Origin of the sequence: Plantactinospora sp. B5E13 (assembly GCF_039871775.1) — a bacterium.
Taxonomy (GTDB): Bacteria; Actinomycetota; Actinomycetes; order Mycobacteriales; family Micromonosporaceae; genus Plantactinospora.
Genome location: NZ_JBDPLT010000001.1, coordinates 344195 through 400837, shown reverse-complemented (window position 1 = coordinate 400837; position 56643 = coordinate 344195). Strand labels below are relative to the sequence as shown.

The following is a 56643-nucleotide window of genomic DNA, read 5'->3' as shown; positions in this document are numbered from 1 at the left end:
CCATGAGTAACGTACCCAACCCTGCTCATCCACCATGGTGTCGGCACGGGCCCGACTGTGCATCCGGTGGCGATCTTCATGTGTCGACGCTGGTCCGGGTCGCCCCTCGCGGCGACGAGGTGATTCAGGTGGCCGCCGGGTTGTGGCGGATGGACGTCGGGCCTTGTCAGCCCGGCGGGGTGTTGCTGGAGTCTTCCGTTGGTGAGGACGCCGATCGCTGGCCGATCGACTCGGCTCAGGCGCGCGTCCTCGTAGCGGTGCTCGTCGATCTGTTACGGCGGGCCGACGTCGAGTTTCCGCAGGCAGCCTGACCGGTAGCCCGGGGCGGTCGATTCTCGGTTGCCCGCGCCCGGGCCGGCCCGGATCATCTGATCATTCGCCAGTGGTCGGTCGGTGGCAGCCATGGCAGTCGATCCGGCCCGCTGAGGGGGTGGCGCATGAGCAACTCGTACGCCCATCCGATCCTGCGTACGACGGACCTGGAGCGGGCGCACGCACTGGCCCGACGACTGGTGGCGCTGGCCGGCCGGGACTACTTCGTGCCACGGGTACGGATGCATGCGGAAACCCGGACCCATCAACTCGGCCGCTACCTCGCGGCGATCCCGGACGGCCGGTTTGATCTGGCGGTTCCGGGGGAGCTGGCTGACCTTGCCCGCCGGATCCTCGGCCCGTACGTCAAGCCGCAAGATCTTCAAGCGCGGCTTCGTGACGGGACGCTGTGGCTGTACCCGGTGTTCAACGCCGAGTCGGTGGCGGCCCTCGGCCGACTGCCAGAGCTGCCGTGCGAGGTCGAACTCACTCATCAGCCGGTGGGGACGGTCGAGGAGCGTTTCCTTGCCGTGATCGGCCCGGACCCGGCCGAGGTGGTGTGGGAGGACGTCACCTGGCCGCCGGTCGAGGAGCTCGAGTTGTGCACCTGGGAGGTGAAGCACGGCAATATCCAGCTCACCCTCAACGCCGCCGGGGTCTTCCAGGAGAGGCCAGCGGACGACCACACGCTGTACGTGCACGTTCGCTGGGGTGACGAGCGGCGTGCCCAGTGGCTGGCCGAGCAGGTCGGGTTGAAAGTGATTGGACCTCCGGAAACCGGCTTCTAGATCACCCCATCGCCCGATGCCCCGGCTCGCCTTCCGGCTGGAAGCATCCACCCGGTTGCTGCGGCCAGTGGCCGGGGTCTGTCGGGCGCAGGGGATAGGCTTGGTCCGGGTGTGAGGAGGGGACCCTGCCTCCGGCGAGATGCGCTGAGAGGGGACCTTTCCGCACACCTCAGACCCCCCGTCCGGATCGGGCGCGGGGCTCGTTCTGCGTGCCCAGGTGTTGTGGCAAGAGGGTGTGATCATGGCCGTGCTTACCGGGTTGTTGGCTGCCGCGCTCCGGGACCGGGGGTTGGCGAGGGCGCGCGACCTGGCCCGGGCCGGCGGGCCGGACGCGGACGGGGTGGATCTGACCGCGCCGGCGGCGTTGCGGCCGTTTGTCGTCGCCGCCGTCGCCGCGACCGAGGACGCCGAGGACGCCGGGGGCGCGGGGCGGCCGGTCCTGGCGGTCACCGCGACCAGCCGGGAGGCGGACGATCTCGCCGCCGCGCTGCGCAGCCTGCTGCCGCCGGAGCAGGTGGTGGTCTTCCCGGCCTGGGAGACGCTGCCGCACGAGCGGCTCTCGCCCCGCTCCGACACGGTCGGGCGGCGGCTGGCGGTGCTGCGCCGACTGGCGCACCCGGAGTTGGACGAGCACGCCGGGCCGGTACGGGTCGTCGTCGCGCCCGTCCGGTCGGTGCTGCAGCCGCAGCTCAAGGGGCTGGGCGACCTGGAACCGGTCCGGTTGGCGGTCGGCGCCGAGGCGGAGCTGGAGCAGGTCGCCCGCCGGCTGACCGACCTGGCGTACGCCCGGGTCGACCTGGTCACCAAGCGCGGCGAGTACGCCGTCCGGGGCGGCATCCTGGACGTCTTCCCGCCGACCGACGAGCACCCGTCCCGGGTCGAGTTCTGGGGCGACGAGGTGGAGGAGATCCGTACCTTCGCCGTCGCCGACCAGCGGACCATCGAGGCGGTACCCGCGATGTGGGCGCCACCGTGCCGGGAACTGCTGCTCACCGAGGAGGTGCGGCAGCGGGCGTTCGCGCTGTCGGTGGAGCATCCGGAGCTGGCCGAGATCCTGGACAAGCTGGCCGAGGGGATTCCGGTCGAGGGGATGGAGTCGCTCGCCCCGGCGCTGGTCGGCGCCGACTCCCTCGAACTGCTGCCGCACTGCATGCCGGCCGGCACCCACGTCCTGCTCTGTGACCCGGAGCGGATCCGGACCCGGGCACACGACCTGGTCCGTACCTCGGCGGAGTTCCTGGAGGCGAGCTGGGCCGCGGCCGCCGTCGGTGGCCAGGCCCCGGTCGACCTCGGCGCCGCCGCGTTCAAGACCCTGGCCGAGGTACGCGCCACCGTCGCCGCCCTCGGCCAGCCCTGGTGGTCGGTGTCGCCGTTCGGGTTGGCGGAGGCCACCCACGGGCCGGCGGCCACCGTCGCGCCGTGGGAGGTGGAGCCGGAGCCGGAGGTGACGGTAACCCCGGACACCGGGGAGGCGTTCGCGCTCGCCGCCCAGCCGACCCCGCTCTACCACGGCGAGACCGCCCGGGTGGTCGAGGACCTGAAGCGCTGGGCCGGCGACGGCTGGGCGGTGACCCTGGTCTTCGAGGGGCACGGTCCGGCGCAGCGGGCGGTCGAGGTGCTCCGGGACGCCGGCCTCGGCGCCGCCACCGTCGAGGAGATCACCAGCGCCCCGGCTGACGGGGAACTGGTCGTCACCTGCGGCTCGCTCAACCACGGCTTCCTCGACCCGGCGGCCCGGTTTGTCGTACTGACCGGGCACGACATCACCGGCGGGCGGGGCTCGTCGACCCGGGACATGCGCAAGATGCCGAGCCGGCGGCGCAACACCATCGACCCGCTGGAGCTGCGGGCCGGCGACTACGTGGTGCACGAGCAGCACGGCATCGGCCGGTACGTCGAACTGGTGCAACGCGCGGTGAACGGCGCCGAGCGGGAGTACCTGGTCATCGAGTACGCCGCCAGCAAGCGCGGCCAGCCCGGTGACCGGCTCTTCGTCCCCACCGACCAGCTCGACCAGCTCTCCCGGTACGTCGGCGGCGAGACCCCGACGCTGCACAAGATGGGCGGCTCGGACTGGCAGAAGGCCAAGGCCCGGGCCCGTAAGGCGGTCAAGGAGATCGCCGCCCAGCTCGTCCAGCTCTACGCCGCCCGGCGGGCGTCCAAGGGGCACGCGTTCGCCCCGGACACCCCGTGGCAGCGGGAGCTGGAGGACGCCTTCCCGTACACCGAGACACCGGACCAGCTGGCGGCGATCGAGGAGGTCAAGCGGGACATGGAGCAGACGGTCCCGATGGACCGGCTGATCTGCGGCGACGTCGGCTACGGCAAGACCGAGATCGCGGTCCGGGCCGCGTTCAAGGCGGTGCAGGACGGCAAGCAGGTGGCGGTGCTGGTGCCGACCACGCTGCTGGCCCAGCAGCACTACAACACGTTCAGCGAGCGGATGGGACAGTTCCCGGTGGCGATCCGGCAGCTGTCCCGGTTCCAGACGCCGAAGGAGGCCGAGGCGACCCTGGAGGCCGCCGCCGACGGCAGCGCCGACATCGTGATCGGCACCCACCGGCTGCTCCAGGCGGCGACCCGGTTCAAGTCTCTCGGCATGGTGATCGTCGACGAGGAGCAGCGGTTCGGGGTCGAGCACAAGGAGCACCTGAAGTCGCTGCGTACCTCGGTCGACGTACTGACCATGTCGGCGACCCCGATCCCGCGGACCCTGGAGATGGCGATCACCGGCATCCGGGAGATGTCGACGATCGCCACCCCGCCGGAGGAACGGCACCCGGTGTTGACCTTCGTCGGGGCGTACGACGACAAGCAGGTCGCCGCCGCGGTCCACCGTGAGCTGCTCCGCGACGGTCAGGTCTTCTACCTGCACAACCGGGTCGAGTCGATCGACCGGGCGGCGCGACGGATCCGGGAACTGGTGCCGGAGGCCCGGGTCGCGGTCGCGCACGGCCAGATGGGCGAGGACGCCCTGGAGAAGGTGATGGTCGGCTTTTGGGAGAAGGAGTACGACGTCCTGGTCTGCACCACGATCGTGGAGTCCGGCATCGACATCCCGAACGCCAACACGCTGATCGTGGAGCGGGCCGACCTGCTCGGCCTGGCCCAGTTGCACCAGATCCGGGGCCGGGTCGGCCGGGGCCGGGAGCGGGCGTACGCGTACTTCCTCTACCCGGCGGACAAGCCGCTGACCGAGCACGCCCACGAGCGGCTGGCCACCATCGCCCAGCACACCGAGCTCGGCGCCGGCATGTACGTGGCGATGAAGGACCTGGAGATCCGGGGCGCCGGCAACCTGCTCGGCGGTGAGCAGTCCGGGCACATCGAGGGGGTCGGCTTCGACCTCTACGTGCGGATGGTCGGCGAGGCGGTGCAGGCGTTCAAGGGCGAGCGGCCGGAGGAGGAGGTCGACATGAAGGTCGACCTGCCGATCGACGCGCACCTGCCGCACGACTACATCGGGGTGGAGCGGCTGCGCCTGGAGATGTACCGCAAGCTCGCCGAGGCCCGCGACGAGGCGCGGTTGACCGAGGTGGTCGCCGAGATGACCGACCGGTACGGCGAGCCGCCGGAGCAGGTGGTCAACCTGGTCGCGGTGGCCCGGTTCCGGCTGCTCGTCCGGGCGTACGGGCTGACCGACGTGTCGATGCAGGGCAAACACGTACGGTTCTCGCCGCTGCCGCTGCCCGACTCGAAGCAGCTGCGGCTCAAGCGCTACCACCCGGACGCGGTCTACAAGGCGGCGACCGACCAGGTGAGCGTGCCCCGGCCGACGACCCGGCGGATCGGCGGCGAGCCGCTGCGGGACCAGGCACTGCTGGACTGGTGCGCGCAGCTGCTCCGCGACGTGCTCGGCGAGGTGGCAACGGCACCGGCCGGTACGTCGGGCCGCTGACCACGCGGGCCCCGACGCTCATCCGGCGTCGGGGCCCGGTCCCGGGCGGATCGTCAGCCGAGGATGCCGGCCTCGTCGAACTGGAACGCGGCGCGGACCGCCTGCAGGAAGTCCCGGGTGGACATCACCAGGTTGCGGACCGGCAGCCCGCCGACGACCCCGAGGTAGTGGTCGAAGCAGAACCCGTCGTGCCCGGTCGCGGCCGCCCGGAGCACCGCCATCTCGTCGTTGATCCGGTTGGCGAGTTGGAGCCTGGACTCCATGCTGGATGCCTGGTCGACCCGGATCAGGGTCATCAGCTGGATCCGGCGGCCGTCCGAACTGGCCCGCACCCAGCAGCTGATCCCGTCGGTGACCTCCAGGTCGCCGTCCTCGTCGATCGACGTCTCCAGGTACGCCTGGTCGAAGATCTGCCGCAGCCGTTCGGTCGACACGTTCTCCGGCGTGAGGATCTCGTCCGCCATCTGTTCTCCCGCTCTGTTCGAGTCCCGTTTTCCGCCCTGGCCCGACGCGTCACCCCGTACCGTCCGGGCACGGGGGAGGCGGGCCACCCACACTGGGTGCCGCACGATTGATCATCGTAGGGTCGGGCTCCGACAGGCCGGGCACGGAAGCGGGGTGGCCCGGCTGCGGCGGCTCGGCGACGCGTGAGAGAGTGTCGGGCATGCAGCGTGCCCGTCGTCTGGCTTCGATCGCGGTCATCGCCGTGCTCGGCACCACCGCCCTCTCCGCCTGCCGCTCCGACTCCAGCGTTGCCGCGTACGTCGGTGATCGGAAGATCACCGAGAACGAGGTGACCTCGGTGCTCGACGACGCGAAGAGCAAGGTGCCGCCGGACGCCACCGTGACGCCACCGGATCGGCCGACGGTGCCGGGCCAGGCCCGGGTGCCCAGCCGGCCCGAGGTGGTCGGCACCCTCCTGATGGCGGAGGTCTGCCGGCAGCTCGCGGCCGAGAAGGGCTTCCAGCCGGTGCCGCAGTCGTCGATGGACGCCAGCGTCCAGCAGCTCGCCCTCCCGGCGACCGCCCGGTACGTGCAGCTCTACACCGAGGTCAAGGCGTGCGAGGCCGGCATACCGGTACAGCCGGTCACGCCGACCCCGGAGCAGCTCGCCGACCTCGTGGCCCGGGGCCGGGCAGCCGATGTCATCCCGTTGGAGGCGAAGGACGAGGAGGCCGCCCAACAGCTCAACCAGGAGATCGTGCACCGGGCACTCGCCACCCGGGCCGCGCTGGTCGAGGCGCTGGCGGCGCGCGACATCACGGTCAACCCGCGGTACCAGCCGCTGGAGTACAGCGTGCTCCCGTTCGCCAACAACATGCCGGCGGTTGCCATGACGGTCGGTCCGACCGGCCCGGACACCATGGTCGACCCGCGCTGACCGGACCTGTCCGTTCACGGTACGAGTGATGAACGCCCCGCCTGCCCGGATCATCCTGCTGGTCACCTCGCCCCGGCTGCCGGCCGGGCTGCTGACCGCCGCCGCCTGGGACGTCGTACGCGCGCACCCGGTGCTGGCGGCGGCGGAGAGTGAGCTGACCACGGCCGTACGCGCGGCGGGCGCCGAGGTCACCGTCACCGACGATCCACTGTCGGCGCTGCTGGCCAGCGCGACGGCGCACGGTGCGGTGGTCTGGCTGGCCGGACCGGCCGGCGACGAGGACCTGGCCCGGCGCCTGGGGCTGCGGCTGGCCCGCGAGCCGGGCCTGGCCGAGCTGGAACTGATGTACGGCTCCTGGGATCCGCCCGGCGCCCGGCTGCTCGACGCGGTGGCGGTGATGGACCGGCTGCAGTCGCCCGGCGGTGACCCGTGGAAGCGGGCCCAGACGCACAGCTCCCTGGCCCGGTATCTGCTCGAGGAGTGCTACGAGGCGTACGACGCGATCGTCGCCGGTGACCTCGACGCGCTCCGCGACGAACTCGGTGACGTCCTGCTGCAGGTGGTGCTGCACGCCCGGCTCGCCGAGGAACTCCCCGAGGGGAAACGCTGGAACGTCGACGACGTGGCCGGTGGCCTGGTGGCGAAGATGATCCGACGCAACCCGCACGTCTTCGCCGGGGCGTCGGTGGAGACGATCGAGGAGATCACCGAGAACTGGGAGCGGATCAAGCGGACCGAGAAGCCCCGGGGTTCGGTGCTGGACGGCATCGCGCTCTCCCAGCCGGCCCTGGCCCTGGCCGCGAAGGTGCTGCACCGGGTCGACCGGGCAGGGCTGGCGGTGCCGCTGCCGCCGCCGACGGCGGAGTCGGAGCCCGCCGCGCGGCTCGGCGCCGAACTGCTGGCGACGGTGGCCCGCTCCCGGGCCGCCGGGCTCGACGCCGAGGCGGCGCTGCGGCAGGCGACCCTGGACTACGTCGAGACGGTCCGGGCCGCCGAACAGGCGTGAGGACGCGGTTCACCCCTTCGGGCGCAGCGCGTCGACCCGGGCCACCGACTCGTTGATCCGGGCCTCGGTGAGCCGTCCCGACCGGACCAGCTTCAGCACACCGTTGACCGTCTCGGTGACGATGTTCGGGTCGTACACCTGCTGGTTGCCGAAGACGAGCAGGTCGACGCCGGCCTCCAGGGCGAGCGCGACGGCCTCGTCCCGGCCGAACCGGCTGGTGATCGCCACCGCCTGCATGTCGTCGCTGACCACCGGGCCACGGAAACCCATCCGGTTGCGGAGCAGGTCGGTGACGACCGGCCGGGACAGCGAGGCCGGTCGGTTCGGGTCGAGCTGACGGTTGAGGACGTGGCCGACCAGTACGGAGTCGGCGGTACCGGCGCTGATCAACTGCTGGAACGGTTCGAGTTCGACCGGCCGCCACGAGTCGGTGACGTCGGCGACGGCGAAGTCGGTGTTGGCGGTCGCGCTGCCGAGGCCGGGGAAGTGCTTGAGCGAGGTGCGGATTCCGGCGGCCCGGTGCACCTGGATCTCCTCCGTCGCGTTCTTCACCACCACGTCGGGCTTGGCGGAGAAGCTGCGGTCGAGTCGGCCGATCGCCGGATTGTTCGGGTTCACGTTGAGGTCGACCACGGGTGCGTAGTTGAACGTGAACCCGACCGAGGAGAGTTCGTGCACCAGCCCCTGCGCCCAGCTACGGGTCGCCGGGGTGGAGTTCTCCGCGCCGATCTGGGCCTGCGACTTCGTCGCCGGGAAACCGTTGCCGGGATTGAGCCGGGCGACCCGGCCGCCCTCCTGGTCGACCGAGACGATGAGCCGGGGAGCCGCCTGCAGCAGGCTCTTCACCAGTGCGGTGACCTGCTGTCGGGAGCGGATGTTGCGGACGGCGTCCGTACTCAGGTCGCGGTCGAAGAGGATGACTCCGCCGAGTCCGTCGCGGATCGCCGTGCTGACCCAGGGCACCTGGCGCAGCTGTTCGCCACGGAAACCGACCACGAGCAGGCTCGCGATCCGGCGGCGCAACGACGCCTCGTCGGTCCGTCCGGGGGTGGTCCGGTGTGGTGACGGCGAGCGCGGGGTGGCCACCGCCTCCGGCGGCGGCGTCCGGCCGGGGCGTGATCCGCAGCCGGCCGTACCCGTCGCCACCGCGGCCGAGCCGATGGCGCCGAGCAGCAGTCGACGGGTCAGGTGAGGGTTCTTCACCTGACCCACGCTACGACCGCTGATCGGGCGAGACGGGCAGATCGGGACCTTTCGCTGGTCTCCCGCCCGGTCCGGCAGGGTGACGCGGCCGTTCCGCGACCGAATCCGGTACCAGGGGCCGTCTGCTCACCGGCGGCGTCGGAGGCGGAGCGCCGCTCCGGTCGCCGTCGCGGCGAGCAGTAGTACGGCGACGGCGACCACGACCGGTCCCGGGCCGAGACCGTCCAGCCAGCCGGCGACCCTGGACTGGACGGCCGTCGCGGCCTCGACGAGCGGGTCGCCGTCACCGTCGAGGTCACCCCGGAACACCCGGATCTCGTACCAGCCGTACCAGGCGACGTAGCCGCCGGCCAGGACCAGCAGTCCGCCGGCGACCCGTCCGACGACCGGTGCCGCCCGGCGCAGACCACGGACCAGCGAGACCCTGGCCAGGGCCACCGCCAGCGCCGCGAGGCCGACGACCAGGGCCATGCCGGCGGCGTACGCGACGAAGAGCCCGACCCCGGCGGCGAGCGAGCCGGCGCGGAAACCCGCGACCACCACGGCGAGGAACGGGCCGACGGTGCAGCCGAGCGACGCGACCGCGTAGGAGGCGCCGAACAGGGCCATGGAGCCGAACCGGCGGGTCAGTTCCGGGCCGGAGCCGAGTTTCGGGGTGACCGTCGGCAGTTCCCGGCCGGTCAGCAGCCAGACCCCGAGCCCGGCCAGGACCAGGCCGATCACGATGCCCAGCCACGGCAGGTGCCGGGCGAGCGCGTCGGCCACCGGGGCGGCGAGCAGCCCGAAGACGCCGAACACGGCGACGAATCCGACGGTCATCGCCAGGGTGGACCACAGGGCGCGGCCGACCGCCCGAGACCGCCCGGCGTCACCGTCGTCCAACACCAGGAAGGAGAGGTACGCGGGCAGCAACGCGAATCCGCACGGGTTGACCGCGGCCAGCAGCCCGGCGGCGAGCGCCAGCGCGTACGGGGCATCGAACACCGGTCGGCCCCGTCAGCCGGCCAGTGCGGCGACCCGCTCGCGTAACGCCTGCGGTGTCAGCGCCCCCTTGTGGACGACCGTGCCGGCGGCATCCAGCAGCACGTAGTACTCCTGACTGGTGACCCCGAACCGCCGCCACACCTGGCCCTCGTCGTCGGCGAGGTTGACGAAGCCGGTGATGCCCTGGCCGGCGACGAACTTCCGCATCGCGTCGTCGCCGCTGTTGAGCCCGGCGACTCCGATCACCTGCACCCGGTCGGCGAAGTCCCGGTGCAGTCCGGCGACGTCGTCGGCGGCGGCGCGGCATCGGGGGCACCAGGACGCCCAGAACCAGAAGACGACCGGACGGCCACGCAGGGTGGCGGCATCGAACGGCTTCCCGTCCACCGTGGTGGCCGCGAAGCGGAACGCCTCCGGCACCGTTCCGTCGTCCGGTGCCGCCGTACCGGTGGTGGGTGCCGAACCGCCGGCGGAGGCTGTCGGGTCGGCCGCCGGTGAGGCGGTCGCCGGTGGTCGGGTTTCCGAAACGGCCCCGCCGTCGGGTTTCGACGCGCATCCCGTCATCGCGAGCGCGACGGCCGCGACGAGTGCTCCCGCTCGGCCTGCCCGTGTCATCGACCCCTCCCGGATGTTCTGCCGCCAGGTCCGCGTCAATCTATCGGCTACGGCGTCGGGCGGACCCTTACCGGTTCATTACGGCTCGGCCCGGCGGCCCGGTCGGGGTGCGGAAGGGGCCCTTTGGCTACCGAATCCGATAACAAGGGCCCCTTCCTCGCACTCAGGCCGGCGGCGATGCCGAGCGCGACGACGAGGACGCCGACGCCGGCGCCGAGCTGCGGCGGTCGGCCGTCCTGGATGGCGGCGGTGAGCAGGGTGGCGATCGGCATCAGCCCGACCAGCGGGGCGGCCCGCTCGACCCCGATCTGCCGCAACCCGGTGAACCAGGCCAGGAACGCGACCACGGTCATGAACGCGGCCAGGTAGCCGAGGGTGGCCGCCTCGGTCGCGGTGGGCAGACGCAGTCGGTGGTACTCGCCGGCGGGCAGCGCGGCCAGCAGGAGCAGCGGTACGGAGAGCGCGCAGCCGTACGCCGAGACGAGTACCGGCCCGAGCCGGGGCAGGACGACGGCGGCGAGCAGGGTGAACGCGATCTCCCCACCGAACGCGCCGAGGGAGGCGAGCACCCCGATCGTGTCGGTCCGTCCACTGCCCTGGACCAGCGCGGTCCCGGCGACGACAAGCGCGGCGGCGGCCACCAGCCGGGCGGCCGGGCGCTGCCGCCGGGAGAGCGGGCCGAGCAGGGCGAGACCGAGCGGCGCCGCGCCGATGACGGTACCGACCACGGCCGGGTCGGCGTGCGGCAACGCGAGCAGGATGCAGGCGTTGAACCCGGCCATGCCGGTGGCCGCCAGCGCGGTGAGGAGAACCAGCTCCCGTCGGGTGGGCCGGCCTGGCGGGGGACCGCCGCCGGTCAGCAGGGTGGGGAAGCGGCGGGCCAGGGCGAAGAGTACGGCGGCGGCCAGCGCGTACCGGATCGCCTGGCCGGTGAGGTGCGGGTAGTCGAGGATCAGCTGGCTGATCGACACGGAGCTGCCGACGATGGTCATTCCGGTGACGCAGAGCAGGAGGGCGGCCGGGTTCGAGAGGGTCACGAGGGCGAGGCTAGGGTGCGGGTGGTCCAGCCCACAGATCCACTGGTGCGCTGTTTTGGAGGACCAATTGGCGTTGCTGGAGGCGCTGGTCGAGTTCGACCGGACCGGCCCCGGGCTGGCTGACCGGCTCACCGGGGCACTACGGGAGGCGATCGTCGCCGGTCGGCTCGTCCCCGGTGCCCGGCTGCCGTCCAGCCGGGACCTCGCCGCCGACCTGCGGCTCTCCCGGGGTGTGGTGGTGGAGGCGTACGAGCGGCTGGTCGCCGAGGGCCGGCTCGTCTCCCGGCGCGGCTCCGGCACCACCGTGGCACCAGGCGAGCCGGACCGTCGGGACTCCGGACGGGCGGGGCCGGGGCGGCGGGAGTCGGAGCGGGCCGAACCGGGATGGGTGGAGCCGGTGAACCAGGTCCGCCCGTTGCGGCCGGGCGTACCGGACCTGGGGATGTTCCCCCGGACGGCCTGGCGTCGGGCGTACGAGCGGGCGCTGCGCCAGGCCCGGACCGCCGACCTCGACTACGGTGACCCGGCCGGCGCGCCCCGGCTCCGGGCCGAACTCGCCGGTTACCTCGGCCGGGTCCGGGCCGCCCGGGTGCGTCCCGGCGACCTGATCGCCACCACCGGCGCGGGACAGGCGTTCGGGCTGGTCGCCGGGGCTCTGCGGGCCGCCGGTGTCGACGCGGTCGGCATGGAGGACCCGGGCAGCGCGTCGATCCGCGAGCACCTGGTCGCGCACGGGCTGCGGCTGGTCCCGGTACCGGTCGACGCCGGCGGCCTGGACGTGGCCGCGCTGGACCGCTCCGGGGTACGGGCGGTGCTGGTCACCCCGGCACACCAGTTCCCGACCGGGGTGGTGCTGGCGCCCGACCGGCGGACGGCACTGCTCGACTGGGCGCGGCGGGTCGACGGGTTGGTCGTGGAGGACGACTACGACGCCGAGTTCCGGTACGACCGCGACCCGGTCGGCTGCCTGCAGGGGGTCGCTCCGGACCTGGTCGCACACATCGGTTCGGCCAGCAAGGCGCTCGCCCCGGCGCTGCGACTCGGGTGGCTGGTGGTACCCGCCCGGTGGCGGGCGGCGGTGCGGGCCGGGAAACTCGCCGCCGACGTCTGCGGTCCGGTACTGGAACAGCTGGCCTTCGCCGAGCTGCTCAGCACCGGGGGTTACGACCGGCATCTGCGCCGGCTGCGCCGGGTCTACCGGATCCGTCGGGACGCGGTGGTGGCGGCGGTCCGCCGTCATCTGCCGTCCGCCCGGGTCTCCGGCATCGCGGCCGGGATGCACCTGGTGGTGGAGCTGCCGGACGGGACCGACGACGTGGCGCTGGCCCGGGCGGCCGGGCCGGCCGGCCTCGGCGCGTTGCCACTGTCCCGGCTCCGAGTTGACCCGGGCGGCCCGCCCGGACTGGTCCTCGGCTACGCCACGCACCCGCCGGACGTACTGACGCAGGCGGTGGTGACCCTCGCCGCGCTTGTCGCGCCGGCCGCGGGCGGCGGTCAGGAGGCGCTGAGCTGGTCGAGCAGCCCGGTGTAGTGGTGTCGTCGGTCCGGGCGGGCCCGACCGGCCGCGTGTCGGAGGGCGGGCACCGCCGACACCCCGAACAGTCGGAGCCCGTCGGCGGCGGTTCGGCGGACCGTCGGGTCGGAGTGGGTGAGCAGGTCGACGACGGCGGGGATCGCCGGCCGGTACGTCGCGTGGCAGAGCGCCCGAATCGCGGTACGGACGATCTCCGGCTCGCGGTCGCGGAGCAGCACCAGACTGTGTTCGAGGTACGTCGTACGGTCCAGGACCCGCCGGCCGATCCGGTGCGCGTACGCGCGGAGCCGGCGCTCCGGATGATTGAGCAGTTCAGCCAGCAGGTCGGCGGGCTCGGGATCCGGCCCTCGGCCGGGCCGCCGTTCCGTCCGACCGGCCTCCTCCCACGCCTCGGCGAGCCGCCCGAGGGCACGGCGGGCCTGTTCCGGCTGACCGGTCCGGACCAGGCTCACCAACTCCGGCCGGGCGGGGCCGGCCGGGTGTTCCACCGGAGTCCGGTCGGCCGGTCCGGTGCTGGCGGTGTCCGATCCGCCGGCGAGCGGGCCGGGTACCAGGACCAGCCGGTCCGCCGCCTCCGGACCCCGTTCGACCCGCAGCCGCCGACGCAACTCGGTCAGGGCCGGGGTGCGCAGCAGCGGCTGCCCGGCGAGCAGATCGACCAGGCCCCAAGCACCGGCGGCCAGCCGGTCACCGAGATACTCCGCGACCCGGTCGGCGTTCCCGGGACGGCGGTGCAGCGCCTGCGCGACCGACATCCGGAGGGCCGGCCCGCCCTGTTCCCACCAGGTCACCAACAGCGGGAGGAGGCGGTGCAGGTCGGCCGGCGCGAGGTGCGCGGCGACCTGGGCGACCCGCTCCCGGACAGCGTCGGTGGTCGCCGGGTCTGCTGCCGCGTCGTTCCGGTCGCCCGACGGTAGGTCGTTCGGATCCATGGTGGCCAGCGCCTCCGCGAGGTCGGCGACGGTCGGCACCTCGACCCGTCCGGCCAGGAACGCCCGGAGCACGGCCTGTCTGGTCTCCGGCTCGGGCCAGCCGAGCAGTTGGCGCGCCGCGCTGTCGCGCCGGGCGGCGTCGGCGGAGTCGAGCAGCGCGAACAGACGCTCCCGTTGCGCGGTCGAACGCGGCTGGTCGAGGTCGGCGAGCCGCGGGGCGCGGGGCGGTGGGCCGGCGGACCGCCCCGGTTCGCCCCGGTTCCAGGGCGGGGCGTCGATCGGCTGCAGCGCCTCCAGCCAGTCCAGCAGCGCACCACGTACCGCCGGCGGGGCCGAGGAGAAGACCCCGATCAGGCCGGCCAGACGTTCCCGCGACGGGAGAGGGGACGTGTCCCCGGCCCGGAAGGTGGCCAGCGTCCCGGGGTCGCGTACCGCCGCCGTGAGGTCACGGCGCCAGTCGGCGACCCGGCCCGCGGCCGTCGGATCGCCGGACAGGACCGGGGTGGCGTCGTCGACCGGGAACGCGGTACGGAGGATGGCCGGCTCCGCCCGCCACGGGTCGGGGCCGGACCGAGCCGCCCCGAGCGCCCGCTCGACGTCGAGCCGGGTCAGCACCGCGCCACAGCGGCGGAGCAGGACGAGCCACCCGACCCCGTTGGTCGGCGGCGGCAGCGTACGGAGCCGCAGGGCGACACCGAGCGCCTCGGCCGGACGCAGGGTCGGCGCCACCGCGTCGAGTACCGCGAGGATCACGTCCCACTCCGGTACGCCGCCGGCCTCGCCCGGCTCAGCTGCGCCGTTGTCATCCGGACCGGACACGGCCGCCGGGCCCGTCCCGCTCTCGGTGGGCGGCGGGACGGCCTCGGCCAGGGCGGTGAGCAGTACCCCGGTCGCGCCGGCGAAGACCCCGACCTCGTCGGCCGACCACGGCGCGGGGCAGACGGCCAGGGCGAGCCGGACGATCCGCCGCAGCTCGGCCGGCCGCCGTCCGGCCAGCCGTAACCAGTCCGCCAGCATCGGACGCAGCCGGCCGCGGTCCGGGGCGATCAGGCCGCCCGGCCGGTGGCCGTGCCGGGCCACGATCCGTACCGCGGTCGCCGCCCGCCAGCCGTCCCGGGCCAGGGTCTGCACGTCGGGATCGGGCGGGTCGACGGGGGCCGGTGGCGGCTCGGCCGGTACGACGATCCGGTAGGCCGCGAACTGCCCGGCCAGCTCGGCGGGGCTGCCGGCGCCCAGGGCCAGCCGGCCGGTGGCGATCCGGGTGAGCAACTCCGCCGCGACCGGGGAGCGCTGTTCGGCGACCGCCTCGACCGCGCGGACCGACAGCGACCGGTCGAGCCCGTCCAGCAGGAGCGCGCGGGACCGGTCGTCCCGGGCCTGTTCCGCGGCGGCGAGGACGGTGGCCGGGTACGTGTCGCCGAGTACCGCCCGGAGCGCCGCCACCAGGGCCGTACGGAAACCGGGGTTGTCGTGGTGCCCGAGCCAGAACACGAGTTTCGGTACGGCGGCCGGCGTACCGGCGTGGACCAGCACCGCGGCGGCGGTCTTCTTCACGCTCATCGCGGGATGGTCGAGCCCGGCGGCGATCGCCGGTGCGGCCCAGCTGGCCCGGGCCTGGCCGAGTGCGGCCAACGCCTGCCGTACGGTCTCCGGGTCACGGTCCCTGGTCAGCGCGATCAGGGTGGCGGAGAGCGCCTCGGCGTCGGCACCGGACCTGTCGGTGACCAGCAACGGGATCGCGTGTCGGCGTACCTGTCGGTCCGGGTGGCGGAGTAGCCGCAGGATCCCGGCCCGACTGCCGGGGTGGTGGGTGCCGCCCAGCATGGTGAGCAGGATGGCCTGCTCGGCGGCGGTGAGCCCGGGACGGTGGAGCAGGTCCAGCGCGACGGTCGCGACGAGCGCGTGGCCGGCCTGGTCCGAGGTCGCCGCGTCGAGCAGGCAGACCGGTCGGATCCTGCCCCGGTCGTGCAGCCGGCGGCCGAGCGTGTGGATGGCCCTGACCACCTCGTGGGGGATTTCGGGTTCGGCGGGTGACCAGCCGTCGGCCCGTCGTACCGGTGGATCCTCCCCGCAGGTCCGGTGGTCGGGGCCGGGCCGGATCGGGGCGTCCGGTCGGGCCGACGCGGCGAGTTCCCCGACGATCCGCAGCAGAAGCTCGGCGATGGCCGGTACGGCGTCCGCGTCGCCGTTCGCGGCGAGCCGCAGCAGCATCTCGACGGGCCGGGCGGGGTCGGCGTCGGCGGCCAGCAGTGCCAGCTCGCGCCGGTCGGGTCCGCCGAGGTCCCGGACGATCCGTCCGGGTACGTCCCGGGGGTTGAGCCGGGCCAGCAGGGCCGCTCGCTGTCGGGGCTCCGTGACCAGGTGCCACAGGAGTTCGAGGGCCCGGTGTCGGACCGGACGCAGGTACGCCACGACGCTGTCGCCGGTGTCCGGTCGGTCGGCGATTGCGGAGCCGATGGTGTCCGGTCGGTCGGCGACCACCGGGCCGACGGCGGGATCCGATCCGCTGGCTCCGGCGGCGCCGGTGGTGACGGTGCCGGCCAGGCCCAGTTGTTCGGCCAGGCCCAGTTGTTCGGCCAGGGCGGCCACGGTCCGGGGCCCGCCGATGGCGGCGAGGGTCTCCAGCGCGGCCTCGGGCGCGCGGGGCAACGTGCTGATGACCGCTGGCTCGGCGGCGGTGTACCGCAGCGCGCGGATCGCGGCGAGGAAGGGCTCCGGCCGTCGTACGGCGCCCAGGGCGGCGGTGACGGCCTCGCCGATCGGAAGGCTGCCGTCGCCCTGTCCGGCGAGGGCGACCAGCAGGTCCAGTCGGCGTGGCCAGGACGGATCGTCGGGGTTCGCGGCGAGCAGGGCGGCAGCCGCCGCGTGGCGACACGGGAAGACGACGGTGGCGAACCCGGCCGCCGGGACGGTGTGGTCGGCGAGCGCCAACTCCACGATGGACGGAGCGGCGGCGTCGTCGGGAAAGACCCCGCGTCGGTGCATCGCCCGGAGGCAGCGGAACACCGCCTCGCCGAAGAGCAGCGGGTCGGTTCCGGCGGTACCGGTCAGGTCGGGGATCTCCCCGGCGGCGGCGAGGTCGCCGAGCATCGCCAGGGCAGACCGTCGGGACTCCGGCGGCATGACGGGCTCGGTGACCACCTCCCACAGCAGATCACCGTGTCCGTGCCGGGCCGCCGCCAACAGCACCGCGTCGATCAGCGCCGGTTCCGGCGCCGGTGCGCCGGTGTCGACCAGCGCTGCCTCCGGTGCCGCCGGCGCGCCGGCCGGCGCGGGTGGGGCGACGGCGAGGAAACGACGGAACCGTTCCCGGGGGAGCGGACCGGCGGTGGCCCACGGCTCGGCGAGTTCGCGCAGCGTACCGGTGGCGACCGTGACGTCCGGGGTGTCGAGCAGCCCGACGAGGTACTTCCGGGCGCGGGCCGGCGTGAGCAGGGCGTCCCGCAACCCGTCCCGGATCAGTCGTAACGCCGTCGCGTGCAGCACACCGCGACCGCTGTCCACCAGTTCCCGGACCAGATCTCCGGGCCGGTACGCGTCGGCGAGGTCGAGCCGCTCCACCGCCTGGTACAGCAGTTCGCCCGGTGGTTCCCGACGCAGCACCTCGGGATGCTGGAGGATCTCGGCCTGGAGCCAGGCGATCCGTACCGGGACCGGCAGGTTGGCGGTACGCCACGGCGGTCGGCGGTCCCGGGGCAGATGCCGGCCCAGCCGCTGGTACAACCGGGCCAGGACGAGTGCGCTCTCCGGCGGCCCGGCCACCGCCGCCGGCATCAGGGTGGCGAGTCGCGCCAGCTCCGCCCCGTGCCGGCCGGCCCGGCGGGCCCGTCCGTCGAGATGGTCCAGGGCCAGGTGACGCAGACCCGGATCGTCGTGCCGGAGCAGGGCTGTGACCAGGGCGGAGGGCAGTTCCTCCGTCGCGTCGAGCTGGCTGGCCAGCCACCCGAGGTCCGCCTGCCGCACCGCGTCGGATTCCCGTTGCGTCAACCGCGTCGGTCGGGCCGGTCGCGTCACGGCGTCCGATGGTAGTCCGCGCCCCCGCCATCCGCGCCCGCGTTTCCGAGCCGACGTTTTCCGGGGCCACGATTTCCGGGCGGCACACCGGCTGCCCCGCCGGCCCGCCGGCTGCCGGACCCCCGGTCGGTCTTCGCTGCCCGGGCCGCGCTACCCGGGCCGCGCTACCCGGGCCGCGCTACCCGGTCCGCCGGGGAGGTCCGGTCCTTCCCTTTCCGTCCGCCCGATCGGTTAGGTTCTGCGCATGCCACCATTTGTCCCGCTGGTCGAGCGGATCGTCGACGCCCTGCTGGCCAGTGACCCGGCCCTGGCCTCCTCGGTCGGCGAGCACGGCTCCGACGACCGGCTTCCGGACTGGTCCGCCGACGCGGTCACCGGCCGGGTGACGATGCTGCGGGAGGCCGCCCACGCGCTCTCCGAGGTGGAGGCCGAGGAACTGCCGACGCCGGAACGGGTGGACCACGCGGTGCTCTCGGCACTGGTCGACCGGGGGATCTTCGAGTTGACCGAGGTCCGCTCGCACGAGTGGAACCCGCTGGTACACAATCCCGCGCACCTGCTGAACGAGCTGCTGATCCGGCCGTTCGCGCCGGCCGACGTACGGCTGACCAGCCTGGCCGGCCGACTGTCCGCCGTACCGGACGGGCTGGCCACCGCCAGGGCGCTGCTGGGCGACATGCCCCGGATCCACGTCGAGACGGCGGCCGGTCAGTACGACGGCGCGGCGGCGCTGCTGCGCAACCAGCTGCCGACGCTGCTCGACGAGGAGCCGGGGCTGCGCGGCACGGTGGGACCGGTGGCCGAGGTGGCGGTACGCGAACTGACCGGATTCGCCGACTGGCTGCGCACCGGCCTGCGCGACGACGCCGGACCGGGCCGGGACCCGAGGCTGGGCCGGCGGCTGTGGGAGGCGCGGCTCTGGCACACCCTGGACACCGAGCTGTCCGCCCGTGAGGTGCTGGACCGGGCCTGGGCCAACCTGGAGCGGGTGACCGAGGAGATCCGCGCCGCCGCCGTCGAGCTGGTCGGCGGCCCGGCCTCCGACGACGCGGTACGCCAGGCGCTGCGGCTGCTCGCCGACGAGCACCCGGACGAGACCTCGATCGTGTCGTTGGCGAAGGCGACCCTGGGCGAGGCGACGGACTTCGTGGCCGACACCGAGCTCGTCTCCCTTGTGGACGATCCGTGCGTGATCAAGGAGATGCCGGAACACGACCGGGGGGTGGCGGTCGCCTACTGCGACTCGCCCGGCCCGTTGGAGACCGCCGACGTGCCGACGTACTACTGCATCGCGCCGGCCCCGGCGGACTGGCCGGCGGCCCGGATCGAGTCCTTTTACCGCGAGTACAACAACCACATGATCCGGAACCTGACCGTGCACGAGGCGATGCCGGGGCACTTCCTCCAGCTGGCGCACGCCCGGCGTTACCGGGGCAGCAGCCGGGTCCGGGCGCTCGGCCACTCCGGCCCGTTCGTCGAGGGGTGGGCGGTCTACGCCGAGCAGTTGATGGCCGAGCGTGGTTTCGGCGGGCTCGCGGTCCGGTTGCAGCAGCTCAAGATGCAACTCCGGATGACCATCAACGCGATTCTCGACCAACTCACACACTGCGAGGGGATGGCCGAGGCCGACGCGATGGAGCTGATGACGGGCCGGGGCTTCCAGGAGGAGGGCGAGGCGGCCGGGAAGTGGCGGCGGGCGCTGCTCACCTCGACGCAACTGTCGACGTACTTCGTCGGTTACACCCAGGTCGCCGAGGTTGCCGCGAGCCGGCCGTCCGGCGTACCGGTCCGCGAGTGGCACGACGCGATGCTGGCGCACGGCTCTCCGCCGCCGCGGCATCTCCCCGCCCTGCTCGGACTGGACGGCGCCGACCACAACGCCTGGTGACACCCCGGCGGGCACTGACCCCGCGCCGTCCGGGTGACAACGGTCGGCGGCGACCGGTGGGACAGCCGGACCGACCGGGGCCGGAAGGACGGAACCCGACATGCTTCGGCGCTTTTGCCCCCGATCGGGTAAACGCCACGCACCGGGCCAAGCGCCCACCTAGGCTGCGAACAAGAAGGAACCTGGTCGACGTCGGCCCCCGGGTGGTCCCACCGGGGCCGGCACCCGGGTCACTCCGGCTGGGCGGGCCGTCGGTCGACCACCCCGGCGCCGGTCGGCATCTCGAACGCGGCGCTCTCCACCGCCTCCCGGTAGCGACTCATCGTCACCTCCAGGTCGGCGCCGTCGACGGTGCCGGTGAAGCTGCCCAGGGTCCCCTCGCTGGTGATGCAGGCGTGGAACGTGCTGGCCGCCGCGTCGCTGAGCCCCTGCACGCGTACGCAGGTGGCGTGCCGGCCGGCGACCGTGGTGTCGTTCTGTTTGATCACCGCGGCCGGGTCGAGGGCGGCGGCGGTGAGCAGCCCCACCACCACCGGCGGGGTGACCAGGCCGTGCTTGTTCATCTCCGAGTAGACCGTGATCGCCGGCTTGCTGTTGGGCGCCGGTGGCGCGGTCAACGTGCAGGTCGGCTTCTTTCCGCCGGTGTCGCACTCCATCGTCGCGTCGGCGGTGACGGTCAGCTTGCCACCGGGATAGACGTACGCGGCTCGCAGCGGATCCTGGGACTGCGAGATCGACGCGGTTCGGCCACCCGGCAGTTGGTAGTCGGCCGAGTAGGTGAGCTCGGTCGACCGGTCCAGCCGGGCGGCGAGGTCGTTGACCAGGTCGGCCCGGCCGATCACCCGACCCGCGTCGTCCAGGGTCTGACACCCTGAGATGGTCAGTACGGTGATGATGGCCCCCGTGAGTACCCGGAGTGAGGTTGACACAGCCGGCATGGGCAACAGCCTTGTCGATCGGGTCAAGCTCGCGCAAACCGACTCCCACCTGTCGCACAGGACGTGCGGAAATGTCGGTGGTGGGTCAGCGGTGCGGTCGGGTCGGGCCGTCGGGTCACCGGCCAGCGCACGCGGGCGGTACCCGGCCCGATAGGCTTTCCCGACGGGGCCTGCGCCGCACCGTCGCGACGGGGACACCACCACCATCGACAACCGATGGACCGTTATCGACTACTGAGGAGCAGGACAGTGGCCACCATCGAGGTGATTGTCGCCCGGGAGATTCTGGACTCGCGGGGCAACCCGACCGTCGAGGTCGAGGTCGGGCTGGACGACGGCACCGTCGGCCGGGCCGCGGTGCCGTCCGGCGCGTCCACCGGTGCCTTCGAGGCGCTGGAGCTGCGCGACGGCGACAAGGACCGGTACGGCGGCAAGGGCGTGGAGAAGGCGGTCGCCAACATCGAGGACCGCATCGTCGACCAGCTCATCGGGTACGAGGCCAGCGAGCAGCGGCTGATCGACCAGAAGATGCTCGACATCGACGGCACCGACGACAAGTCGGAGCTGGGCGCGAACGCCATCCTCGGCGTCTCGCTGGCGGTGGCGAAGGCGGCGGCGAAGAGCAGCGGGCTGAGCCTCTTCCGCTACCTGGGCGGCCCGCACGCCCACCTGCTGCCGGTGCCGATGATGAACATCCTCAACGGTGGCGCGCACGCCGACTCCAACGTCGACGTGCAGGAGTTCATGATCGCCCCGATCGGTGCCCCGACCTTCCGGGACGCGCTGCGCTCCGGCGCCGAGGTCTACCAGGCGCTCAAGTCCGTGCTGAAGAAGCAGGGCCTGAGCACCGGGCTCGGCGACGAGGGCGGCTTCGCCCCGAACCTGCCGACCAACTCCACCGCGCTCGACCTGATCGGCGAGGCGGTCGAGAAGGCCGGCTACCGGGTCGGCACCGACATCGTCTTCGCGCTCGACGTCGCCGCCACCGAGTTCTTCTCCGACGGCGTCTACACCTTCGAGGGCGGCACCAAGACGGCGGACGAGATGACCGCCTACTACCACAAGCTGCTCGACGACTACCCGATCGTCTCGATCGAGGACCCGCTGGCCGAGGACGACTGGTCCGGCTGGACCGCCATGACCGCCTCGGTCGGCGAGCGGATCCAGATCGTCGGCGACGACCTGTTCGTCACCAACCCGCAGCGGATCGCCCGGGGCATCGCCGAGAAGGCCGCGAACGCCGTACTGGTGAAGGTGAACCAGATCGGGTCGCTGACCGAGACCTTCGAGGCGGTCGACCTGGCGCACCGCGCCGGTTTCACGTGCATGATGAGCCACCGGTCCGGCGAGACCGAGGACACCACGATCGCCGACCTGGCGGTGGCGATGGGCACCGGCCAGATCAAGACCGGCGCCCCGGCCCGCTCCGACCGGGTGGCGAAGTACAACCAGCTGCTCCGGATCGAGGAGGAGTTGGCCGACGCGGCGCGGTACGCGGGCGCGAGCGCCTTCCCGCGTTACCGTTCGGCCTGACGACGTAGGACTCGGGGAGGGGTGCGACGGCGATGACGCAACGCCGTACGCCGAGCGGGCAGGGCCCGGCCCGACGGCCGGGTCGGCCCGGCCGTCCGGTCTCCCGCGAGGCCGGCGGGCGGGCCGAGCCACGATCGGGTGCTACCCGGTCGACCGGCTCGACCCGCTCGTCCACCGGCCGTGCCGCCGGCGCGGCCCGGAGCACGGAGGGCGCCCGGTCCGGCAACCGGCCCGGGGCGGCCCGCCGCACCGGCGTCTCCCGGGTGGTGAAGCGCACCTCCGCCACCCATCCCCGCCGGTACACCGGTCGGGCCGGGGTCCTGATCGGTGTCCTGGTCGCCCTCGCCCTCGCCTACACCTATCCGGTCCGGGTCTATCTCGACCAGCAGTCCGACATTGCCCGGATGGAGGCGGACCTGCGGGCCCAGCGCGAGCTCATCGGTGACCTGGAGGTCGAGGCCGCGCTCTGGGACGACCCCGAGTACGTCAAGATCCAGGCGAGGGAGCGGTTCTACATGGTGCTGCCCGGGGAGACCCCTCTCGTGGTGCTGCGTAACCGTGACGACGCCGCCCGGGAAGCCGCCCGGGTCGACCCGAAGGCGGCTGAACCGACCGCCGCCGAGCCCTGGTACGACACCCTCTGGTCCAGTGTGCGGGCGGCCAACGAAGCGGAGCAGGCCGGACAGTGAGCAGATCGGAGACCCCGGGTTCGCCGGTGGAGCAGCAGGCTGGCGTACCGGTGGAACCCGTGGCGCGGCCGGTGGCGGCCGAGGTGCCGCCACCGGTACGCGAGCCGGCGACCGAGCAGGATCTGGCGGTGGTGGCCGCCCAGCTCGGCCGTACCCCGCGCGGCACCCGGGCGGTGGCGCACCGCTGCCCGTGCGGGCTGCCGGACGTGGTGGAGACGACGCCGAGGCTGGGCGACGGCACCCCGTTCCCGACCCTGTTCTACCTGACCTGCCCCCGGGCCACCGCCGGCTGCAGCCGGCTGGAGTCCGCCGGGGTGATGCGGGAGATGGCCGAACGGCTCGCCGCCGATCCTGAGCTGGCCGACCGCTACCTGGCGGCGCACCGGGACTACCTGGCCCGCCGGGAGGCGATCGGTCAGGTGCCGGAGATCGAGGGGATCTCGGCTGGCGGCATGCCGGGCCGGGTGAAGTGCCTGCACGTGCACCTCGGGCACGCGCTCGCCGCCGGGCCCGGGGTGAACCCGTTCGGTGACGAGGTGTTGGAGCTGCTGGAGCCGTGGTGGCGCGACGGCCCCTGCGTGGAGCCGACGGAATGACCGACGCCGCGGCGGGCCCGACCGGAGCGGCGGGGCCGGGAGCAGCGGGGCCGACCGGGACGGCCCCGGAGAACGGCCGGGCCGGTGCGGCACCGCCGGAACCGGTCGTCCGACGCGCCCGGTCCGGCGACGTACGGCAGATCCGGGACCTGATCGAGACCTACCGGGGCGGTCGGCGGATGCTGAGCAAACCGCTGGTCACCCTCTACGAGGACGTGCAGGAGTTCCGGGTCGCGGTGCATCCGGTCGACGGCACGGTGCTCGGCTGCGGCGCGCTGCACGTGATGTGGGAGGACCTGGCCGAGATCCGTTCCGTCGCGGTACACCCCGACTGGCGCGGCCACCGGATCGGTCACCGTATCGTCGCCGAACTGCTCGACACCGCCCGCGAGATCGGCGTATCCCGGGTCTTCGTCCTCACCTTCGAGACCCGGTTCTTCGGCAATTTCGGCTTCGTCGAGATCGACGGGGCGCCGGTCCCGCACGCCGTGTACGAGCAGTTGCTGCGCTCGTACGACGAGGGTGTCGCCGAGTTCCTCGACCTGGAACGGGTCAAGCCGAACACCCTCGGCAACGTCCGCATGCTGCTCCGCCTGTGACGACGGCCCGCTCAGCAACCTCGGGCCGGGCCGTCACCGCGAGTAAGGGCACGTCGGCCGATCGGTAGGCTGGCGGTCGTGACGACGGAATCCGTGCCCGACCGGGTCGCCGCGATCGACTGCGGTACGAACTCGATCCGGCTGCTGGTGGCCGACCTGCCCGACCCGTCCGCCGGGCCGCAGGCCGAGCTGGTCGACGTGGTCCGCCGGATGGAGATCGTCCGACTGGGCCAGGACATCGACCGGACCGGCCGGCTGGCGCCGGAGGCGATCGAGCGGACCCGGGTCGCGCTCGCCGACTACGCCGGGCAGATCGCCGAGTTGGGCGCCTCCCGGGTACGGATGTGCGCCACCTCCGCCTCCCGGGACGCGTCGAACGCCGACGAGTTCCGGGCGATGGTACTGGCCACCCTCGGTGTCGAGCCGGAGGTGGTGACCGGCGACGAGGAGGCCCGGCTCTCCTTCACCGGGGCGGTACGCGGCCTCGGCGCCGACGTGCCGGCGCCGTACCTGGTGGTGGACATCGGGGGTGGCTCGACCGAGTTTGTTGTCGGCGGCCGCCCGACCGGCGCTGGTCCGGCCTCGGGCAAGGTGTCGGCGGTGGCGGTGGAGTTGCCGCCGGGCGGGGTGTCGGTGGAGGCGGCGCTGTCGGTCGACGTCGGCTGTGTCCGGATGACCGAGCGGCACCTGTCCGCCGATCCGCCGACCGCCGCGCAGGTCGCCGCTGCCGAGGCGGACATCACCGCGATCGTCGACCGGGCGCTCTCGGTGGTGCCGGGGCGGTCGGCGGCCACGCTGATCGGACTGGCCGGTTCGGTCACCACCGTCGCCGGGATCGCGCTCGGCCTGCCGGAGTACCGGTCCGACCGGATCCACCACGCCCGGATCTCGTACGACGAGGTGGCGAAGGTGAGCACCGACCTGCTGGCCCGGTCGACCGCCGAACGGTTGACCATTCCGGTGATGCATCCCGGCCGGGCCGACGTGATCGGGGCGGGCGCCCTGGTGCTGAAGGTGATCATGGAGCGGGCCGGGATGGACTCGGTGATCGCCTCCGAGCACGACATCCTCGACGGGATCGCCTGGTCTCTGCAGGAGCCCGGGCGCCGCGACCTCCACCGCTGATCCCGGCCGGCGCCCGCGATGGCGCCGGCTCGCGATGGCGCCGGCTGACGATGGCGCCGGCCCGCGCCGGCGAGCGGCCGGATGATCAGGGGGTATCTCACCGGTGACGAAGGGTCGATGTGAGGGATTGATAGCCTTCCCGTTGTCGACCGCCAATGATCGTGCAATGGACCGGACCTAGCGTCCGCTGTATCGTCACGCTCTGGGTGAATGCCCCTGATTTGTCGGCCACCATCTGTCCAGAAAGGCCACCCCTCACATGAGCATCTACGACTCCATCGGCGGCGCACCGGCTGTCCAGGCTGCGGTTGACGACTTCTACGTACGGGTGCTCGGCGACCCGCAGTTGGCGCCGTACTTCGTCGGTGTCGACATCCAGAAGTTGAAGGCGCACCAGCGGTCCTTCATCGCGGCCGCGATCGGCGGGTCGGAGATCTACAGTGGCCGGGACATGGCCGCCGCGCACGCCGACCTGAAGATCAAGGACGAGGACTTCGACGCGGTGGTCGGGCACCTGGTCGCCACGCTGTCCGGCCTCGGTGTGCCGGAGGAGACGATCGGTCAGATCGGTGGCGCGCTCGCGCCGCTGCGCGGCGAGGTTGTCACCGCCTGAATCGTTCCGTTGCCACCGGACGGTGTCACATCGCTGTCGCCCCGGGATCGTCCTCCTCGGACACCCAGGTCAGGTGGTGCGGACGCCGTCCGGTGGTGACGTACTCCACGACCGCGGCCCGGGCGGTGGCCGGGCGTACCCGGGCCAGCCGGGCCGGCACGGTGACCAGGCCCGAGTCAGGGGACTCCAGGACGGTAATCGGAGACCCGGGCTCGAGCTCGACGGCGTACGTCCCGTCGACGGTCCAGCGCAGCGCCGCTCGGCCGGCCTCGACATCCACGTCGACCCGCAACTCGGCCGGTCCGCTTGCCGGCCCGAACCAGATCACCTGCCCCGACCCGCCGTGCGGCATGACCATGTCAGCCTGCTCGTCGAACCACTCGCCCGCGTCGGCGGGGCCGGACAGCTCCTCGCGGTGGCCATGGTAGTCCGACATCACGAACGTCACCGTCTGATCCTTTCGCCGGTGCCGAGGTAGGTGGTGCGCCACCACGTCCTGCCGCTGTCCCGGGTCACCCAGACGGTCAGCCGCGAGCCGTGGGGCAGGATTGACGGGAGCACGGCCGCGCAGGACCACTCCTGGTCGTGGTCGCGTTGATTCGTGCCACACACAGTGTTGTCAACGACCAGGTCGGCCTCGGTGACGTTGTCGCGTCGCATGGTTGCCGCCGCCTTCGACTCCACGTGCTGGTAGAAGGTGACCGGCGGCCCGCGCAGAGGCTCGTGGACGAGGTCGGCGGCGATGCTCCGGTCCCGCCCACCCGATTGGAGAGGGCTGCCTCGGAAGACGCCGGCGCTGGGCCGGTTGGTCCCGGCCGGCCGGGAACGGAACCCTCCGCCGATCTTCCGCACCCGGTCGGGCACGACGGTCGCGCGTACCCATCCCGGACCGACCGGTGTGGGGATGTCGGTGGCGTCGGCTGTCGTGGCGGCCGGGGCCGGCGAGTCGGGCGCCGCTACTGCGGTGCCGGCACCGGTGATGGTCGTCAGGTAGCTGTCCAGCCGTCGGCCGGCGGTGCGGAGCCGGTCGACGGCGTCGTCCAGGTGTTTCCGCCCCCGCTCGGCGGCGGCGACCGAGCCGACGACGCCGGCGTGCCGAGAGCCCCTGATGGCGGCCCCGAGTTCCCGACTCAATGCGACAAGCGTGTTCCGGGCGTGCGCGAGATCCGGGATCGGGAGGCGCGTCCGGGCCGAGCGGAGGGAATTGACGATCTCGTCGAGTGCCATCTCAGGCACCGAGTCTCGACAGGTATTCGCGGCAGCCGCCGGCTGCGGCGACGAGTTCGGCATGGGCGTCCCGCAGGACGCGCCGGGCGGCCCGGAGTTCGGTCAGGACGGCGACCGCGTCCGGATCGCGGGTTCCGGCCAGGGTGGTGGCCAGTTCCGCGATGATCTCGGCGAGGGCGGTCTCGGCGGTGACGACCTCGGTGACGGGCAGTTCGTCGCTGAAGCGACGGAGTATGACGGCGATCTCTGCTATCGACACCCACGGTCCTCTCTGCGAGAGGGCAACCGTGGACAGCTAACCATCCGTCACACAGTCAACGGTGGAAAGTCGACGATTTTTGTCCTGATCCGAAATTGTCCTACGTCGATACTTGGATGGATCTCGAATCGAGTGGGCGAGGCGGCGGATCGCCATCGCTGCCAGAGCGGTGGTCAGGTGGGGTAGCGGACGCCGGTGAGCTGCTCGGAGACCTCCCAGAGTCGGGCCGCCCCGGCCGGATCCGGCAGGCTGCCGGGCAGTCTCGCCGGGGTGGGCGGACCGCCGAGTTCGGCGAACCCGGCCGGGCCGTAGTAGCCGCCGCCTTCAGCGTCCGGGCTCGTGGCGGCGTACAGGGCGGGCAGGACTCCGGTCGACACCTGCTGCCAGATCGGTACGGCGTACATCAGTCGGTTGCGCAGCGCGATGAGGCGGACCCGGCGTCCGCCGTGGGTGGCCCCGGTGAGCTGGAGGTTGGTCACCGTCGCGCCCGGATGGGCGGCATAACCGCGTACGCCCCAACCGCCCGCCGTGGCCCGTCGGTCGAACTCCCGGGCGAAGACCAGGAGGGCGAGCTTGGAGAGCCCGTACGCCTGCCACGACCGGTACCGCCGTTCACCCCGCAGGTTGTCGAAGTCGAGCCGGCCGACCCGGCTCATCAGGCTGCTCATCGACACCACCCGGGAGGCGGTCGCCGCACGCAGCAGCGGCAGCAGGTGACCGGTCAGCGCGAAGTGGCCGAGATAGTTGGTGCCGAACTGGAGTTCGCAGCCGTCCTCGGTGAGCTCCCGTCTCGGCGGGGCCAGCACGCCGGCGTTGTTGACCAGGATGTCGACCGGTCGGCCGTCGGCTACCCGTTCGGCGCCGAAGCTGGCGACGCTGGCCAGCGAGGAGAGGTCGAGGTGGCCGACTGTGAGTCGGGCGTCGGGCAGTTCGGCGCGGATCCGCGCGATGGCGGCGGCGCCCTTGTCCGGGTTGCGGACCGCGAGGACCACCTCCGCGCCGGCTCGGGCCAGCCGTTCGGCCAGCCCGAGGCCGAGTCCGCTGTTCGCGCCGGTGACGACCGCGAGTCGGCCGGTCAGGTCCGGTACGTCGATGTCCACCATCCGCCGTGTCATGGGTCACATTCTGCGCCCCGACGGTCTCGTTCGGCCCCTCCCGGAGATCGTGTTGCGCGCACGGGGTCGCCGGGCCGACCCGCGATCGTCCTCCACTGTGGAGGATTAGTGGCGATGACCCCGGGGTAACCTGACCAGGGTGAGCCAGCAGAGTGGTGACGGAGCGAGGTCGGGCGGTGACCTTCCGTGGGCTCGGTGTATCCGTCGGAAGCTTGCCCTGGTCGCTGGCGTTGCCGCGCTCGTCGCCCTGGTCGTCGGGTTGGGGCTCACGGTCTTCGGACGCGACCGGGAGATCCGGATGGAGGTCGTCTCGGACGCGGGAGCGGTTGCCGGCATCAGTTGGCGTGGCCCGGACGACAGCAGTGACTCCGACAGCCGTGCCGACCGGCGGGACGGCGCCGGCCCGGACGGCGGCAGCGGCGCGTCGGGCTCCCTCGGTGACCCGTACGACCAGGGTGGGATCAGGACGCCGTGGAGCGAAACGGTCGAGGTGTCCGCCCCGACCGGCGCGCTGGTGCTGGACGCCCGGGCGCTGCCGGGGCACCCGGTGACCTGCCGCCTGATCGTCGGTGATCAGGTGGTCGACGAGCAGACCGGTACGGTCGGCGTCACCTGCACGGTCACCGTGGAACACGCCTTCCCGGACGCCTGAGCCGAGCGCGTCTTGCCTGCGGTGCGGGCGGGCGGTTGACCGTGGCTCCGCGTCAGCATATGTTGACGCAGGCTCCAGCGTCAGCATATGCTGACGACCATGTCCGCGATGGCTGATCTCGACGACGCCGTACACGGCGGCGATCCCGACGCTGGACTCCGAGCCGTGGCCCGGCTCCGCCGGCTGGTGGAACAACTGGAAGCCGAGCATGTCGCGGCGGCGCGGCGGGCGGGATGGTCGTGGCAGGACATCGCCGCCCGGCTCGGCGTCACCAAACAGACCGTGCACCGCAAGTACCACCGAGGCCGGGAGGAATGATGTTCCGTGGCGACCACCCCGAACTGCGTCGTGTGGTGGCCCGTGCCCTGGCACTGGCCGCAGACGTTGGGCACTCCCGCGCCGGCAGCGAGCACCTGCTGCTCGCCCTCACCACCACCGGCGGCGCGGTCGCGACCGTACTGGCCGAGTACGGCGTGACCACGGCAGCCGTGGACGAGGCGGTTGACCTCGCCGGCCCGGCCGGCGCGGGGGCCGCCGCCGACCGGGACACCCTGGCCCCGCTCGGAATCGACGTCGACCGGCTACTCGCCGTCTCCTCCTGGGCGGCGCTACTGGACCAACCGCCGGTACGTGAACCGGTGCTCCCGTTCGGGGCGGCTGCGGCGAGACGCAGGTGTGCCCGGATGAGCCCGCCCCTCGGACTGGACGCCCAGGCGGCCTACGAGGCGTCGTTGCGACTTGCGCTGGCCCGCCGCGAGCGCGAACACCGGCCCGAACACCTGGCGCTGGGACTCGTCGCGCTCGATCCCGGTGTCGCGTGGGTGCTCAACACCGCAGACGTCGACCCGCAGAGGCTGCTCGGTGCCCTGGCGACGGCGTTCCCGCCGCCGCACCGCAATCCGTTGCTGCGGGTGGAACGGCGGCTCGGCCAGCGACTGCGGCAGCACGACATCGTCCGGCGCTACCAGCACACGACGGGGCGCCTCGCCACCGCGGGCCCCGCCGTCGCCACCCTCATCACCGGCTGAGAGAGTCTGTCCCCCTGCCCCGGGCTCGCCGTCACCGATTCGCCCCTTCTCCGGCCTGGCCGCCGCCGCGCAGCGGACCGACGGCGGCGCGGGCCGAGACGGCGATTGGTGATACCGGGTGCCGACTCCGTATCCGCCAGCGAGCGATGTCGAGATCCTGTGCACCCCGGTCAGCCGCGGAGGCGTTCGAGTCCGTCGAGGAGCAGGTCGAGGGTGAATTCGAACTCGACCTGGCTGTCGCACCAGCCGAGTGCCGGGTTGTCGGCGGTGTGGGCCTCGGTGCTGACCATGGCGGTCAGGTGGGGGAGTGCGTTGGCCATCGCGGCCAGGTCCGCCTCCGCAGTGTCGACCTGCGTGCTCCCGCCGGCCGATGCCGGGCTGAAGATCTCCTGGACGAACCCGAACGGCATGCTGCCGAACGCGTGCAGCGCCCGGTGTGCGAGGTGGTACGAGAACCCGGCGCGGACGAGGGTGCCGACGATCCCGTCGTAGTACGCGTACACGCCGGGCGGGATGGTCGGGCGTGAGCCCAGAAGCCCGGGTGCCCACGGGTGGCGCAGCATGACCTGACGCGCCGCGAGAAACCGTCGCCGCAGCCGGGTACGCCAGTCCTCGTCGTCACCACGGTCGCCGAGGCGGCCGACCGCGACGTCGATTTCCGCGATCACGGTCTCCACGACGCCGTCGAGCAGGGCCTCCTTGCCGGGCAGGTGGTAGTAGAGCGACATGGCCTCGACGCCGAGCTCGGCGGCGAGGCGACGCATCGTCAGCGCCTGGAACCCGTTTACGTCCGCCAGCACGACCGCCGCCGCCAGTACCCGCTCGCGGCTCAACGGCGCCCGATCTGCCCGTGCTGCCACAGTCCCCCCTCACCTCTTGCTGGCACCTTACATCGTATGGTTACCTTACGTCGTAAGGCCGACAGTCAGCTCTCCATCGCCAGGACGGACCGGAACCGGTACCGACCGGCGACGCCCGAAGGAGCCACGATGCACCCGCTGATCCGCACCGCCCGCATGACCGGGCTGCTCTACCTGGGTCTCGCCGTCACCGGCGCACTCGGATTCCTGCTCATCCGGCCGCGACTGTTCGCCGCCGGCGACCCCGGCACGACGCTCGCCAACCTGGTCGAGCACGCATCGCTGGCCCGCGCCGGCGTCGCCTTCGAACTGCTCGTCGTCGTCACCCAGACCCTCACCGCCGCCTGGTTCTACCGGCTGTTCCGCACCGCGGACCCGCTCAACGCCGGCGGCATCGCCACCTTCGGCCTGGTCAACGCGATCGCGATCCTGATCAGCGCGGCGACACTCGCCACGGCGGCCCAACTCGCGCTCGACCCGGTCGGCGACGCGGCAGCCACCGTCCAGCTGCTCTACCTGGTCAGCGGCAACCTGTGGGGCGTGGGGGCGCTGTTCTTCGGTCTGTGGCTCATCCCCATGGGCAGCTGCGTGCTCCGCTCCGGCTGGATGCCCCGCCCACTCGGCTGGATCCTCGTCGCCGGCGGCGTCGGCTACCTGCTCAGCGCGTTCGTCCGATACCTCGCCCCGGACGCACAGGTCGTCGCTGACGCTCTCGTCCTTCCCGCGACCGTCGGCGAGTTCTGGATGATCGGCTACCTGCTGATCCACGGCGTACGTCACCACGCACTGGATCAGGCACCGTCGGACACCCGCCTGCCGGCACCAGCCGCAGCGTGACGACCGCCAGGGTCGGCCGCACCGCGCGGTGGACCGACGTCCGGCCGGTGCCTCGGCTCCGGCCGGACCGGGACCAGCTAGTCGAAGCGGTCGGCCAGCTTCGTCAGCTTGCTGACGTACGCCGGCCAGTCATAGTCGTCAGGGATATTGGTGTTGTCCCGACGCAGCCCCACCGCCATGTCGTGCTGCTCGCGCATGATGTCGGCGTGGCCGGCGTGACGAGCGAGGTCGCAGGTCACGTGGATGATGATCCGCTGCAGCGTCACCGCCTGTCCGCCTGGCCCCCACCACGACACCCGCCCCGGCGCGTCGAGCGGTAGCTGTTCGATCGTCTGGTCCGCGAACACTCCGACCCGGCGGTACAGGTCGATCAGCCCGTCCTTCGTCTCGTCCTCCCGTGCGTACCAGTCCGCCTGCGGGTCCTCGTCGAACGCCTGCTCGGGGACCAGTTCCTCGGGCGTCGGGAAGTCACGCCCGAAGGTGGGCCCGAAGTAGCCAGCTTCGACATTCAGGCAGTGCTTGAGGAGTCCAAGCAGGTTGTTGCCGGTCGCGGTACGGGGCAGCCTGGCGTCGCGTTCGCTCAGCCCGTCGAGCTTCCAGATCAGGTTGTCGCGGGTCGCTCGGAGGTAGTGGTGCAGTGCGGCCTTCGCATCGTCCAGGTCAGTCATGCCCGCCAGTCTTTCCTGTGCACCGGCCGTCGTGCGAGTTGCGTCCACGGGATCGGGGGCGAGGTTCCTCCGGCGGCGTGCCGGTCGACGGCGGTCGGCGGCGCGTCCAGGAACCGGTGGATCGGGGGCCACCGCGTCGGCGACGGGACGGGCTGCCACCGACACGGCGGCCAGCAGCCCACGGAGGACCAGCGGGAGCCCGCTACGCGATGGCCAGGGGCAGCCGGAGCCAGTCCGCCAGCTCCTCGATCTCATGCCGTACCGCCGCGGTCATCGTTCTGGTGAACGGCACGTCCTGGTGGATAGCGTCCACCCGGAACACCCCGGCTGCGCGGTCGGCGGTCGCGTCGAGCTTTCCGACGAGTCGGTCCCCGTACAGGATCGGCATCGCCCAGTAGCCCCAGCGTCGTTTGGCGGCCGGCTTGTACATCTCCAGCTGGTAGTCGTACTCGAACAGCTCGATCAGCCGTTTACGGTCGAAGACCAGCCGGTCCAGTGGGGACAGCAGCGCGGCCCGGCCGGTGAACGGCCGGTCCAGCAGGTCGGGGTCGACCCGCCACTGGCCCGGCACACCCTCGACCACGGCCGGCTCGCCCGTTGTCCGTACGTCGTTCGGCTCGCCCGGGACCTGCTGGGCGCGGGCCCGCGCGATGCCGAGTGCCCGGAGCCGGCGCTGCGCACGGATCCGCAACGCCTCCTCGTACGGTACGACCTCGTCCGGATAGATCCGCTCGGCCAGGTCCCACAGTCGATCGGAGCCGCGCCTGCCGGCGGCCGCGACCTCGCCCCGCTGGACGAGAAAGTCGATCATCTTCGTGACGTTCCGGTTGTTGGTCCAACCGGAGGAGCGCCACGGGACCACGCAGGTGTCCGGCAGCTCCCGGGTGGTCAGCGGTCCGTCGGAGCGGAGCCGGGCCAGGATGTCCCGCCGGCAGCCGTTGTTGGCGTCCATCCAGTCGCGCAGGCCCTCCTGCCAGTCCCGCAACGGCGGACGGCCGGGCCACTCGGCCATCTCTGCCCGGTACAGCGCCAGATCCTCCGGCGGACGGACGAAACCGTGCAGCTCCAGCAGGGTCTGCTCGTCAAGGGCGTCGCGTAGCTGCGTCGGCGAGTACGCGGAGCCGAGGCGGCTCCAGAGCACCAGGTCCGCGCTGCGCGCCACGGCCGCCGTCGGATCGTTCTGCAGCAGGGTCAACCGGCGTACGACGTCGAACATCCCGCTCGGGCGGTCGGCGTCCAGCAGTTGGGCGCGTACGGCGAGTCGACGCGCGTCGGTGCGGGACAGCCTGTGCACGGTCACCGACCGAGACTAGGCGTCAGGTGCGACAACACCAGGCCCGGCTACCAGGTCCGACTGGCGAGTCCCACCGGGTTTCGGTGGGCAGGGCAGGCCTGGAAGGCGCACGATATGACGTACGACCTGGGGAGGGACATGAAGTTCATTACCGCATCCGACCTGCGCGCCAACCTCGCAGAGGTGTTCGACGCGATCCAAAACGACGCCGAACACCTCGTGGTGACTCGTAGCGGACATGAGCCACTGGTCGTCATGCCCAAGAGTGACTACGACGCATGGCTCGAGACAGAACACCTGTCTCGTGGTGCCAACGGCCGTGAACTGCGTCGTCGGATGGCAGAGATGGAAGCGGGCGAACGCATCGAGCACGAGTTGAGCGACGCTGAGGGTGAGAACGCTGCGTGAAGCTCGTGTGGCACCCGAACGCCTGGAACGACTATCTGTCCTGTCGCTACCACTACGGAGACCGGTAAGACAGGGGCGCCAGACTACGTCCGCTGCAATCTCAGCGGGAGCGGGTTGCCCTACGGGCCGGTGCCTTGGCGGCGGTGGTCTTCCGCGCGGGCGCCTTCACCGCCTTCTTGCGGGCAGGTGCCCTGGTCGCGGTGGTCTTCTTGGCGGCGGTCGCCTTCCGGGCCGGCGCCTTCACCGCCTTCTTGCGGGCGGATGCCTGCGCCGTCCTCTTCCGGGCGGGTGCCTTGGCGGCGGCCGTCGTTTTGGCAGTCGTCGCCTTGGCGGTTGTCGTTCTGGCAGTCGTCGTCCTGGTGGCCGGGCTCTGCGCCGCCGCGAGGTTGCGGGCCCGGGTCGGGGCTGCCTTTTTCGCCACCGGGGTCCGTTTCGCCGCAGGCGTCCGCTTCGACGGTGGGGTCCGCTTGGCGGGGGTGCGGGCGGCGGCGGACTTCGCCGCCTTCTTCGGTGCGCCCTTGGCCACGGTCGCGCCGGTGGCCCGTCTGGTCGCGGTGGCGACCTTCTTCGCCCGGGCCGCAGCCTTCGTCGGCGCCTTCTTCGCGCCGGCGACCTTCCGGGCGGCGGCGGGCCTGGTCGCGGTCCGGGTCTGGCCGCCGCGTCCGGTACCACGGCCGGTTTTGTCACTCCGGCCGGAGATGAGTCTGCCCATCGCTGCCCCTCCCGTTCCGTCTGTCGGCGGCTGTCTCCCCCCGACCCGGGCAGCTAAACGGCTTTCCCGCCGGTTCCGCCTGGTACGGATCCGCCGACCGCGTTCAGTCGGTCAGGTGCGGGTTGGCGCGGTGCTGCTCGCGGTGAGCGCCACGGGATGAGTCCTGAACCGCCTCGGCCGGCACCGGCCCCGACGCCTCACCAGCCGTCAGGACCGGGGCCGGCCCGGGTCAGGGTCGCCGGGGGAGGCGGGTGAGGAAGGTAGACCAGGCGGCGGCGCGGAAGGCCAGCGTGCCGCCGACCGGGTCCTTGCTGTCTCGCACCAGCACCCGCCCGGGCAGCCCACCGCCCACCTCGACGCACGCGCCCTGATTACTACTCCGGCTGCTCTTGCGCCAGCGCACCACGGTCGGCTCAGTCATCGACACCCTCCCTGATGATGACGGCGAGCAGGTCCTCGGAGTCCTCCTGGCTCAGCGCCAGGGTGTCGAGGGTCCGCCAGACGTCATCGTAGGCCCCGATCTCGGCCGGCTTGTCCAGATAGAGCGCGCCGGTCAGGTTCTCGCTGTAGACCGTGGTCGGCTCCGGCGGCCGGGTGCCCTGGGCCGGGAACTCGAAGATGTGGAACGAGCTGGCCACGGAGGCTGCGTGCGGACCGGCGGCGAGCGGCAGCACCCGGACGGTCACCGTCGGCAGCCGGTTGGCGTTCGCCAGGTGGGCGAGCTGGGCCAGCCAGGCGTCGCGGTCGAGGATCGGCCGGCGCAGCACCGACTCGTCCACGATGACGTCCAACTCCGGTGCCCTGGGCCGGCGCCGGGTCAGGATCCGCTGCCGCTCCAGCCGTACCGCCACCTTCGCCGCGACCTGCCGCTCGGTGACACCCGGTCGGGTGCGGAAGAGGGCGGTGGCGTACTCCGGGGTCTGCAGCAGCCCCGGGACCAGCGTCGCCTCGAACTGGCGGATCCGGCGGGCGCTCCTCCTCCACTCATCCACCTCGGGAGGTCGCCATGCCACACAACCCCGGACCAGGAAAGCCACCGGCGTCCCGACCCCACGTGCCGCAGCGGCCGATCTGGCTCTGCCGGGTCTGTGCCCGGCCCTGGCCCTGCCCGGTCGCCCGGTCCCTGCTGCCGATCGAGTACACCGCCGACCCGACCGCACTGCACGTCTATCTCGCCACCATGCTCCAGGACGCGATCGACGACCTGGCCCGGCTGAACCCGCATTCTGACCCGGAACTGGCCGCACTCCACCACCGTTTCCTCGGCTGGGCACGCCCACGGCTGCGACCTGTCGGTGCGTACGACCCGGTGTCGCCGGAAGGCACGATCCCGACACGGTACCGATGGCTGCTGCGTCTGTTGTCGGTCGCGCCGAACGATCATCTTCTGGAGATCGGCTGCGGACCGGGTACGGCAATATCGTTGATCTGCCCCCGACTGGTCGGTGGCCGGATCGTCGGGATCGATGAGTTCGCCGAGATGGTCGAGCGGGCGCGACGGCGCAACGCCGAACATGTCGCGTCCGGGCGGGCGGAGATCCGGGCCGGCACCCTCGCTGACCTCGACCGGGCCGGAGTGCTCGCAGACCTCGACCCGGCAGGGGAACGCTTCGACAAGGTCTTCGCGGTCAACCTCGACCTGTTCCACCGTGGTACGCCCGCCCCGGAACTGGCGATCGTCGCCCGCCTGCTCAAGCCGGGCGGCCGGCTGTGCCTCTGCTACGAGCCGCTGACCCCGGAACGAGCCGCCGAACTGGCCGAACGGCTGCCGCCGCTGCTCTCCCGGAGTGGGTTCAGCGCCAGCACCACCACGTCGACCACCACCAGCCGGGGGTCTGCTCGGCGTCATCGCGTACGCCCGCGACGGACGTACCTGACGCGTCCCGGGCGGTCGACGAACTCGTTGGCGAGTGGTCAGCCGGTCAGGTGCAGGTCGGCGCGGTACTGCTCGCGCGGGGGCCGCTCGTCCCGGGACCACCACCAGGCGTAGCCGAGCTGCCCGGGGCGGGGCAGGTCGAGCACTATCCGGGCCACCAGTGGTCCCTCGTACGTGGTGAACCGGCCGGGTTCCTGTTGGGTGAAGCACACCACGCCGGGCAGTTCGAGACTGGCGACGTGCAGTTCCAGTCGGCCGTCCGGGCCGGACAGCAGGATGCTGTGTTCGACGTGCCGGAGCCCGTCCCGGTCGTTGGTCGCCTCGTAGTCCAGAATGACGGCACGCCCGTCCAGCGCGGAGGTCACCACCATCCGGGCCAGGAACGGGCCGCTCTCCGGGCCGTCGCCGCGCCCCCGGTAGACCCCGGTGGTGCGCAGCAGGCGGTGCAGGACGTCGGTTTCGGCGGGCACGGCGACACGGTAACCCCGGTCCGCCACGTAGCTCTGCGTCACAGTAGCGCAGCGTTGACGGTACTCCGCATTGAACAGTAGTATCAACCCATGGACACGACCCAGTTGCTCAAAGGCGTGCTGGATCTCGCGGTCCTGGCCGTACTGAAGGACGAGGACGGCTACGGCTACGACATCATGCGTCGGCTGCGCACCGCCGGGCTCGACGAGATCGGCGACGCCTCCGTCTACGGCACCCTCCGCCGCCTCTTCCAGGCCGGACTGCTCACCACCTACGTCGTGCCCAGCGAGTCGGGACCGCACCGCAAGTACTACTCGCTCAACGCGGCCGGCCGCGACCAGCTCACCCGTTCCGGCAAGACATGGCGGTCATTTGCCGGCACAATGGACCGGCTGCTCGACGACAAGGGGTTGGCGGCGTGACGCATCTGATCGAGCAGGAGATCGCCCGGTACGTCGACCGGGTCCGGTCGGCCCTGTCCGACCTGCCCCCGGCGACCCGCGACGAACTCCTCGAAGACCTGCCCGAGCACCTCGCCGAGGTCGCCGCCGAGGCCGCCACCGCCGGGGAGACCGCCGGCTCGCTGACCGACCGGCTCGGCCCGCCCGAGGCGTACGCGCGGGAACTGCGGGCCGCCGCCGGGGTGGCGCCGCCGACCGCCCCGGCCAACCTCGACCAACGGGTCGGCTCCCTGGTGCGCAAGGGCCGCGACCGGCTGCGTGCGATCGACCGCAGGCTCGGCCCGGTGATCGGGTACGAGCGACTCAGCGACTACCTGCGGCTGCTCCGCCCCGCCTGGTGGGTGCTGCGCGGCTACCTGGCGGCCATGCTGATCGCCTTCTTCGCCTACGGGTCCTCCGGACTGCTGCCCCGGCTCGGCGGCAGCACCCTGGCCGCGCTGCTGCTGCTCGCCGCCACCGTCACCGGCTCGATCTGGCTCGGCCGCCGGACCGCCTCGCTGGGCCGCCGGGGGACGTTGATGATGCGCCTCGGCACGGGGGCACTGGTCCTCTTCGGCCTAGCCGGCTTCATCGGTTGGGGTAGCTACACCAGCCCGGGCATCCAGTACCAGCCGGTCTACAACGACCAGTACTCCGACATCCGGGACGTGTACGTCTACGACAGCGAGGGACGACTGCTGGAGGGCGTGCGGTTGTTCGACCAGAACGGCCGGCCGATCCGGCTCGGCGACCCGTGGTGCGAGTCGGCCCAGGAGCGGCTGCGGACCACCGTTGGCGACCCCTACTACACGGACCCGGCGCAGCAGCCGTACCCGTACTGCCCGGAGGGGGCGCCGTTCCGGCTGCACCCGACCAGCCCGGCACCGCCGGCCGGTCCGGTCGCGAGCCCGCGCGGCAGCGCTGTTCCGAGCCCCGGCGACGGTGCCGACCCGAGCCCGGACGGCGGTGCCGATCCGAGCCCGATCGACAGCCCGGACCCGACCGGGACGCCGGCCGACGACGCCAGCCCGGAGGCCTCCCCGAGCCCGACCAGCTGATCTTCTTCGCCCCTCCACCAGGGCGCGTGACGACGTGGCGTACACCAGGGCAACGGGAGGTGTACGCCACTTCCACATTGCCTTCCGTCTTACCCGTCGGGCGTGGCAGGCTACCCGGACACCCGACACGCGAAGACCACCACCGCCGTCTTCGGTCGGAAAAACTGTGCGACCAGCCAACGATGACTGACCGACAGGAGGGCCACCGATGGGTGAGATGGTGAGTTACCGCAGTAACGGGGGAACCAGCGAGGGTTATCTCGCCCTGCCCGCGGCCGGTACGACCGGCCCGGCGGTCATCGTCATCCAGGAGTGGTGGGGACTGGTACCACACATCACCTCGGTCGCCGACCGGTTCGCCGCGGCCGGTTTCGTGGCCCTCGCCCCCGACCTCTACCACGGCGAGTCCACCACCGAACCGGACCACGCCGGCAAGCTCATCATGGGCCTCGCCATGGACCAGGCCGCCCGGGACATCGCCGGCGCCGCCGACTACCTCGCCGACCGGCCCGAGGTCACCGGCCCGACCGGCGCGGTCGGTTTCTGCGCCGGGGGCAGCCTGGCGCTCTGGTCCGCCACGCTCTCCGAGCGGATCGTCGCCACGGTCGGCTTCTATCCCGTGCTGCCCTGGGAGCGGATGCGTCCGGAGTGGACCAACTACGCCGGCAAGGCGGCGCTGATCCACTGCTCGGAGGAGGACGGCACCTCCGCCGCCGAGGGCGTGCAGACGGCCCGTCGGGCGATCGAGGCGGCCGGCGGCGACTGCGTCCTGCACGACTACCCGGGCACCTCGCACGCGTTTTTCAACGACGACCGCCCCGAGGTCTTCGACCAGCCGGCGGCGGCCAGCTCCTGGGCCCGTACCCTCGACTTCTTCCGGAACCGGCTTGGCTGAGCCGCGTACCCCCGGCGAGGTGGCCGCCCGCGCGCCGCGGGTGGCCGACCTGGCCGGGCTGGACGCGGCGATCGCCGACTGCTTCGCCTGCCCCCGGCTGGTCGCCTGGCGCCAGGAGGTCGCCGAGGTACGCCGGGCCGCCTTCCGCGACCAGGTGTACTGGGGCCGGCCGGTGCCCGGCTTCGGCGTCGCCGACGCCCGGATCGCCATCGTCGGCCTGGCACCGGCCGCGCACGGCGGCAACCGGACCGGACGGATCTTCACCGGGGACCGCTCCGGTGACGTGCTCTTCGCCGCGCTGCACCGGGCCGGGCTGGCCAACCAGCCGACCAGCGTCGCCGTCGACGACGGGCTGGAACTGCGACACACCCGGATCGCCGCCGCGGTCCGCTGTGCGCCCCCGGACAACAAGCCCACCCCCGCCGAGCGGGACACCTGCGCACCCTGGCTGCACCGCGAGATCGAACTGATCAGACCCACCCTGCGCGTCGTGGTGACGCTTGGTGCGTTCGCCTGGGCCGCCTGGTGGCCGACGATGCGCCAGGTGTACGGCGTCCGCCCGCCCACCCCGCGACCCGTCTTCGGCCATGGGGCACACTGGTCGGGCGACGCCGTTCCGCACGTCCTCGGCTGTTACCACGTCAGCCAGCAGAACACCTTTACCGGTCGGCTCACACCGGGAATGCTGGACGAGGTGTTCGCCCGGGCCCGGATCCTGGCCGGGCTGGACGAGCGGGACTGAGGGCAGCGACAGGAGGCACGGGTCGCACGCCGACGACCCGGATCGCACCGACGGCACAGGAGGGCGGGGTTGATGACCGACGGGCACTCCGGTCGTGCCCGCTCCGGCGACCGTCCACCCCGTACCGGTCAGACCGGCGCGCTGCTGCGGGCGCTGTGGCCGCCGGCCGCCGTCGTCGGGCTGCTGGCGCTGGCCGCGTTCGCCGCGGCGCACTCGTCGGTCGGCTTCCAGCGGGTCACACCGCCGGCCGACGTCATGCCGACCCTGCGCCAGCCCGCCGTGCCGACCGAGGTCCCGGGCACCCCGCAGCCGTCCGCCGAACCCGGCGGCGGCTATCTGCCCGCCTGGCTGCAGACCGCCGGCCTGGTGCTCTGCGGCGTCGTGGCGGCGGTGCTGGTCGGCGCCCTGCTCTGGGCGCTCGTCCGGGACCTGCTGCGCCGGCGGATCACCGTCGCCCGGGCCGGGCGGGCCGGGCCCCGGCGTTCCGCCGCGCAGACCGCCGAGGAGGTGGTCGCCGCGCTCGACGCCGGTCTGGTCGACCTCTCCGACACCGACACCGACCCACGCCGGGCGGTGATCGCCTGCTGGGTACGACTCGAACAGGCCGCCGCCGCGGCCGGGGTCGAACGGCGCCCCGGCGACACCCCGACCGACCTGGTGACCCGGCTGCTCCGCGGCGGCCGGCCGGTCAGCGCCGACGTCCTGGGCGCGTTCGCCGAGGTCTACCGGCAGGCCCGGTACGCCACCCACACCGTCGACGAGCGGATGCGCGGCCAGGCCCGGTCCGCCCTGCAACGGCTGCGTACCGAACTCACCGCCCCGCAGGAGGCCCAGACCCCGACGGGTGGTGGGCACGGGTGAGCGGAGCCAGCGCCAGCATCGACGACCTGCTCGGCCACGACGAGGAGCCGGCGGGCACCCGGGAGCGACGGCGGCCGGGCGGGGTCCGGGCCTGGCTGCGCAGCCTGCTCGCCGCCGCCGCGCTCGCCGCCGGTCTGCTCGCCGGGCTGCGGATGGTCGGCGTCGCGCTCTCCCCGGCCGCGGTCTTCGCCGGTTTCCTGGCCCTGCTGCTGCTGCGCCGACTCACCGCCGGACTCGCCCCGGTCCCGGCGCCCCCGGTCCGGGTCAGCCGCGGCGAGGCGGGCGGCGAGGAGGACGGCAGCTACAACTGGTCCGCCCGGGACGTGCTGACCAGCTCGATCAGCCGCTGGGAGAACAAACTCACCTGGTCACAGGGGGAGGCGGACCGGTTCGGCCGTGCCGTACTGCCCCGGCTCGGTGAGCTCACCGACGAACTGCTGCGCCAGCGGCACGGGCTGACCCGGAGCAGCGATCCGCAACGGGCCCGCACCCTGCTCGGCGACAAGCTGTGGAATCTGCTGGAGACGCCGCCCCGGCGCACCCCGTCGCCGCGCGACCTCGCGGCGATCGTCGCCCAATTGGAGAAGTTATGAAGGAAGCCCAGCCGGTCACCATCTCCGACGTCGGGCGGCTGGCCCAGAGCGTGCTGGACCAGGTCGGCACGGTGGTGGTGGGTAAGCGGGATCCGCTCGGGCTGGTGCTGGCCGGCATCCTGGCCGGCGGACACGTGCTGCTGGAGGACCTGCCCGGGCTCGGCAAGACGCTCACCGCCCGCTCCTTCGCGCAGGCGCTCGGTCTCGACTTCCGGCGGCTGCAGTTCACCCCGGACCTGCTGCCCGCCGACGTCACCGGTTCGTTCCTGTACGACCAGCGCACCGCCGACTTCAGCTTCCGGGCCGGACCGGTCTTCACCAACCTGCTGCTCGCCGACGAGATCAACCGTACGCCGCCGAAGACCCAGGCCGCGTTGCTGGAGGCGATGCAGGAGAAACAGGTGTCGGTGGAGGGGGTCACCTACCGGCTCGACCCGCCGTTCCACGTCATCGCCACCGCCAACCCGATCGAGTACGAGGGGACGTACCCGCTGCCGGAGGCCCAGCTCGACCGGTTCCTGCTCCGGGTCTCGTTCGGCTACCCGACGCACGAGGAGGAGTGGGACGTCCTGCGCCGCCGGATGTCCCGCCGCCAGGAGGAGGCGGAACTGAAGGCGGTGGTCGACGCCGACACCCTGCGGGCCATGCAGGCCGCGCTGGAGGACGTGGTGGTCGAGGACTCGATCGGCCGCTACATCGTCGCGCTGACCGCCGCCACCCGGGAACACGCCTCCGTCCTGGTCGGCGCCTCGCCCCGGGGCTCCCTGGCGCTGCTGCTGCTGTCCCGGGCGATCGCCGCCTTCGCCGGCCGCGACTACGTCATCCCGGAGGACGTCAAGGCGGTCGCGGTACCGGTCCTGGCCCACCGGATCACGCTGCGGCCGGAGATGTGGCTGCGCCGGGTCGACCCGGCGTTCGTGGTCAACGAGGTGCTGGAGACCACTCCCGCCCCGGCCAGCGGCGCCCTGCCCAGCTACGCGGCCGGCCCGGCCGGCATGCTGTCCCCGTGACCTCCGTCGAACCGTCCGACCAGGTCGGGGAGCCGATGCTGCGCCCGGCGGTGCCCGGGCAGCGCCGGTCCGCCCCGGTCCGGGTGGAACAGCCGGCCGGCCCGGACTGGACACCGACCCGGGCGCTCGGCCGGGCGGTGCTGCTCACCGGTCTGCTGCTGGTCGCCGGGGCCCTGCTCGGCCGGGTCGACCTGGTCGTCCTGGCCGTGCCGTTCGCGCTCGGCACCGCGTACGCGCTGCGGCGTCGGCCGACCGGGCCGCCGGAGATCACCCTCGACGCCGACGACACGAACCTGGTGGAGGGCGGTGCGCTGGCCGCCGCGATCAGCGTCACCAACCGGGACGAGGTCGGCTACGACCTGGTGATGGCCCGCACCATGGTGTCCCGCTGGCTGCACGTCGAGCGGGTCAGCTTCGGCGTGGACGAGACCCCGGCGGCCAACGGCAGCCCGGACCCGGCCGGTCGTACCGGCCCCGGGGCCGTGGCGGGGGCCGCCGAGCGGGCCGGTGCCGCTGGTCCCGGCCGACGACGGGACGCGACCGACCGCCCGTACGGGTTCACCGTGCCGGCCGGCACCGTCGCCGACCTGGGCCTGACCGGCGAGTCGCTGCGCTGGGGACGGCACCCGCTCGGGCCGGCCGCGGCCCGGGCCGCCGCCTGCGACGGGCTGCTGATCAGCCGGCCCGTGGTCAGCGAACCGCGGACCCTCGCGGTCTATCCGGTCACCGAACCGTTCGACGCCGACGAGGCGATGCCCCGGGCCGCCGGACTGGTCGGCGGTCACCGGTCCCGGCGGCCGGGCGAGGGCGGCGAGCTGGCCGGGGTACGGATCTTCGGCCCGGGTGACCGGCTGCGCCGGATCGACTGGCGGGTCTCGCTGCGGGCCCGGCAACTGCACGTCGCCGCGATGCTGTCGGACCGGGACGCCGAGGTGGTGCTGCTGCTCGACGTGCTGGCCGAGGCGGGACGCTCCGGGGGGATCCGGGGCACCACCTCGGTCCTCGACACCTGCGTCCGGTCCGCCGCCGCGATCGCCGAACACTACCTGCACCGGGGCGACCGGGTCTCCCTGCTGGAGTACGGGCCGAGCGCCCGCCGGCTGCGTCCGGCCACCGGCCGCCGCCAGTACCTGACCGTGCTGGAGTGGCTGCTCGACGTCCAGGTCTCCGACGCGCCGTACGAGCCGTACGAGCAGATGTTCGGCCCGCACCTGCTCTCCTCCAACGCGCTGGTGGTGGTGCTCACCCCGCTGGTCGACCCCCGGTCGGCGGCGATGCTGGCCCGGTTGGCCCGGTCCGGCCGGTTCGTGGTGGCCGTCGACACCCTGCCGGCCTCGGTGACCCCGCCGTCCCGGGGGCAGTGGAGCGAGGTCGCGTACCGGCTGTGGCGGCTGGAGCGGGAGAACACCGTCGGACAGCTCCGCGAGCACGGGGTGCCGGTGGTCACCTGGGCCGGTGCGGGCAGTCTGGACCTGGTGCTGCGGGATGTGGCCCGGCTCGCCTCCGCGCCCCGACCCGCGCTGCGGTGAACCGGCGGTGGATCGGGGCGTGACGGTGGACGGAGGCGTACGGTGCTGAGCCGGATCAGGGCGTTCTACACGGCGGTCGGCCGGGTGACGCTCACCCCGCTGCTGGTCCGGGGTGGTGTGCTGCTCTGCGCGCTGCTGGCGCTGGTGCTGGCGTACCCCGACGAGATGTTCAGCCCTCGGGTGCTCCTGCTGCTGGCGGTGCTGGCGGCGTTCCCGGCGGTCGCGCCGAACCGGGCCTGGCCGACGGTGGTGATCCTGGTGGCGGTGGCCGGCTGGGTCGTCGGCACCGGCTGGTACGACCAGCGGGTCGAGTTGTGGCGGCTGCTCGGGCTGGCCACCTTCCTCTACCTGACCCACAGCCTGGCGGCGCTGGCCGCCCTGCTGTCGTACGACGCGGTGTTGGCCCCGGAGGTGTTGGCCCGGTGGATCTCCCGGGCGCTCGGGGTCGCCCTCGCCTCGGCGGTGCTCGCGGTGCCGCTGCTCACCCTCGACGGGCGGTGGGGCGACCGGAGCCTGGTTGTCGCACTGGTCGGCGGCCTCGCGGTCGCGGTGCTGGCCGCCGGGCTGCTCGGCTGGCTGCTCCGCCGCCGCTGACGCTCCCCGGCAGGTCGCCGGGGTGATTTGATCAAGCTTTTCCGATGGGCGTAATGAGCGTCACCTTGTTGTCCTCAGTCACAAAGGGCCCCATCTGGCGGGCGGGTCCGGGCCGGTGGGGGAAGGATGGGGGGCGTGAATCCGCAGCGGATCCTTGTGGTGGGTGCCGGTCACGTCGGGCTGTACGCGGCCCTGCGCCTGTCGAAGAAGCTCCGGTCGTGGGAGGCCGAGGTCATCCTGGTCGACCCGCAGCCGCACATGACCTACCAGCCGTTCCTGCCCGAGGCGGCGGCCGGCAACATCTCACCCCGGCACTCCGTGGTGCCACTGCGCCGCGAACTGCGCAAGTGCACGGTCGTCGCGGGTACGGTCACCCGGATCGAGCACGCCCGCAGGACCGCCACCGTGCAGCCGATCATCGGCCCGGCCCGGGAGATCCGGTACGACCACGTCATCGTCGCCCCCGGCTCGGTCTCCCGTACCCTGCCGATCCCCGGGCTGCGGGAACACGGCATCGGGTTCAAGACCATCGGCGAGGCCATCTACCTGCGTAACCACGTGCTGGACCGGCTCGACGTGGCGGCCGCCACCACCGACCCGGAGACCCGGCGGCGCGCGCTGACCTTCGTTTTCGTCGGCGGCGGGTACGCCGGCATCGAGGCACTCGCCGAGATGGAGGACATGGCCCGGGACGCGCTGAAGTACTACCCGGAGCTCAAGGCCGACGACATGCGCTGGGTGCTGGTGGAGGCGACCCTGCGGGTGCTGCCCGAGGTGGACCGGGACATGGGCGCGTACACCGTCGCCCAGCTGCTCAAGCGGAAGATGGACATCCGGCTGGACACCCGGCTGGAGTCCTGCGTCGACGGCCTGGTCCGGCTCTCCGACGGCGACAGCTTCCCGGCCGACACCATCGTCTGGACCGCCGGGGTGAAGCCGTCGCCGATGCTCGACCGGACGGACCTGCCGCGCGACGAGCGGGGGCGGGTCACCTGTTCGCCGACCCTGCAGGTGGTCGCGGACGGCAAGGTCGTCGAGGGGGCCTGGAGCGCCGGGGACTGCGCCGCGGTGCCGGACCTGACCAAGGCGCCGGGCAACTACTGCTCGCCGAGTGCCCAGCACGCGGTACGGCAGGCGTCCCGGATGGCCGACAACATCAAGGCCGTGATCCGGGGCCGGAACCCGGTCGACTACAAGCACAAGCACGCGGGCAGCGTGGCGAGTCTCGGCCTGCACAAGGGTGTCGCCCAGGTCTACGGCATCAAGATCAAGGGCTTCCCCGCCTGGGTCATGCACCGGACGTACCACATGAGCCGGATCCCGTCCTTCAACCGCAAGGTACGGGTGGTGGCGGACTGGACCCTCGCCTTCTTCCTCCGTCGCGAGGTGGTCGCGCTCGGTCAGCTGCACGACCCGCGCGAGGAGTTCGTCGAGGCGAGCTCGGCGACGCCGCCGGCTCGGACGACGGCCGCGCGCTGATTCTGTACGGGGTCAGGCTGGGGCCGGGTGTCCCGCCTGGTCGCTGTGTGGGGCTGGGGGCCGGGTGACCCGCTCTGGGCGGTCTGGCTTGAGCCCGTCGCGGGTCACCCGGCCCCCAGCCGATCCGCCGCCAGGTACGTCCCCAGCCGGGCACGTCCGTCCGTCTCCGGTTGCCGGCCGCCTCCAGCGCCAGGCCTGTCGACAGCCGACCGAGTTGCCCGGCCTCCCGGTGGGTCAGCCGACCCGCCAGGTCCAGACGTCGACGGACCGGGTCGCCGGCCCGAGCAGGCCCTCCAGGGTCGTCCGCAGGCTCTCCGCGTGCGGGGCGTCGTCACCGAGCACCACGCAGGAGGCGTTCCAGAACCGGATGTCCTGCTGCGCCTGCTGACGTTCGGCGTCGCCGATCGCCGGCACCGCGCCGGTCTTCACCACCTCGGTCAACAGTTGTGAGGTCGGCTGCTTGTAGGTGCCCATCGAGGCCCGGCCGCCGGCCGCGTACGGCCCGATGAAAAAGCCCTCCGGCAGGGCGAACGAGGCGTCGGCGGCGACCGCCCAGCGCATCGGCCAGGGCTCCTGTGGCGTTGCCAGCGGCACCGGGACGAGCACCCCGCCCGGTTCGACACAGTCCCGCCAGTGCCCGGCGGTGAAGAACTGCGGCACCTCCGGCCGGGATGAGACCGGCAGCGGGGTCGGGAAGATCGGCACCAGGGCGATCATCGCCGACACCGGCAGCAGGATCCGGACCATCCGCTGCTCGGCGGCGAGCGCCCGGTCGACCGCGAGGGCCAGCACCGTGGCGATCAACGGCAGCAGGGCCAGGGCGAACCGCATCGGCAGCGCCCCGTCCACCACCGGTACGCCCAGCAGCAGCGCGTACGGGCCGCTGAGCTCGGTCGCCTCCCGGTTGACCACGATGGTCGGGCCGAGTGACAGGGCCACCATGGCGAGCCCGGTGAGCGCGGCGGCGATGACAACCGGTCGCCGGATCAGCCAGATGCTGGCGCAGACGGCGGCGACCAGGAGCGGCCAGCCGAGGAAGGTGTTGTACTCGGCCGGTCCGGTGGTCAGCCGGGCGGCCTGGTCGGCGCCGGCGAGCGACAGTGGCGAGATCGCCGGCCAACTCGCCAGGTCGGCGGAGAAGTAGTGCGGGCTGAACATCCCGTTGGGGACGCTCTGCGGCCCGGCGAACTGGAACCAGAGCGGGTACGCCAGCAGCGCCCCGGCGACCACGACCGCGAGCAGCATGCCGGCGAGGAAGCCGGGGGCCACCCGGCGGGCCAGTGACGGGTTCGCGGCAGCGTACACCAGGCTGAGGATCACCATCGCGACGGCGGTCAGGAAGAGCACTTCCTCGCCGATGAAGACCTGCACGGCGACGACGACGGCGAGGCCCACCGCGGACGTCACGACGCCCCGCCGGTCGACGCCGGGCCGATCCGGGCGGGCCTGCGGATCGGCTGCCCGGACCAGCCGGACGACCAGCCAGATCAGTACCGGGACCAGCCACTGCGCGGTCATGTGCAGATGGCTGTTGGTCTGGGAGAGCATGCCCGGCCCGAAGCCGCAGAGTCCGCCGGCCAGGGCGGCGGCGAGCCGGCGTACCCGCAGCGTCCGGGTGAAGAGCAGGTACCAGGCGGCGGCGGTGCCGGCCAGGTTGAGGGCGGCCAGTAGCGCGAAGGTGACCGGGGCGCCGAAGGCGAGGGTGACCGGGGAGAAGAGCACGCCGAGCGCGATGACCGTGGTGTTGGCCATCATGTTGACCCCGTCGGGGGCGTTGAGCCGGTCGCTCAGCAGGCTGAAGTCGCCGTGCAGGACGCGGGCGTCGGCGGCCAGGAACCATTCGTAGAGGGCCTGGTCCTCGGGGTTGAGGGCGAGCACCCGGGCGTCCGGGCTCGGCCACATCCCCTGGGTGAGCCAGGCCGCGAGCACCACGAAGAGCAGGAGGATGCCCAGGTCGACGCGGTGGCGGCGGAGCCCGCCGGCCCAGCGTTCCCCGCGGACGCGGGGCTGCCCGGAGTCGGTGTCGGTCGTGGCCGGGCCGGATTCGGCGCCCTGCGCCGCATGGGCTGTGCTGGTCACGACGATGACCCTAGTGCGGATCCGGCAACGGGGCGCGCCCGGTGGGTGTCGATTCGCTACCGTGGCAGGCACCGGGGCGCGACGGCTCCGGTGCACCCTGCCCGGGTGGTGGAACGGCAGACACGGCCGCCTTAAAAGCGGCTGCCGCAAGGCGTGCGGGTTCGAGCCCCGCCCCGGGCACCATCTTCACCCGCCGACCACGGCCGCCCTGTCGAGTACGAAGTGACGTGGATCTCCACAACATTGTCACCGACCATTACCCTGGACAGGGCACGCCTCATCGTGCACCGACCTTCCAGGAGGCTTGACAAAGTGAAGACGTCCAACCCGGTGCTGGCCCGACTCGGTCAGGCGGCCGAGCGGGAGCGGGCCGCCGGGTACGCCCCGGCCGGCGCATACGGGCAGCCGTACCCGACCGCGGCGGGCTATCCGGCCGCGCCGCCCACCGTACAGCCGATGTCCATCGACGACGTTGTCGTCAAGACCGTGACCCTGCTCGGCATCACCGGGCTCTCCGCCGCGGCCGCCTGGGTGCTGGTGCCGGACGCGTTCGTCGGAGCGGCCTGGATCGGTGCCGCGATCGTCGGTCTCGTGCTCGGCCTGGTGATCTCGTTCATGCGGGTGGCGAATCCCGCCCTCGTGATCACCTACGCCGTCATCGAGGGCGTCTTCGTCGGCATGGTCAGCAAGTTCTTCAACGACATCATGGGCTACCAGGGCATCGTCCTGCAGGCCGTGATCGCGACGTTCGGGATCTTCTTCCTGATGGCCGGGCTCTACAAGCTCAAGGTCATCCGGGCGACGCCGAAGTTCGTCCGTGGCCTGATCGCGGCGATGGTCGGGGTCTTCGCGGTCATGCTGATCAACTTTGTGCTCGCGCTGACCACCGACATCGACACCGGGATCCGCAGTGGTGGCCCGGTGGCGATCGGGTTCAGCCTGGTCTGCATCGTGATCGCCTCGCTCAGCTTCGTCCTCAGCTTCCACGAGGTCGAGGAGGGCGTCCGGATGGGTCTGCCGCAGCGCTACTCCTGGACCGCCGCGTTCGGCATCCTGGTCAGCCTGGTCTGGCTCTACATCGAGATCCTGCGGTTGCTCAGCTACTTCCAGGGCGACGACTGACCGCAGCCCCGCGGCCCCGGCCGCCCGAGTACGTCTCGACGCCCGCCCCCGGACCCGGGGGCGGGCGTCGCCCGTTGTGGCGCCAACTGACGGGAGTGGCTATTCCGAAATATCCATTTTGTTAGCCTGGGGCGTGCAGAGTTCGAACCCGGTGCTCACCCGACTGGGCGATCCGGACCGGGTGCGGCGTCGGGCCCTCGACATCGGCGCAGACCGGATCATGACCGTCGACGACGTGGTGATCCGTACCGCCGTACTGCTGGTCCTGACCGGGGCCGTCGGCGCGCTCGCCTGGACCATGGTCCCGGGCAACCGGGCCGGGCTGGCCACCCTCGGTTCGGCCCTCGCCGGCCTGGTACTGGCGCTGGTCATCTCGATCCGGCGGATCACCAACCCGGTCGTGATCATCGGATACGCCGTCCTGCAGGGTGTCCTGCTCGGCGTCGCCAGCCGTGGCTTCGAGGCGGTCTACCCCGGCATCGTGGTGCAGGCCGTGGTCGGCACCTTCGGAGTGTTCCTCGGCATGGCGCTGCTCTACGGCCTGCGGGTGCTCCGGGCCACCCCACGGTTCACCCGGCTGGTGGTGGGCGCGCTTATCGGCGTGGTGGCGTTGAGCCTGGTCAACCTCGTGGTCTACCTGACCGCCGGCCGCCAGGCCCTGGAGGTCTACAGCACCACCAGCATGGTCGGTTGGCTGCCGTACGTCTTCGCGCTGGTCTGCATCACCGTCGGGGCGCTGACCTTCATCCTCGACTTCGCCCTGGTCGAGCGGAGTGTGCGCGCCGGCCTGCCGGCCCGGTACGCCTGGTACTGCGCCTTCGGCCTGCTGGTCGGCCTGATCTTCCTCTACTGGCAGATCCTCCGGCTGCTCGGCTACGTCCGCCGCTGACGGCCGGACGACGCCGGTCCGGCGGCTCGGCCCCCCGCCGGGCACTGAAGACCTGGTCAGGGCCGTAGACTCAGCCGCGATGACCCCCGCCGAACCCGACCGGCCGGCCGACCCGCCGGTCCCGCAGCACACCACCGGACCGGGCCCGGACGCCGACGCGTCGACCGGGCCGGCCGCCGGGCGACCTTCGGCCGTCGAGTCGTTCGGCCGACAGGTGGATCTGCTGGTGAACCAGGTCGGCCACTGGACGGCACCTCGCTGGACGGCACCGGCCGGCTCCGGTGGGGCACGCCGTTCGGATCTGCTGCACCAGCTTGTCCAGCGGCTGGCCGACCTCGCGGCGGACGCGGAGGGGCAGCCACGGCGGGGCGTACCCCGGCTCGACAACGACCTGGCCCTGCCGGACCAGCTCCGGGTGGTGGCGACCGACCTGGCGCTGGCGGCTCCGCCGCCGGCGGTGCTGACCGAGGCCGCCGCCGAGCTGGCGACCACCCGGCAGACTCTCTGACCGTCGCCGCCGGTGGCCCCTGGCCCGGCCACCGGCGGGCAACCGGTCAGCTGAGCCGTTCGAGGACCATCGCCATGCCCTGGCCACCACCGACACACATGGTCTCCAGGCCGACGGTCCGGTCGTGCCAGGCCAACGCGTTCAGCAGCGTCCCGGTGGTCCGCGCCCCGGTCATCCCGAACGGATGACCGACCGCGATCGCGCCGCCCATCACGTTGAGCTTCTCCAGCGGGATGCCCAACTGCTGGTACGACGGGATCACCTGCGCCGCGAACGCCTCGTTGATCTCCACCAGGTCGACGTCGTCGATGGTCATGCCCGCCCGGCGCAGCGCCTGCCGGGAAGCCTCCACCGGACCGAGTCCCATGATCTCCGGCGACAGCCCGGTGACCCCGGTGGAGACGATCCGGGCCAGCGGGGTGATGCCCAGGTCCCGGGCCCGTTCGGCGCTCATCACCACCACCGCGGCGGCACCGTCGTTGAGCGGGCAGCAGTTTCCGGCGGTGATCCGGCCGTCGGGGCGGAACACCGGCTTGAGCCCGGCCACCCCGTCCAGGGTCACCCCGGCGCGGGGGCCGTCGTCGGTGCCGACCACGGTGCCGTCCGGCGTGGTCACCGGGGTGATCTCCCGGGCCCAGAAGCCGTCGGCGATCGCCTTCTCCGCGAGGTTCTGGCTGCGTACGCCGAACTCGTCCATCTCGGCCCGGCTGACGTCGTACACCTGGGCCAGGTTCTCCGCGGTCTGCCCCATCGCGAGGTAGATGTCCGGCAGTTCGCCGTCGAGTCGCGGATCCTGCCAGGTGGCGGCACCGCCCTCGGCCCGGGCGGCGGACCGGGCCCGCGCCGCGTCGAACCGGGGGTTCTGCCAGCCGCCGCCGACCAGCGCCTGCGCCTCCGGGGGCAGGCCGTCGGAGTTGCCGCGGGCGTACCGGGAGACGCATTCCACGCCGGCAGAGACGAAGACGTCGCCCTCGCCGGCCCGGATCGCGTGCAACGCCATCCGGGTGGTCTGCAGCGAGGAGGCGCAGTAGCGGGTGAGGGTGGCGCCGGGCACGGTGTCCAGCCCGAGCAGGGTGGTCACCACCCGGGCCAGGTTGAAGCCCTGCTCACCGCCGGGCAGGCCACAGCCGAGGTAGAGATCGTCGATCTCGTTCGGGTCGAGTTGCGGCACCTTGTCCAGGGCGGCTCGGACGATGGTGGCGGCGAGGTCGTCGGGGCGTACCTCCCGTAGGGAGCCCTTGTGGGCCCGGCCGATCGGTGAGCGGGCGGTGGCGACGATGACTGCTTCGCGGGGGGACGCGGTCGACATGAGGCAACGTTAACCTCACCCGCCCCGTCGGTCGCCCTCGGGCGCGGTGAATCCCTGTACGACCGCATCGGCTCACCGACCGGCCGATGACCGGGAGATACCGGACGGCGTACGGGCGTTACCGCTGGCGGGTGCCGGCGGCCGCCCGGGCCACCGCCGGCAGCAGAGCATGCGCCCAGACGCGGTATCCGTCGGCCGACGGGTGGTAGCCGTCGTGGCACAGCGTGCCCGGATCGGCCCGGAACACCGCACCGGTCTCGGCGGCCAGGTCCACCACCGTGCCGCCGGCCTCGACGACCGCGACCGCCTGGGCCCGCGCGGTCCGCCGTCCGAACCAGCCGACGAGCTGACGCAACGGCGGTGCGATGGCCCGGACCGCGCCGAGGTCGGGACAGGTGCCGACGACCACCCGCACCCCGGCCGTACGCAGGCGGCGTACCGCCGCGCCGAGGTGGGCCGCCGCCTCGCCCGGACGGCGCAGTGAGGTCGCGTCGTTGGCGCCGACCAGGATCACCGCCACGTCCGGACGTTCGCCCAGCAACGCCCGGGCGACCTGGGTGGCCAGGTCGGTGGAGCGGGAGCCGGAGACACCGACGCTGGAGAGCCACACCTGCCGCTCCGGGCCACCGTTCGGCGCGGCGCCCTCGGAGACCAGCCGGGCGAGTTGACCGCCCACCGTGTCCTCGGCCCGTTCCACCCCGACCCCGAGCGCCGCCGAGTCGCCGAGCAGCACCAACCGCAGCGGCGGCGCCCCGGTACGACCGACCGTGGAGCGCAGGGCCAGGCCCAGTTCCGGCTGGGCGTACCGCCGGGTGCGGGCCAGGAAGGCCTCGCCGACCAGCAGCGCGAGCCCGCCGGCCGTACCGGCGATCAGCGTGGCGGCGGCACCGCGGACGAGCCGACCGGTCATCGTCGGTCCGGCCGGGGTCGGCCCGAACGCCTCCCGCCCCGTCATGCCAGTTCCTCTACTGTGGACGCCGCTGTGGCGTCCCGCGCGGTTGCTCCGTCCCGCGATGTCGTCCCGTTCACCGTTGCCGTCCCGTCCCGCAGCGGCGTACCGCCGGGCGCCGGTGTCGTCGCCGAATCCGCCGCCGTGCCCGGTACCGCCGTTTCCGTCGTCGTCTCCAGCGTCACGGTAGCCGCCGTCGGGTCCGGTGCCACTGATTCCGCCGCCGGACCGGCCGCCACGGCCGCGCCACGCGGATGCCCGAACCAGTGTCCCCGGCGACGCAGTTGCGCCCACCGTCCGCCGGGGCCGTGGTCACGACCACCGACCCGGACGCCACGTACCTCCGTGCCGGCGTGCCGGGCCGCCTCGTGGGCCGCCTTCGGAAGAGACCGTACGCCGTGATCGCCGACCTGCGCCGCCCGCCGCTCCGGCCCGACCCCGAGCGCCGCCAGTACGGTCGGCAGTATCGCCGCCGCGGCGATCGCGTAGCCCTCGGCCGACGGGTGGAAGTGGTCCCAGGCGAACATCCGGGTCGGCTCGGCGGCGAACCTGGGGCCGAGCAGGTCCCCGAGGGAGACCGTCCAGCCACCCGCCTCGACCACCGCGACGGTCTGCGCGGCGGCGAGCTGACGGCTCCACCGTCGGGCCAGCCAGCGCAGCGGCGGCTTGATCGGCTGGATCGCGCCGAGGTCGGGACAGGTGCCGACCACCACCTCCGCGCCGGCGGCGCGCAGCCGGTGGACCGCGTCGACGAGAAACCGGACCGCCACCGCGGGCGGCGTACGGTTCGTCACGTCGTTGCCACCGATCAGGATCACCGCCACGTCGGGGTTCCGTTCCAGCGCCGCGTCGACCTGCGGGCGCAACCCGGCGGAGAGGCAGCCGACCACGGCGTACCGGTGGAGCCGGACCGGCCGGCGCAGTCGGCGCGACGTGCCCGTGGCGAGCAGTGCCCCGGGCGTCTCCCGGGGACGGTGCACCCCGTAGCCGGCGGCCGACGAGTCACCCAGCACCACCATGGTGATCGGTTCGCCGGGGAACTTGGCGCCATAGATCCCGTCGCCACGTGGGGGCGGTGCCTCGGCCATCGGAATCACCCGGCGGGCCTGCCGGGCCTGGGCGACCAGCAGGCCGGTCGTCGCGGCGGTGCCCACCGCGGTCACCCCCACGCCGACGGCCGTGGCCGTGGCCACCTGCCGGGCGAGCTGCCACGGCGACCGTTTCGCCTGCACTGATCCTGCCGGACTCATCAAGGCCCCCCGCCTGTCGCGCCGTACCCCGCGACCTTCGAGACTATCTCGGTTACCTGCTCCGGCGCTGTCGGCGTTACGCCTCTCGCCGGGTAACCCGCGCTCCGTCGTGGTCAGCCCAGGTCATGCTGCCGCCGCGCCCGGCGACCTGCGGCCCGGGGGAGCGGGGACGGTCGCAACGAGCGACCTGTTGCGGACGGATGCATCATGAATCCAGGCGACGAGGAGGGCACCGACATGGCGAAGACACTCAGGCGCACCGCGGCCTTCAAGGCACTGTTCCACGCGCTGTCCGCCGGCTCCCGGGGCGGGCCGTCGCTGGGGCGCCGGCTCGGCGCCCTGCCCCGGATGGTCCGGGCCACCCTGCGCGGCGAGTACGACGGCGGCCTGCGGCTGGCGATGATGACCGCCGCCACCGCGTACGTGGTTTCGCCGATCGACGCCATGCCGGAACTGATGATGCTGCTCTTCGGCCTCGCCGACGACGCGCTGCTGGTGACCTGGCTCGCCGGGGCGGTGCTCGCCGAGACCGAGCGCTTCCTGGTCTGGGAGGCCCGGCGGGAGAGCGTGGTCCCCGGCCACGTGGTCGGCTGACGGCACGTAGGCTGGACCGCGGCGGTACGCGACCGGCAACCAGGCCGGCCGCGGCCGACGGTTCGCCGGGCCGACGGTTCGCCGGGCCGACGGTCACGCCGGCACCGTGGCCGACAGCCGGCCCGCCACACGAGCCACACCAGCCAGCCAACAGCCATAATCCGTCACCCGACCGCGCACGCCACCCGCACCGACCGTGCCCCGGCCTGTGCGGTCCGGCGGGCGAGCAGCGGGAAGGGCACGACGAGGTGCGCTACTACGACAACGTCATCGAGCTGATCGGCGACACACCCCTGATCCGGCTCCGCCGGGTGACCGAGGGGATCGCCGCCACCGTGCTCGCCAAGGTGGAGTACTTCAACCCGGGCGGTTCGGTGAAGGACCGGATCGCGCTGCGGATGGTCGAGGAGGCGGAGGCCGCCGGCCTGCTCCGGCCCGGCGGCACGATCGTCGAGCCGACCAGCGGGAACACCGGCGTCGGACTGGCCCTGGTGGCCCAGATGCGCGGTTACAAGTGCGTCTTCGTCTGCCCGGACAAGGTCAGCGAGGACAAGCAGAACGTGCTGCGGGCGTACGGCGCCGAGGTGGTCGTCTGCCCGACGGCGGTGGCCCCGGAGGACCCGCGCTCGTACTACAACGTCTCGGACCGGCTGACCCGGGAGATCCCCGGTGCCTGGAAGCCGAACCAGTACGCCAACCCGGCCAACCCGCGCTCGCACTACGAGACGACCGGCCCGGAGGTCTGGGACCAGACCGGCGGCAAGATCACGCACTTCGTTGCCGGGGTGGGCACCGGCGGGACCATCTCCGGCACCGGCCGCTACCTCAGGGAGGCGTCCGGCGGGGCGGTACGGATCATCGGCGCCGACCCGGAGGGCTCGGTCTACTCCGGCGGCACCGGTCGGCCGTACCTGGTCGAGGGGGTCGGTGAGGACTTCTGGCCGGAGACGTACGACCGGGAGATCTGCGACGAGATCATCAAGGTGTCGGACAAGGCGTCGTTCGATCTCACCCGACGTCTCGCCCGCGAGGAGGGGCTGCTGGTCGGCGGCTCCTGCGGGATGGCGGTGGCCGCCGCGCTGGAGGTGGCCCGCAGGGCCGGCCCGGAGGACGTGGTCGTGGTGCTGCTGCCGGACGGCGGCCGGGGCTACCTGTCAAAGATCTTCAACGACGGCTGGATGGCCCGGTACGGCTTCATGGCCACCAGCGACACCGAACCGACCGTGGCCGACGCGCTCGCGAACAAGCCGGGCGGCATCCCGGAGCTGATCCACGTCCACCCGACCGAGACGGTCCGGGACGCGATCGACTACATGCGGGAGTACGCCGTCTCCCAACTCCCGGTGCTCAAGGCCGAGCCGCCGGTGGTGACCGGCGAGGTGGCCGGTTCGATCGCCGAGCGGGATCTGCTCGACGCGCTCTTCACCGGGCAGGCGCACCTGCACGACACCATCGAGCGGCACATGGGGCCGCCGCTGCCGATGATCGGTGGCGGGCAGCCGGTCAGCGAGGCGGTCGGGCTGTTGGAGAAGACCGACGCCGCGCTGGTGCTGGTCGACGGCAAGCCGAAGGGCGTACTCACCCGGCAGGACCTGCTCGCCCACCTCGGCGCCCACTGAGCTGTCCGTGGTCGTCAGGAAGGGCCCTTCC

General features: G+C 72.7%; 55 protein-coding genes, 1 tRNA gene and 1 pseudogene. 35 read left to right on the top strand and 22 right to left on the bottom strand.

Going from position 1 to position 56643, the window contains the following annotated elements:
* Positions 1-80 precede the first annotated feature (80 nt).
* The 3 genes from ABGB05_RS01750 to mfd all read left to right on the top strand — a co-directional run bounded on the left by ABGB05_RS01750 (position 81) and on the right by mfd (position 4998).
* Complete coding sequence (locus ABGB05_RS01750; RefSeq protein ID WP_347651301.1) at positions 81-311, top strand: hypothetical protein; 231 nt, start codon at positions 81-83, stop codon at positions 309-311.
* Positions 312-437: 126 nt separating this feature from the next.
* The gene (locus tag ABGB05_RS01745; RefSeq protein ID WP_347651300.1) at positions 438-1100 is read left to right on the top strand and encodes a hypothetical protein; all 663 of its coding nucleotides are present in this window, start codon (positions 438-440) and stop codon (positions 1098-1100) included.
* Positions 1101-1347: 247 nt separating this feature from the next.
* On the top strand, positions 1348-4998 hold the full coding sequence (gene mfd, locus ABGB05_RS01740) for a transcription-repair coupling factor (protein ID WP_347651354.1): 3651 nt from the start codon (positions 1348-1350) through the stop codon (positions 4996-4998).
* Positions 4999-5051: 53 nt separating this feature from the next.
* Here mfd and ABGB05_RS01735 read toward each other — a convergent pair whose 3' ends face one another.
* Positions 5052-5462, bottom strand: a complete 411-nt coding sequence (locus ABGB05_RS01735) for a YbjN domain-containing protein (protein WP_347651299.1) — start codon at positions 5460-5462, stop codon at positions 5052-5054.
* Positions 5463-5662: 200 nt separating this feature from the next.
* On the opposite strand from ABGB05_RS01735, the gene ABGB05_RS01730 reads away from it, so the two are divergent.
* Together ABGB05_RS01730 and ABGB05_RS01725 are read left to right on the top strand one after the other, a co-directional pair.
* Positions 5663-6379: a hypothetical protein gene (locus ABGB05_RS01730; protein WP_347651297.1), complete on the top strand. Its 717-nt coding sequence runs from the start codon at positions 5663-5665 to the stop codon at positions 6377-6379.
* 28 nt (positions 6380-6407) lie between these two features.
* Positions 6408-7385 carry a nucleoside triphosphate pyrophosphohydrolase gene (locus ABGB05_RS01725; RefSeq protein WP_347651295.1) on the top strand — a complete coding sequence of 326 codons (978 nt, stop codon included), beginning with the start codon at positions 6408-6410 and terminating at the stop codon, positions 7383-7385.
* Between the two features lie 9 nt (positions 7386-7394).
* Here ABGB05_RS01725 and ABGB05_RS01720 read toward each other — a convergent pair whose 3' ends face one another.
* From ABGB05_RS01720 to ABGB05_RS01705, 4 genes are all read right to left on the bottom strand, one after another.
* Positions 7395-8588 (bottom strand): glycoside hydrolase family 3 N-terminal domain-containing protein, encoded by a 1194-nt coding sequence (locus ABGB05_RS01720; protein WP_347651294.1) that lies wholly within the window; start codon positions 8586-8588, stop codon positions 7395-7397.
* Positions 8589-8714: 126 nt separating this feature from the next.
* Entirely contained in the window at positions 8715-9572 is an 858-nt protein-coding gene (locus tag ABGB05_RS01715; RefSeq protein ID WP_347651293.1) for a cytochrome c biogenesis protein CcdA, read from the bottom strand.
* A 12-nt stretch (positions 9573-9584) separates the two neighbouring features.
* Entirely contained in the window at positions 9585-10187 is a 603-nt protein-coding gene (locus ABGB05_RS01710; RefSeq protein ID WP_347651292.1) for a redoxin domain-containing protein, read from the bottom strand.
* A gap of 47 nt (positions 10188-10234) precedes the next feature.
* The gene (locus ABGB05_RS01705) at positions 10235-11224 is read right to left on the bottom strand and encodes a DMT family transporter (protein WP_347651291.1); all 990 of its coding nucleotides are present in this window, start codon (positions 11222-11224) and stop codon (positions 10235-10237) included.
* 55 nt (positions 11225-11279) lie between these two features.
* Between ABGB05_RS01705 and ABGB05_RS01700 the strand changes: the two genes are divergently transcribed.
* Positions 11280-12755, top strand: coding sequence for a PLP-dependent aminotransferase family protein (locus ABGB05_RS01700; protein WP_347651290.1), 1476 nt, complete (start codon positions 11280-11282; stop codon positions 12753-12755).
* On the opposite strand, the gene ABGB05_RS01695 is transcribed toward ABGB05_RS01700, so the two are convergent.
* Entirely contained in the window at positions 12719-17704 is a 4986-nt protein-coding gene (locus tag ABGB05_RS01695) for a HEAT repeat domain-containing protein (protein WP_347651289.1), read from the bottom strand. The genes ABGB05_RS01700 and ABGB05_RS01695 overlap by 37 nt on opposite strands.
* 244 nt (positions 17705-17948) lie before the next feature.
* Between ABGB05_RS01695 and ABGB05_RS01690 the strand changes: the two genes are divergently transcribed.
* A complete protein-coding gene (locus tag ABGB05_RS01690; RefSeq protein WP_347651288.1) occupies positions 17949-19592 on the top strand; it encodes a DUF885 domain-containing protein in 1644 nt (547 codons plus the stop codon).
* Positions 19593-19822: 230 nt separating this feature from the next.
* On the opposite strand, the gene ABGB05_RS01685 is transcribed toward ABGB05_RS01690, so the two are convergent.
* Positions 19823-20530: a hypothetical protein gene (locus tag ABGB05_RS01685; RefSeq protein WP_347651287.1), complete on the bottom strand. Its 708-nt coding sequence runs from the start codon at positions 20528-20530 to the stop codon at positions 19823-19825.
* A 249-nt stretch (positions 20531-20779) separates the two neighbouring features.
* On the opposite strand from ABGB05_RS01685, the gene eno reads away from it, so the two are divergent.
* From eno to ABGB05_RS01655, 6 genes are all read left to right on the top strand, one after another.
* Entirely contained in the window at positions 20780-22063 is a 1284-nt protein-coding gene (eno, locus tag ABGB05_RS01680; RefSeq protein WP_347651286.1) for a phosphopyruvate hydratase, read from the top strand.
* Positions 22064-22095: 32 nt separating this feature from the next.
* Positions 22096-22752 (top strand): septum formation initiator family protein, encoded by a 657-nt coding sequence (locus ABGB05_RS01675; RefSeq protein ID WP_347651285.1) that lies wholly within the window; start codon positions 22096-22098, stop codon positions 22750-22752.
* A 50-nt stretch (positions 22753-22802) separates the two neighbouring features.
* Positions 22803-23348 carry a DUF501 domain-containing protein gene (locus tag ABGB05_RS01670; RefSeq protein WP_347651353.1) on the top strand — a complete coding sequence of 182 codons (546 nt, stop codon included), beginning with the start codon at positions 22803-22805 and terminating at the stop codon, positions 23346-23348.
* The gene (locus ABGB05_RS01665) at positions 23345-23947 is read left to right on the top strand and encodes an amino-acid N-acetyltransferase (RefSeq protein ID WP_347651284.1); all 603 of its coding nucleotides are present in this window, start codon (positions 23345-23347) and stop codon (positions 23945-23947) included. Before ABGB05_RS01670 ends, ABGB05_RS01665 begins: the two co-directional genes overlap by 4 nt.
* A 93-nt stretch (positions 23948-24040) precedes the next feature.
* Positions 24041-25072, top strand: a complete 1032-nt coding sequence (locus ABGB05_RS01660) for a Ppx/GppA phosphatase family protein (protein ID WP_347651352.1) — start codon at positions 24041-24043, stop codon at positions 25070-25072.
* Between the two features lie 259 nt (positions 25073-25331).
* A complete protein-coding gene (locus tag ABGB05_RS01655) occupies positions 25332-25685 on the top strand; it encodes a group 1 truncated hemoglobin (protein WP_347651282.1) in 354 nt (117 codons plus the stop codon).
* A gap of 25 nt (positions 25686-25710) precedes the next feature.
* On the opposite strand, the gene ABGB05_RS01650 is transcribed toward ABGB05_RS01655, so the two are convergent.
* The 4 genes from ABGB05_RS01650 to ABGB05_RS01635 form a co-directional block, all read right to left on the bottom strand.
* Positions 25711-26133: an Imm1 family immunity protein gene (locus ABGB05_RS01650; protein ID WP_347651281.1), complete on the bottom strand. Its 423-nt coding sequence runs from the start codon at positions 26131-26133 to the stop codon at positions 25711-25713.
* Complete coding sequence (locus ABGB05_RS01645; RefSeq protein ID WP_347651351.1) at positions 26130-26912, bottom strand: DddA-like double-stranded DNA deaminase toxin; 783 nt, start codon at positions 26910-26912, stop codon at positions 26130-26132. Before ABGB05_RS01645 ends, ABGB05_RS01650 begins: the two co-directional genes overlap by 4 nt.
* 1 nt (position 26913) lies before the next feature.
* Positions 26914-27171 (bottom strand): hypothetical protein, encoded by a 258-nt coding sequence (locus ABGB05_RS01640; protein ID WP_347651280.1) that lies wholly within the window; start codon positions 27169-27171, stop codon positions 26914-26916.
* Between the two features lie 173 nt (positions 27172-27344).
* Entirely contained in the window at positions 27345-28286 is a 942-nt protein-coding gene (locus ABGB05_RS01635) for an SDR family oxidoreductase (protein ID WP_347651279.1), read from the bottom strand.
* Positions 28287-28425: 139 nt separating this feature from the next.
* Between ABGB05_RS01635 and ABGB05_RS01630 the strand changes: the two genes are divergently transcribed.
* The 3 genes from ABGB05_RS01630 to ABGB05_RS01620 all read left to right on the top strand — a co-directional run bounded on the left by ABGB05_RS01630 (position 28426) and on the right by ABGB05_RS01620 (position 29966).
* Positions 28426-28938 carry a hypothetical protein gene (locus tag ABGB05_RS01630; RefSeq protein ID WP_347651278.1) on the top strand — a complete coding sequence of 171 codons (513 nt, stop codon included), beginning with the start codon at positions 28426-28428 and terminating at the stop codon, positions 28936-28938.
* Between the two features lie 99 nt (positions 28939-29037).
* Complete coding sequence (locus ABGB05_RS01625; protein ID WP_347651277.1) at positions 29038-29256, top strand: sigma factor-like helix-turn-helix DNA-binding protein; 219 nt, start codon at positions 29038-29040, stop codon at positions 29254-29256.
* Positions 29256-29966, top strand: coding sequence for a Clp protease N-terminal domain-containing protein (locus ABGB05_RS01620; RefSeq protein ID WP_347651275.1), 711 nt, complete (start codon positions 29256-29258; stop codon positions 29964-29966). Before ABGB05_RS01625 ends, ABGB05_RS01620 begins: the two co-directional genes overlap by 1 nt.
* Positions 29967-30136: 170 nt before the next feature.
* Here ABGB05_RS01620 and ABGB05_RS01615 read toward each other — a convergent pair whose 3' ends face one another.
* Positions 30137-30826, bottom strand: a complete 690-nt coding sequence (locus tag ABGB05_RS01615; protein WP_347651274.1) for a TetR/AcrR family transcriptional regulator C-terminal domain-containing protein — start codon at positions 30824-30826, stop codon at positions 30137-30139.
* 129 nt (positions 30827-30955) lie between these two features.
* Between ABGB05_RS01615 and ABGB05_RS01610 the strand changes: the two genes are divergently transcribed.
* Positions 30956-31663: a DUF4386 domain-containing protein gene (locus ABGB05_RS01610; RefSeq protein WP_347651273.1), complete on the top strand. Its 708-nt coding sequence runs from the start codon at positions 30956-30958 to the stop codon at positions 31661-31663.
* A gap of 77 nt (positions 31664-31740) precedes the next feature.
* Here the strand turns inward: ABGB05_RS01610 and ABGB05_RS01605 are convergent, their stop codons facing one another.
* Together ABGB05_RS01605 and ABGB05_RS01600 are read right to left on the bottom strand one after the other, a co-directional pair.
* Entirely contained in the window at positions 31741-32331 is a 591-nt protein-coding gene (locus ABGB05_RS01605) for a DinB family protein (RefSeq protein ID WP_347651272.1), read from the bottom strand.
* A 202-nt stretch (positions 32332-32533) separates the two neighbouring features.
* On the bottom strand, positions 32534-33631 hold the full coding sequence (locus ABGB05_RS01600; protein ID WP_347651270.1) for a crosslink repair DNA glycosylase YcaQ family protein: 1098 nt from the start codon (positions 33629-33631) through the stop codon (positions 32534-32536).
* A gap of 132 nt (positions 33632-33763) precedes the next feature.
* Between ABGB05_RS01600 and ABGB05_RS01595 the strand changes: the two genes are divergently transcribed.
* Positions 33764-34033, top strand: coding sequence for a type II toxin-antitoxin system Phd/YefM family antitoxin (locus tag ABGB05_RS01595; RefSeq protein WP_347651269.1), 270 nt, complete (start codon positions 33764-33766; stop codon positions 34031-34033).
* Between the two features lie 100 nt (positions 34034-34133).
* On the opposite strand, the gene ABGB05_RS01590 is transcribed toward ABGB05_RS01595, so the two are convergent.
* From ABGB05_RS01590 to ABGB05_RS01580, 3 genes are all read right to left on the bottom strand, one after another.
* Positions 34134-34745: a histone H1 gene (locus ABGB05_RS01590; protein ID WP_347651268.1), complete on the bottom strand. Its 612-nt coding sequence runs from the start codon at positions 34743-34745 to the stop codon at positions 34134-34136.
* A gap of 229 nt (positions 34746-34974) precedes the next feature.
* Positions 34975-35166: a DUF397 domain-containing protein gene (locus tag ABGB05_RS01585; RefSeq protein ID WP_347651267.1), complete on the bottom strand. Its 192-nt coding sequence runs from the start codon at positions 35164-35166 to the stop codon at positions 34975-34977.
* Complete coding sequence (locus tag ABGB05_RS01580) at positions 35159-35737, bottom strand: DUF5753 domain-containing protein (protein ID WP_347651265.1); 579 nt, start codon at positions 35735-35737, stop codon at positions 35159-35161. The genes ABGB05_RS01585 and ABGB05_RS01580 overlap by 8 nt, the downstream gene beginning before the upstream one ends.
* A gap of 14 nt (positions 35738-35751) precedes the next feature.
* Between ABGB05_RS01580 and ABGB05_RS01575 the strand changes: the two genes are divergently transcribed.
* Positions 35752-36735, top strand: coding sequence for a class I SAM-dependent methyltransferase (locus ABGB05_RS01575; RefSeq protein ID WP_347651264.1), 984 nt, complete (start codon positions 35752-35754; stop codon positions 36733-36735).
* Here the strand turns inward: ABGB05_RS01575 and ABGB05_RS01570 are convergent.
* Entirely contained in the window at positions 36660-37091 is a 432-nt protein-coding gene (locus tag ABGB05_RS01570) for a hypothetical protein (protein ID WP_347651263.1), read from the bottom strand. The genes ABGB05_RS01575 and ABGB05_RS01570 overlap by 76 nt on opposite strands.
* A 90-nt stretch (positions 37092-37181) precedes the next feature.
* Here ABGB05_RS01570 and ABGB05_RS01565 point away from each other — a divergent pair, with 90 nt between their 5' ends.
* The 10 genes from ABGB05_RS01565 (at position 37182) to ABGB05_RS01520 (ending at position 46293) form a co-directional block, all read left to right on the top strand.
* Positions 37182-37514 carry a PadR family transcriptional regulator gene (locus ABGB05_RS01565; RefSeq protein WP_347651262.1) on the top strand — a complete coding sequence of 111 codons (333 nt, stop codon included), beginning with the start codon at positions 37182-37184 and terminating at the stop codon, positions 37512-37514.
* A complete protein-coding gene (locus ABGB05_RS01560; protein ID WP_347651260.1) occupies positions 37511-38590 on the top strand; it encodes a hypothetical protein in 1080 nt (359 codons plus the stop codon). Before ABGB05_RS01565 ends, ABGB05_RS01560 begins: the two co-directional genes overlap by 4 nt.
* A 208-nt stretch (positions 38591-38798) precedes the next feature.
* Positions 38799-39485 (top strand): dienelactone hydrolase family protein, encoded by a 687-nt coding sequence (locus tag ABGB05_RS01555; protein WP_347651259.1) that lies wholly within the window; start codon positions 38799-38801, stop codon positions 39483-39485.
* A 19-nt stretch (positions 39486-39504) separates the two neighbouring features.
* Positions 39505-40227, top strand: coding sequence for a uracil-DNA glycosylase (locus ABGB05_RS01550; RefSeq protein ID WP_347651350.1), 723 nt, complete (start codon positions 39505-39507; stop codon positions 40225-40227).
* Positions 40228-40299: 72 nt separating this feature from the next.
* Complete coding sequence (locus ABGB05_RS01545) at positions 40300-41088, top strand: DUF4129 domain-containing protein (protein ID WP_347651258.1); 789 nt, start codon at positions 40300-40302, stop codon at positions 41086-41088.
* The gene (locus tag ABGB05_RS01540; protein ID WP_347651257.1) at positions 41085-41681 is read left to right on the top strand and encodes a hypothetical protein; all 597 of its coding nucleotides are present in this window, start codon (positions 41085-41087) and stop codon (positions 41679-41681) included. The genes ABGB05_RS01545 and ABGB05_RS01540 overlap by 4 nt, the downstream gene beginning before the upstream one ends.
* Positions 41678-42691 (top strand): MoxR family ATPase, encoded by a 1014-nt coding sequence (locus ABGB05_RS01535; protein WP_347651256.1) that lies wholly within the window; start codon positions 41678-41680, stop codon positions 42689-42691. Before ABGB05_RS01540 ends, ABGB05_RS01535 begins: the two co-directional genes overlap by 4 nt.
* 35 nt (positions 42692-42726) lie before the next feature.
* The gene (locus ABGB05_RS01530) at positions 42727-44220 is read left to right on the top strand and encodes a DUF58 domain-containing protein (protein ID WP_347651349.1); all 1494 of its coding nucleotides are present in this window, start codon (positions 42727-42729) and stop codon (positions 44218-44220) included.
* A gap of 42 nt (positions 44221-44262) precedes the next feature.
* Positions 44263-44814 (top strand): hypothetical protein, encoded by a 552-nt coding sequence (locus ABGB05_RS01525; RefSeq protein ID WP_347651255.1) that lies wholly within the window; start codon positions 44263-44265, stop codon positions 44812-44814.
* A 135-nt stretch (positions 44815-44949) separates the two neighbouring features.
* Positions 44950-46293, top strand: a complete 1344-nt coding sequence (locus tag ABGB05_RS01520) for an NAD(P)/FAD-dependent oxidoreductase (protein WP_347651254.1) — start codon at positions 44950-44952, stop codon at positions 46291-46293.
* Between the two features lie 234 nt (positions 46294-46527).
* Here ABGB05_RS01520 and ABGB05_RS01515 read toward each other — a convergent pair whose 3' ends face one another.
* Complete coding sequence (locus tag ABGB05_RS01515; RefSeq protein WP_347651252.1) at positions 46528-48372, bottom strand: hypothetical protein; 1845 nt, start codon at positions 48370-48372, stop codon at positions 46528-46530.
* Between the two features lie 99 nt (positions 48373-48471).
* On the opposite strand from ABGB05_RS01515, the gene ABGB05_RS01510 reads away from it, so the two are divergent.
* The 4 genes from ABGB05_RS01510 (at position 48472) to ABGB05_RS01495 (ending at position 50891) form a co-directional block, all read left to right on the top strand.
* Positions 48472-48555, top strand: a tRNA-Leu gene (locus ABGB05_RS01510).
* A 129-nt stretch (positions 48556-48684) separates the two neighbouring features.
* Positions 48685-49494: a Bax inhibitor-1/YccA family protein gene (locus tag ABGB05_RS01505; RefSeq protein ID WP_347651251.1), complete on the top strand. Its 810-nt coding sequence runs from the start codon at positions 48685-48687 to the stop codon at positions 49492-49494.
* A 133-nt stretch (positions 49495-49627) separates the two neighbouring features.
* Positions 49628-50383, top strand: coding sequence for a Bax inhibitor-1/YccA family protein (locus ABGB05_RS01500; protein WP_347651250.1), 756 nt, complete (start codon positions 49628-49630; stop codon positions 50381-50383).
* A gap of 214 nt (positions 50384-50597) precedes the next feature.
* The gene (locus ABGB05_RS01495) at positions 50598-50891 is read left to right on the top strand and encodes a hypothetical protein (protein WP_347651348.1); all 294 of its coding nucleotides are present in this window, start codon (positions 50598-50600) and stop codon (positions 50889-50891) included.
* Positions 50892-50937: 46 nt separating this feature from the next.
* Here the strand turns inward: ABGB05_RS01495 and ABGB05_RS01490 are convergent, their stop codons facing one another.
* The 3 genes and pseudogenes from ABGB05_RS01490 to ABGB05_RS01480 form a co-directional block, all read right to left on the bottom strand.
* Positions 50938-52200: an acetyl-CoA C-acetyltransferase gene (locus ABGB05_RS01490; RefSeq protein WP_347651249.1), complete on the bottom strand. Its 1263-nt coding sequence runs from the start codon at positions 52198-52200 to the stop codon at positions 50938-50940.
* Between the two features lie 118 nt (positions 52201-52318).
* Positions 52319-53110: an SGNH/GDSL hydrolase family protein gene (locus ABGB05_RS01485; RefSeq protein WP_347651347.1), complete on the bottom strand. Its 792-nt coding sequence runs from the start codon at positions 53108-53110 to the stop codon at positions 52319-52321.
* Positions 53111-53421: 311 nt separating this feature from the next.
* A pseudogene (locus ABGB05_RS01480) lies at positions 53422-54399 on the bottom strand (SGNH/GDSL hydrolase family protein); the annotation flags it as partial.
* A 237-nt stretch (positions 54400-54636) separates the two neighbouring features.
* Here ABGB05_RS01480 and ABGB05_RS01475 point away from each other — a divergent pair.
* The gene (locus tag ABGB05_RS01475) at positions 54637-54993 is read left to right on the top strand and encodes a YkvA family protein (RefSeq protein ID WP_347651248.1); all 357 of its coding nucleotides are present in this window, start codon (positions 54637-54639) and stop codon (positions 54991-54993) included.
* A gap of 248 nt (positions 54994-55241) precedes the next feature.
* Entirely contained in the window at positions 55242-56612 is a 1371-nt protein-coding gene (locus ABGB05_RS01470; RefSeq protein ID WP_347651247.1) for a cystathionine beta-synthase, read from the top strand.
* The last annotated feature ends 31 nt before the right edge of the window (positions 56613-56643 follow it).

Coding starts and splice junctions, on each gene's coding strand:
- ABGB05_RS01690 (WP_347651288.1), top strand. CDS start 17,949: ATGCCACCATTTGTCCCGCTGGTCGAGCGGATCGTCGACGCCCTGCTG.
- ABGB05_RS01745 (WP_347651300.1), top strand. CDS start 438: ATGAGCAACTCGTACGCCCATCCGATCCTGCGTACGACGGACCTGGAG.
- ABGB05_RS01725 (WP_347651295.1), top strand. CDS start 6,408: ATGAACGCCCCGCCTGCCCGGATCATCCTGCTGGTCACCTCGCCCCGG.
- ABGB05_RS01555 (WP_347651259.1), top strand. CDS start 38,799: ATGGGTGAGATGGTGAGTTACCGCAGTAACGGGGGAACCAGCGAGGGT.
- ABGB05_RS01730 (WP_347651297.1), top strand. CDS start 5,663: ATGCAGCGTGCCCGTCGTCTGGCTTCGATCGCGGTCATCGCCGTGCTC.
- ABGB05_RS01675 (WP_347651285.1), top strand. CDS start 22,096: ATGACGCAACGCCGTACGCCGAGCGGGCAGGGCCCGGCCCGACGGCCG.
- ABGB05_RS01620 (WP_347651275.1), top strand. CDS start 29,256: ATGTTCCGTGGCGACCACCCCGAACTGCGTCGTGTGGTGGCCCGTGCC.
- ABGB05_RS01585 (WP_347651267.1), bottom strand. CDS start 35,166: ATGACTGAGCCGACCGTGGTGCGCTGGCGCAAGAGCAGCCGGAGTAGT.
- ABGB05_RS01545 (WP_347651258.1), top strand. CDS start 40,300: ATGACCGACGGGCACTCCGGTCGTGCCCGCTCCGGCGACCGTCCACCC.
- ABGB05_RS01575 (WP_347651264.1), top strand. CDS start 35,752: ATGCCACACAACCCCGGACCAGGAAAGCCACCGGCGTCCCGACCCCAC.
- ABGB05_RS01595 (WP_347651269.1), top strand. CDS start 33,764: ATGAAGTTCATTACCGCATCCGACCTGCGCGCCAACCTCGCAGAGGTG.
- ABGB05_RS01590 (WP_347651268.1), bottom strand. CDS start 34,745: ATGGGCAGACTCATCTCCGGCCGGAGTGACAAAACCGGCCGTGGTACC.
- ABGB05_RS01735 (WP_347651299.1), bottom strand. CDS start 5,462: ATGGCGGACGAGATCCTCACGCCGGAGAACGTGTCGACCGAACGGCTG.
- ABGB05_RS01490 (WP_347651249.1), bottom strand. CDS start 52,200: ATGTCGACCGCGTCCCCCCGCGAAGCAGTCATCGTCGCCACCGCCCGC.
- ABGB05_RS01625 (WP_347651277.1), top strand. CDS start 29,038: ATGTCCGCGATGGCTGATCTCGACGACGCCGTACACGGCGGCGATCCC.
- ABGB05_RS01530 (WP_347651349.1), top strand. CDS start 42,727: ATGCTGCGCCCGGCGGTGCCCGGGCAGCGCCGGTCCGCCCCGGTCCGG.
- ABGB05_RS01665 (WP_347651284.1), top strand. CDS start 23,345: ATGACCGACGCCGCGGCGGGCCCGACCGGAGCGGCGGGGCCGGGAGCA.
- ABGB05_RS01565 (WP_347651262.1), top strand. CDS start 37,182: ATGGACACGACCCAGTTGCTCAAAGGCGTGCTGGATCTCGCGGTCCTG.
- ABGB05_RS01610 (WP_347651273.1), top strand. CDS start 30,956: ATGCACCCGCTGATCCGCACCGCCCGCATGACCGGGCTGCTCTACCTG.
- ABGB05_RS01635 (WP_347651279.1), bottom strand. CDS start 28,286: ATGACACGGCGGATGGTGGACATCGACGTACCGGACCTGACCGGCCGA.
- ABGB05_RS01685 (WP_347651287.1), bottom strand. CDS start 20,530: ATGCCGGCTGTGTCAACCTCACTCCGGGTACTCACGGGGGCCATCATC.
- ABGB05_RS01645 (WP_347651351.1), bottom strand. CDS start 26,912: ATGGCACTCGACGAGATCGTCAATTCCCTCCGCTCGGCCCGGACGCGC.
- ABGB05_RS01710 (WP_347651292.1), bottom strand. CDS start 10,187: ATGACACGGGCAGGCCGAGCGGGAGCACTCGTCGCGGCCGTCGCGCTC.
- ABGB05_RS01485 (WP_347651347.1), bottom strand. CDS start 53,110: ATGACCGGTCGGCTCGTCCGCGGTGCCGCCGCCACGCTGATCGCCGGT.
- ABGB05_RS01655 (WP_347651282.1), top strand. CDS start 25,332: ATGAGCATCTACGACTCCATCGGCGGCGCACCGGCTGTCCAGGCTGCG.
- ABGB05_RS01475 (WP_347651248.1), top strand. CDS start 54,637: ATGGCGAAGACACTCAGGCGCACCGCGGCCTTCAAGGCACTGTTCCAC.
- ABGB05_RS01535 (WP_347651256.1), top strand. CDS start 41,678: ATGAAGGAAGCCCAGCCGGTCACCATCTCCGACGTCGGGCGGCTGGCC.
- ABGB05_RS01605 (WP_347651272.1), bottom strand. CDS start 32,331: ATGACTGACCTGGACGATGCGAAGGCCGCACTGCACCACTACCTCCGA.